Here is a 56,945-nt window from a genome sequence, read left to right on the forward strand (position 1 = left end):
ACTCGTTGCTCGAGGATCGCGGGAACGAGAGCTTCCATGACGCGGCCGGTGCGGCCGATGCGCAGATGAGGGAAGCGTCGATGAGCTTCGGCGAGCTTGGGATGTTCGGGGGCAAAATCTTCGGCCTCGTCGTCGAGACCGAGCAGCGCTTCGGCGCCGGTCAGGAATTCCGTGGCGCCGGGACCCCAGGCCTGTACCCGGACCGTATGGCGATCCGACTGGGTGATGCGGTAGGTCACAGGACCCGAAAGTTGGCGGGAAACTCGCCAGATCGCTCCGTCGGCTGACCGTCGATGTGCGGGGTCGCCGGGTCCGCGCTGATGCGGGCTGAGCGTCAGCGCGGCATCGAGTGGTCGCTGAGAAGTCACCGTGACTTCGTCGACCGGAGATAGCGGCGTCATCGAGGTCAGCGTATCGCCACCGTCCATCCTCCGTTAAGGCGTGTGTCGGTGGCGCAACGTATTGTCCGAGCCATGATCATCGTGAGCACCGACGGATCCTGTCTGCGAAACCCCGGTGGGGCTATCGGCTGGGCGTGGGTCAATCACGAGGGTCCGAGCATGTCCGGCGGAGAAGCGTCCGGTACCAATCAGATTGCCGAGTTGCGTGCGCTCTTCGAGGCCGTCGTCGCCCATCCCGGTGCTGATCCTCTGCTCATCGAATCCGACTCGCAGTACGCCATCAAGTGCGCGTCGGAATGGCTGCCGAGTTGGAAGCGCAAGGGCTGGAAGACCGCGAGCGGCGGGGCGGTCAAGAACCTCGAACTGGTGCAGAGTATCGATCGAGCCATCACCGATCGTGTCGGACCGGTGCGCTTTCGCTGGGTGCGCGGGCACGTCGGCAACCACTACAACGAAATGGCAGACAAGCTGGCCGGCGAAGCCGCACGCGCCATCGTCTCGGGGGACATCGCATCGGTGCCGCTTGCTGCCCCGGTGAAGAAGGAACCGACCGCCGTGAACTCCCCCTACAAGGAGAAGTCCACGACGGCCGAAGAACCGGCAGATCTGTTCACACTTTTCTGAGCTGTTCAGAACCCGTCGGCAACCTGAACCAGCGCCCGGCCGGTGTACTTGCCTTCGCGGACCTGATCGATCACCGAGACGACGTCGCGGACGGCAACGAGGTTCGTGATCTCCTTCAGATGACGTGGCGCCAAGTCGGAGCCCAGCCGGGTCCACAGCGCGCGACGGGGCTCGATCGGCATCAATACCGAGTCCATGCCCAGCAGTGAGACTCCGCGGAGAATGAACGGCAGCACGGTCGTAGGCAGCGCGGCGCCACCGGTCAATCCGCTGGCAGCGACAACACCGCCGTAATTGATCGTGCTCAGAACGTGAGCGAGGGTCTTTCCACCGACGCAGTCGACGGCCGCCGCCCACTGAGATTTTCCGAGCGGGCGAGGCTTGGCGTCGGGATCCTCGGGAAGCCGGCCGATCACCGAAGACGCACCGAGTGACGTCAGAAGGTCTGCCGCGCCGGGCTTGCCGCTGGAGGCGATCACGTCGAAGCCCGCGCTTGCCAGAAGGTCGACGCTGACGGTGCCGACTCCGCCGCTCGCGCCCGTCACCAGGACGGGACCGTCGGCGGGCTTCACTCCGCTGGCCAGAATGGCTTGGACGCTCATGGCTGCGGTGAATCCTGCCGTGCCGATCGCGGCAGCGTCGGCGGTGGAAATGCCGTCGAGCTTCACGACCCACTCGGCAGGCAAACGGGCGATCTCGGCGTAGCCGCCGTTGCGGGCGGTCCCGATCTCGTAGCCATGTGCGACGACCTTGTCGCCCGGGGCGAATGCGTCGGACTCGGAGGCAATGACCTCGCCGGCGACGTCGATACCGGGGACGATCGGGTAATCGCGAACCACCCCGCCTTTCGGCGTGACCGCGAGCGCGTCCTTGTAGTTGACGCTCGAATACTCGACGCGAATGGTGACCTCACCTGCCGGGAGGAAGGATTCGTCGACGGTTTCGGGGGCGAAGTCGATGGTGCCGTCGCTGTCGCGGGCGACCCAGGCGTTGAAAGTAGTCATGGGTCGAACATAAAGGCCTTCGGCCCTGTGCGCCTTTTTGGTAGTGCGAACTACCGGAAAGGCGCACAGGGGCGGAGCCCCTAGATCAAGCTGCCCTCATGCACCGCTCGATCGAACGCCGGTAGCGGGCCACCGGCGCGCAGGGTTGTCGCCAATGCCGGATCGGCGAGGTGGAGACGGCCGATCGCGATCAGATCGAACTCTCCGCTGCCGATGCGCTCCTCGAGCTGTGGGATGTTGTCGACTACAGGTGCGACGCCTTCGATGCGGCTGTCCCGCAGCGACTTTCCGATACCGACGCTGCCGACGGCCATGGTGACGGCGCCGGTCAGCTTCTTCGCCCAACCCGCCAACGAGAGATCGCTGCCTTCGAAGGCCGGCACGTCGAAACGCCTGATGCTGGCGTCGAGAACGTCGACTCCGGCGTCGACCAGCGCGCCCAGGATGACGCCCAACTCCTCGGGGGTTTCGGCGATCTTCGCGGTGAAATCCTGCTGCTTGTGCTGTGAGAAACGGTAGATGATCGGCAGATCCGGTCCGATGGCCGCGCGGATCGCGGCGACGACGGCGGCCGGGAACTTGGTTCGACGCTCCAGGTCGCCTCCCCACGCGTCGTCGCGCTGGTTGGTGCCCTCCCAGAAGAAGGAATCGAGGAGGTAGCCGTGACCGCCGTGGATCGCGATGCCGTCGAAGCCGAGTTCGACGGCGTGCTTCGCGCTACGGACGTACGCGTCGATGACGTCCTGGATGTCCTGCTCGGTCATCGCTTCGGTGCTCGCCTGTGCGCGTTCGACGTAGGCAGCGGAGTACGAGGTGACGCCGAGCGGGCCCCATTCGCCGGAGGGGCGCATCGGCTTGAGTGAGGGGTCCATCTGCGTCATCGCGCCCCACAAAGGTCCGACGTGCCAGAGCTGAGGCACGATCTTGCCGCCCGCAGCGTGCACGTCGTCGACTACCTTCCGCCATCCGGCCTGAGCAGCGGGAGTGTGGAGGTTGGGGACGTTGGCGTGGTCGACAGCAGTCTCGTGATCGATCGCGACGCCTTCGGTGACGATCAGTCCGGTGCCGCCCTCGGCGCGTCGGCGGTAATAGTCGGCGACGTCGCGGCCAGGCACGCCCTCGATGGAGTACGTGCGCGTCATCGGCGACATGACTATGCGGTTGGACAATTCGAGCGAACGGATGCGGAGCGGTTGGAACAGCGGGTTGGTCACTTCGTCACAGCGCTTTCATGAATCGGAAGAATCCGGGGTCCTGGTCGACACGGAGCCGGGTGAGGGTTCGGTAGCTGATCAGCCACTTGCCGTCTTCTTTGCGGTATTTCTCGTGGTAATGGCCGTAGCCGTGTAGGTGCAGTTCTTTCTCGCCGTCGTTCCACCACAGCATGTCCTCCATCGCCCAGATGCCGGTTGCGGTGGTGGGCGAGGTCAGCACGATTTCGGGAGTGTGTGCGTGGTGCGCCGTGGTGAGGGGGATGTCGCCGTCGAGCATGTTCCGAATTGCCGCGGTGAGTTTGTCGATGCCCACTACCTGGTTCGAGGTGTCGCCGGTCTTGGGTTGCTTGTCTGTCGGGAGTCCGCCCCACGTCTCGCTGACGACGTCTGCGGTGTGCAGGGTTGGGTAGACGTGCCACTGCTTGGTGTCCATGCAGCGTAGGCGCGCGGCGAACACACGCTTGATTTCCTCGATTGCGAGCAGTTCCTCGACGGCACTGATCGACCCCACTTCGGACTCGGCCTGAGACATTCAACCTCCAACGGTGATCGGCAAGATGGGTTCACATTCGGGTGCTCCGGGCGGGCCGTCAACGACCTGTCCCGGTGAGCGCGACGGCACTCGGTATGGTCGAGCGAACGAAAGGGGTGTCAGACGTGTGTACCGAAGAGGTCCCATCGACTGGACCGGAGGAGATCGCCGAGGTTCGGGCTTTTTGGCGCGAGTTGGGTGTTCCTGGCGTGATCGACGTCCACACCCATTTCATGCCGAAGAGCGTCATGGACAAGGTGTGGGGTTACTTCGATTCGGCGGGACCGATGATCGGTCGACCTTGGCCGATCGCGTACCGACTTGCCGAGGAGGAGCGGGTACACCGTCTCCGCGAGTTCGGTGTCCGGGCTTTCACGTCGATGATCTACCCGCACAAGCACGCGATGGCCGAGTGGCTCAATCAGTGGGCCGTCGAATTTGCCGCGCAAACGCCCGATTGCCTGCACACGGCCACGTTCTATCCCGAGGAGTCGGCGGCGTCGTACGTCGGCAAGGCATTGGAGTCGGGCGCGCGAATCTTCAAGTCCCACATCCAGGTCGGAAACTACGATCCGAACGACCCTCTGCTCGACAAGGTCTGGGGGCAACTCGAGGACTCCGAGACGCCCATCGTGATCCACTGTGGTTCGGGACCGGCGCCGGGGGAGTACACGGGACCTGATCGCATTGCTTCGCTGCTCGCACGGTACCCGCGCCTGTCGTTGATCGTCGCCCACATGGGGATGCCCGAGTACAGCGAATTCCTCGATCTGGCAGAGGCTTACGGCAATGTCCGCCTGGATACGACCATGGCGTTCACCGACTTCACGGAAGAGCAGTGTGCCTTCCCGAAGGCGGACGTATCACGGCTCGTCGACATGCAGGACCGGATTCTGTTCGGTAGCGACTTCCCGAACATTCCGTACCCGTATCTCACAGCCTTGCAAGCGGTTACGCGCTTCGATCTCGGAGACGAATGGCTGCGAGCCGTCGTGCACGACAACGCTGCGAAACTCTTCTCGGTGAGCTGAGCCCACCGAGAAGTATTTCGCTCATCGCAATTTGATGCTGCCGCCGTCGGCCATCAACGTCTGTCCGGTCATGTACTTGGAATCCTCGCTCGCCAGGAACACCACGACGGGAGCGATGTCGGTTTCGGGATCACCGATGCGTCCGAGGGGCACCTTGGCAACCGATGCGGCTGCGCGCTCAGGGAAGGCTTCCTGCCACTTGACGACGCCTTCGGTGGCGGCGAACGGGCAGACCACGTTGACCCGAATGCCTTCCGGCGCCCACTCGTTGGCGACGACGCGCGTCAGGCCTCGCACAGCTTCCTTGGCCGCAGCGTAGGACGTCTGGGTGGGCATTCCGTCCAAACCTGAACCCGATGCGAAGTTGACGACCGAACCCTTGGTCTTCGCGAGTTCGTCGTGGCACGCCTGCATGAGGTGGACAACGGGGTAGAAACCGGTGTTGAAGGACAGGTCGAACATGTCCTGCGTGGTTTCGAGCAACGGAGCCTGACGGGACGCGTGAGCGTTGTTCACCAGGATGTCGAGCTTGCCGAAAGCCTCGAGCGCGGCGTCACGGATCTGCTCGGCCGAACCGGCGGCAGCAAGGTCGACGTTCAGGAACTTGCCGGAGCCGGCCAGTTCTTGTTCGAGGGCGTGGCCCTGCTCGTCGTTGATGTCGACGAACAGGACCTTCGCGCCTTCACGGGCGAAGACTCGGGTGACAGCGCGACCGATTCCACCGGCGCCGCCGGTGACGATCGCTACCTTGCCGTTCAACCTCATGAAACGCTCCTCTTCGTAAGTGCTGCTCAAACTGTTGCGGTCTCGTCGACTGCAAGTGCAATCTTTTCGAGGCCGGCGATGCTGTAGGCGGCGTAGGTCTCGTACGGCCCACGGCCGGAGAAGTAAGACGAGAGCTGGCCACCGAGCTCTTCGACGGTGAACGCGGATCCGGCTGCGTCGAAACGGTTCTCGACCTTGGGTGCTTCCATCAACGCCACCATCTTGCCGTAGACGACGAAGACCTGTCCGTTGATCTCGTCGGAATCGGGGGATGCGAGGTAGCTGACCAGGGTCGCGACGCGCTCGGGTGCAAGCGGATCGAGGCCGACGACGCCGGTGTTGTTCTCGCCGAAGGCTTCTGCCGTCATGGCGGTGCGGGCACGGGGGCAGATCGCGTTGGTGCGGACGCCGTAGCGGGAGAGACCTGCTGCGCTCGAGAGCGTCAGAGCGGTGATGCCGGCCTTGGCTGCCGAGTAGTTGGGCTGTCCGGCGCTGCCGAAGAGGAAGGCCTCGGAAGAGGTGTTGATGATGCGGCCGTAGACCGGTGCGTCGGCTGCCTTGCTGGCTGCGCGCCAGTGGACTGCGGCTGCGTGCGAGGTGGCGGCGTGGCCCTTGAGGTGCACACGGATGACGTCGTCCCAATCGGATTCGGTCAGGTTGAAGATCATCTTGTCGCGCAGGATGCCTGCATTGTTGACGAGGATGTCGAAGGATCCGAAGTTCTTGACAGCCTCTTCGATGATGCGCCCGCCGAGCGACCAGTCGGAGACGTCGCCGGTGACGGCGAGTGCCTGTCCACCTGCGGCCTTGATCTCGTCGACCACGTCGTTGGCCGCTGCACCCATGTCGTTGACGATGACGGCTGCACCGGCAGCCGCGAGTCCGAGTGCTTCGGCGCGACCCAGGCCGGCGCCGGCGCCGGTGACGGCGGCAACTTTGCCTTCCAAGCTCAGTGATTGCGTCATGTCGTGCTCCTTCGATCCGGGCGGTCGGGTACGTCTTGCAGAATTAGTATTCATTCTAATTTGAAGTCGAGAGTTCGGTAGTCGTTCCGAAAAAATCATTCGAGCGAAATCAGAATTAGTTCTAGTTTTGAACAGAAGTTTGGCCGACTGAGGAGGAGTCTCACTCAGCGGGAGCGGTGATCTGGGTCACGAGCGCTGCATGCCACCTTGGGGCGACGCGGCGATCCCACCGCGTACGCGTTTGCGTCACCACCGATCCGCTCAGTTCTCGGCCGCATTCGTCGGCTCCAGGGTCGGATAGTTCTCACCGAAAACGCAGTACGGTCGGCCCCGAATTCACCGGGCCGGACATCAAGGAAGGCACCAGCAGTGTCACTGAATTTGGCAGATCTGTACGAGGGCATCTCGGATCTGATTCCGGACCGCACGGCGCTCGTGTGCGATGGCCGTCGTCGCACCTACGTCGAGCTGGACGAGGGCTCGAATCGCATCGCCCGCCACCTGGCGAGTGTCGGTGTCGGGCCCGGCGATCACGTTGCTCTGCACATGCGCAACAGCATCGAGTTCGTCGAGAGTTTGCTCGGGTGCCTCAAGATTCGCGCGGTCCCGATCAACGTCAACTATCGCTACGTCGACGCCGAACTGACCTATCTGTACAACGATTCGCAGTCGGTGGCACTGATCGTGGACGAGGAGTTCGTTTCCGTCGTGGAGACGGTTCTCCCGGCCGCGCCCGGCATCAAACACGTCGTTGTCGTCGGCAAGTCCGTGGTCCGCGACATCGAAGGTGTCGACGTCGTTGGATACGCCGACGCTGCCGCGGAGCAGCCCGCTACTCGTGACTTCGCGCCCCGCAGCAACGACGACCTCTTTGTCATCTACACCGGCGGCACGACGGGGATGCCCAAGGGTGTCATGTGGCGTCATGAAGACTTCTACTTCGCGGCGCTCACCGGCGGAAATCCGTTCGGTCCGCCGCATACGACCGCTGAGGCTCTGTTCGCCGCGGTGCCGAACGTTCCCGCGATGAACATGCTCAGTACCGCACCCCTGATGCACGGTGCGGCGTCGTACTCGCTGTTCACCGGATTCTTCATGGGCGCCAACGCAATTCTCATGGCGCGGTTCGACGCGAAGGCGACGCTGCAGCTCGCCGGAAGTGAGAAGGCCGTCTCCATCACCGTCGTCGGAGACGCGATGGCACGTCCGCTCGCAGACGAATTGGCAGCAAACGCAGCAGATTACGACCTCAGCACGGTCGGAATGGTCTCGTCCGGCGGAGCCTTGTTCTCGCTCTCACTGCGGGAGCAGCTCAAGTCGATGCTTCCGAACCTGGTGATCCGCGACGGATTCGGCTCCTCGGAGTCGGGCGTCGACGGCAATCTGGAGATCGGCGAAGACGGCCTGATGCGCATCGCCGCTCGCGACGAGACCCGCGTCGTGGACGAAAGGATGCGGCCGCTGGAGCCGGGATCGCCCGAGACCGGCTACATCGCTCGCAGCGGTCACGTGCCGGTCGGCTACTTCAATGATCCGGTCAAGACCGCGGCTACGTTCCCGGTGATCGACGGGGTGCGGATGTCGGTGCTCGGCGACGTCGGACGCGTGGAAGCCGACGGCTCGATCGTCTTGCTGGGACGTGGTTCTCAGTGCATCAACACCGGCGGGGAGAAGGTGTATCCGGAAGAGGTCGAGCAGGCGCTCAAGAGTCACCCGGCGGTGCTCGACGCTTTGGTCGCGGGAATTCCGGATGCGAAGTTCGGTGAGCGCGTCGCTGCGGTCATCACGACCCGCGAAGGCTTCGACGTCCCGGACGCTGCCGAGATCGGTGAGCATTGCGCGTCGCAGGTCGCTCGGTACAAAGTGCCGCGCACCGTCATGAACGTTCCGTCGATCAGGCGTTCTCCCAGCGGAAAGGCCGACTATCGCTGGGCCAAGGCCACTCTCGCCGAGCAAGTCTCCTAGTCCGGCCGGAGCCGTCCAGCGCGTTTGTGAGGGACGCGTTGGGTGGCTCCGGTGCTCTAGCCTGTCACCGTCAGAACCAGCAGAGCGACGTTGAGTGCAACGATCAAGCCCGCCGCAATCCACGCCGCGACGGTCGTGAGCGGGGCATTGCGCGCGTCGCCCATGAGTTCGGGGTCCGAGGTCATTCGCACCAGCGGGATGATCGCGAAGGGGATGCACAGGCTCAAGACCACTTGGCTGAGCACGAGCGCCAGCGTCGGGTCGACGCCGAGTCCGAGCACGATCAGTGCCGGGATGAGCGTGACGATCCGGCGTGTGATCACCGGAATCCGAATGGCCAGAAGACCATGCATGATCTCGGCGCCGGCCGCGCATCCCACGGAGGTCGACGCGAGTCCGGAGGCGAGGAGGCCGATCGCGAACACCACGGCTACGCCCGGGCCGAGCGAATTCTCGATCGCGGCATGCGCGCCGTCGATGGTGTCGGTGCCGGGTACTCCGCGCAGCGCCGAAGCGGCCAGAAGCAGCATGCCGATGTTCACGCCACCGGCGATGATCAACGCGACGACGACATCCCAACGGGTGACTTTGAGTAGTCGCTGCAACCGTGGGCCGGGTTTGATGTGGCCGTGGCGATCACGTGCCAATGCGGAGTGAAGGTAGATCGCGTGCGGCATGACCGTTGCTCCGAGCATGCTGGCGGCGAGCAGTACGGTCTCGGTTCCTTCGAAGCGGGGGACCAGTCCGGCGACGGCCTCGCTGCCGGAGACGTCGGTGAAGGCGAGCCCGGTCAGGAAGCCGATGGTGATGATGGCCAGCAATCCCATGACCACGAACTCGAAAGTGCGCTGTCCGCGCCGACTTTGGATCGTCAGGATGACCATCGACACGCATCCGGTGATCAGTCCGCCGAGGAAGAGCGGGATGTTGAAGAGCAGGTTGAGTGCGATGGCGCCGCCGATGACTTCGGCGACGTCGGTCGCGATCGCCATCATCTCGGCCTGGAGCCAGAAGGCGCGGCGGTTGTTCTTACGCAGGCGCTGACCCAGCATTTCGGGCAGGGATCTGCCGGAGACGAGACCGAGTTTCGCGGACAGATACTGCACGAGGACGGCCATCGCGTTGGCGAGTACGAGTACCCAGATGAGGAGGTAGCCGTACTTGGCGCCGGCGGTGAGGTTGGCGGCGACGTTGCCCGGATCGACGTACGCGATTGCCGCGACGAACGCCGGACCGAGCAGGGCGATGGATCTCCCCGTGGGTCGTCGGCGCGGAGTCGTCGGCTCTTGCGTACTGGTGCTCATCGGTCTCCTGGTCACACGTACTCGGACCTGTTGGTTCGAATAAGTGAACTATAGAGTTCGGGGAGCCGAACTTTCAACAGCTGTGCGCGGTTAGCGACCGCAGAGGGTCCCTAACCGCGCACAGGCCGGTTAGGCCGTCACGCCGGCAGCCAGGAGAGCGCGAGCCTCGGGTCGGCCGTCGAGGAGGGCGTTGGTACGCAGTTCGACCTTCCACTCGCCGTCCGTCTTGATCAGTTCCCAGCGGTTCGCGGTGATGCGGAGGACCTTGAATCCCGTCGGGTTCTCGGGGTCTTTGATGACCAACTGCGAATGGCAGGTCGCGACGGCCTTGTTGCCGTCGATGCGGATGTGCGCGGGTGTCATCATGTGGGCCGCGCCGTTCATGATCCAGTTCTGGTGTGAGGCGCTGTGAACCATCGCGCGCAGTTCGCCGCGGCCGTGCATCGCACCGGTATCGACGTCGTAGACGCCGTCCTCGAGCCACAGGTTCGCGACCTCGTCGGCTGATCCGCTGTCGACGGCAGGGCTGTATGTGGTCAGCAGTTCGGTGATCGCGAGCTTGTCCTCGAGCAATTCCACTCGGGCGAGCAGGGATTCGATCAGGGCGGTCGAGTCGGTCATCGGTACGTCCTTTGCATTGGATTGTCGGGGAATCAGGAAGTGGTGAAAGAGAAGCCCTCGGTGAGGGCGATTCGGTGAAGTTCTTCGAGTTGTTCGCAGTAGTGCTCGACGCTTCGAGCGCCGACCGAGCAGCTGGCGATGGTCGCCCCGGCGTCACGGACGCGAGTCAAGGCGCGAAGGGTGGATTCGCGATTGCCGAGAGGATCGAGCGGCGCACCGGCGGGAAGCACCACGTCGAATCCGTCGGGGAGCGTCGTGGCGTCGAGCATTTCCTTCAGTTCGGAGAATCGCAGCCCGAACGGCACCCACCCGTCGCCGTGTGTGGTGGCCCGGCGCAGCGATCTCTTGGTCCGGCCGCCGATCCACAGCGGCACCCGTTTCTGGACGGCGTGGGGTTCGACGACAAATCCGGAGTAGTCGTAGAACTCGCCGTGATACTCCGGAGTCGGCGTCGACAGTGATGCCCGAAGTGCGGCCAAGGCATCGTCAGCGCGCGCTCCTCGGTCGGCAAATGGAGCATTTATGAGATCGAATTCTTGTTTCAGAGTCCCCACCCCGAGGCCGAGTATCAGGCGTCCATTGCTGACGCGATCAAGCGTTCCGTAACGCTTGGCGATCTCGAGGGGGTGGTGGTAGCCCAACACCAGCACCTGGGTCGCCAGCAGGATTCTTGATGTACGCGCGGCGAGAAAACCAAGGGTGGCGAGCGGATCCCAGTAGGTTCCGCCGCGCTCGGCGGCAATCTCCTCGGGGACCGCCACGTGTTCACTGCAGGTCAGATGATGGAAACCGAGTCGATCCGCCGTGGCGGCCACTGTGGCGATCTCGCCGATGTCAGCACTTGCCTCCCACTCCGAGCGCGTGCTCGGGTGCTGAATCAGGACCGGTGTGACGATTCCCAGGTGCATCGGGCGTTTATAGCGTCCCCACTCGCCCGGTGGCAGGTGAATTACCGCTGATCGGGATCGAAAAGATCGATTCACTTTCCAGAAACTGTGACCTGGGTTATAGTCGGTAGAATCAATTCCAGTTTTCGGGAGGCGTCCATGACCATTGTTGACATGAACGACACACTGTCCACCGTCCAGACTGCCGGTGGGCAACCCAAGAAGGATCTGCCGCCGTCGATGGTCGAGCGGATGACACTGATTCTCGACGCCTTCGACGGCCGCGCCGCGCGGCTGACGCTGGAAGAGGTCGCGTGCCGTACTCAGTTGCCGCGCTCCACGGTCCACCGCATTCTCGATCAGCTGGTCAAGCTGGACTGGGTCGATCACGCATCGTTCGGCTACTGCCTCGGGCGTCGCGCGCTCGGCCTCGGTGGTGGCGACGGCGGCCACAGCCAGATCCGCGAAGCCGCTGCACCGCTTCTGCACGAACTGCACCTGCAGACCGGCATGGTCGTTCACCTGTCGGTGCTCGACGGACGCGAGAGCGTCTATCTCGACAAGGTCGGCGGACGATTCGCCGCGGCGCTCCCGTCCCGCGTCGGCGGCAGAGTGCTCGCTCATTCGACGGCTGGTGGCAAGGCGATGCTGGCGTGGATCGACCCCGAGCGCGTCGACGCTCTGTTCGGGGCTTCTCTTCCCCGCTGCACCGAGAACACGATCACCGACGTCGCTGTGCTCCACCAGGAACTGAACCGCATCCGTCAGCGTCGGGGACTGGCCTTCGAACGCGGGGAGTCGGCGCGTGGAGTCGCTTGTGTGGCTTCGGCAATTCGCGGACACGAGGGTCCCGTCGGCAGCATCGCGTTGTGTGGTGACATGCGGACCGCTCAGCTCGAGCGAGTTGCTCCGCTGGTCGTCGACGCGGCTCGCGAGGTCTCACGGACGCTGTACCCCGAACTGGGTGCTCCTCGCCGCGGCCGCAAAACGCCTCCCGTTCCGACCAATACGTTCTCGGCGGAGACGATGGATCGCCTGCTGGCAGCGTCGTCCGACCACTGGATCTGACGTATTTTGATCGACTTGTCTCGCTGATCGGGACGAGTCATAGCAGCTCAGCGGTCCTGATGGCACCGTTCGGACCATGACGACTGAACTGAGCTACGAGGGAACTCTGAAGGAACTGCAGACCGATCTCGGTGTGCTCCGGTACCACGAAGCCGGCGACGGCCCGCCGCTCCTGCTGCTGCACGGATCGGGCCCCGGCGTCACCGGTTGGCGTAACTACCGCGGCGTTCTCGCGGACTTCGCGGAGCACTTCCACTGCTACATTCTCGAGTTTCCCGGATTCGGCGTCAGCGATCCCGGCCCCGACCATCCCATGATGATGGCGCAGGCGTCGGTCGGGATGTTCCTCGACGGCCTCGGCCTCGGCCCGGTCCACATGATCGGTAACTCCATGGGCGGCATCGTCGCCACCAAGGTCGCGATCGACGAGCCGCACCGGGTGAGCAAGCTCGTCACCATCGGCGGCATGGGAAAGAACACCTTCTCGCCGGGGCCCGGTGAAGGCATCAAACTCCTCATGGAGTTCACCGACAACCCCACCCGCGAAGCCCTGGTCCGCTGGTTGCATTCGATGGTCTTCGACCGTGCCGTCGTCACCGAGCAGCTCATCGAAGAGCGTTGGGCCCTGGCCACCGAGCCGACGACGCTCGAGATCGCCCGTCGTATGTACAGCAGCAAGGCCATGGCCGCCATGGGCGCGGCTGCCGCTGCGTCGACCGCCGTGCCGTACTGGGCGCAGCTGAACAAGATCAAGGCGCCGACGCTGTTGACCTGGGGACGCGACGACCGCGTCAGCCCCGTGGACATGGCGATTCTGCCGATGCGCGACATCCCCAACGGCGAAGTTCACATCTTCCCCAACTGCGGACACTGGACGATGATCGAAGCTCGCGACGCCTGGGTCGCGTCCGTTCTGGCATTTCTGACGCGTCCAGAAGGCAAGTAAGGCCCGTGCGCCTTTTTGGTAGCCCCCACTACCAAAAAGGCGCACAGGGGTGCTCCCACTCACCGGGAAGCGTTTCTGCACTTCGGTGGGCTACCTGCCACCGTTTCACCAACAGATTTTCATTCTGCCCAGGCACTCGCCGGGTAGCGAAACCAGAAAGCCGGAAAAATCATGGGTCAGGTTCTGGACAACATCTCACAGTTCGCCGACGAGATCCGCGCCGACGGAGTCGAGGGCGACAAGCTGATGCGCTTGACGGACGGCAGCGCGAAGCGCTTGCGCGACTCCGGCGTCATCCGGATGTTCCAGCCGAAGGAGTTCGGTGGCCTCGAGGCGCATCCGCGTGAATTCGCCGAGACGGCAATGGCTATCGGCGCGATGGACGGTGCCACGGGCTGGGTCAGCGGCATCGTCGGTGTTCATCCGTGGGAGCTTGCGTTCTTCGACCGCAAGGCTCAGGAAGAGGTGTGGGGAACCGATCCCGATACGTGGATGGCGTCGCCGTATGCGCCGATGGGTGTGGCGAGGCCGGTCGAGGGCGGGTACATCCTCAACGGTCGCTGGTCGTTCTCCTCGGGTACCGATCATTGTGACTGGATCATGATCGGTGCGATGGTCGGTGACGAGTCCGGCAAGCCGTTGATGCCGCCGAAGCACCTGCACGTGCTGTTGCCGCGTTCGGATTACGACATCGACCAGGACAGCTGGAATGTCGTGGGCCTACGCGGAACCGGGTCGAAGGATCTGATCGTCAAGGACGCATTCCTGCCGACGTACCGCACGATCGACGCCGGAAAGGTGTACGACGGGACGGCGTGGAAGGAAGCGGGCCGTACGGAGACGTTGTACAAGTTCCCGTTCTCGTGCATTTTCCCGTTGGGGATCACCTCGTCGTTGATCGGTATCGCCGAAGGTGCGTTGGCGTGCAACATGGCGGCGCAGCGTGAGCGTGTGACGGTCAGTGGTGTTCCGATCAAGGAAGATCCGTACGTGCTGTTCGCGATCGGTGAGGCGGCGGCCGAGATCGCTGCTTCTCGGGCTGCGATCTTGGAGACGGTGGATCGTTTCTGGGACATGACGGAGAAGGGGCAGGAAGTTTCGTTCGAGCTTCGTGCGATCGGTCGCCGTACGCAGACTGCTGCTGCGTGGCGGGCGGTGCGTGCGGTGGACGAGATCTTTGCTCGTTCCGGTGGTGGGGCTTTGCAGTTGAACACGCCGATGCAGCGGTTCTGGCGTGATGCTCATGCCGGTCTCGCGCACGCGATCCACGTACCTGGCTCCATTTTCCATGCGTCGACGCTCTCGCAGCTCGGCGGCGAACCGCAGGGTATCCACCGCTCGATGATCTAGTCCCACAAATACTTTCGAAGCAAGGACGGTTAGGCATGACTGAAATTCGGGGCCTGGGGTATCTCAGGATCCAAACGCAGGACGTGGCTCGCTGGCGCGAGCTCGTGGTCGACGGACTCGGCCTCGCGGTCGGTAGTGGCCCGGAAGCCGACGGCCTCTACTTGCGCCTGGACGAGCGTCGTGCGCGACTGATCGTCCTGCCCGGTGAGACGGACAAGGCTCTCGCAGTGGGCTGGGAAGTGCGAGATCAGTTCGCGCTCCAGCGTGTTCGTGAAGCAGTGGAGAAGGCCGGAGTCGAGGTCGAGGTTCTTTCCGAGGTCGACGCCAGCTACCGCGATGCCGAGCAGGTCATCGCATTCGACGATCCCAACGGTAACCGAGTCGAGGTCTTCTTCGGACCGGTACTCGACCACAGCCCGTTGGTCACCCCGCACGGCGGCCGTTTCGTCACCGGCGATCAGGGCCTCGGCCATGTGGTGCTTCCGGTTACGCGTTTCGACGAGGCATACACCTTCTACACCGAGGTGCTCGGATTCCTCCCGCGCGGTTCCATCCGTCTCGGCGGTATCGATGCGCCGCCGCCGGCTCGCCGCGTTCGCTTCATGGGTGTCAACCAGCGCCACCACAGCCTGGCGTTGTGCCCGGCGCCGCCGGTTGACGAGCCCGGTCTCGTGCACCTGATGATGGAAGCCGAGACTCTCGACGCCGTCGGTCAGGCTCTCGATCGTGTTGCCAAGCTCGGCTTCTCGATCTCCTCGACGTTGGGTCGCCACACGAACGACAAGATGGTGTCGTTCTACGTGCGCGCACCGGGTGGATGGGATCTGGAGTTCGGTTGCGAAGGCATGCTTGTCGACGAAGCCTTCTACACCGCTGAGGAAATCACGGCCGACAGCTACTGGGGCCATGACTGGTCCGAGAGTGAACCGCTGGCTGCGTTCACTCCCAAGAGCTAGCTCTTACGCAACGAAAAAGCTCGGTCCCAATGCATATCGGGGCCGAGCTTTTTCGTGCGATAGATCAGGAAGCTGCTGCGGCCAAACCGGTTTCGAGGTCGGCGAGAATGTCGTCGATCCCTTCGATGCCGACCGCGAGGCGGACGAGCCCCGGCGTGACGCCCGAAGCGAGCTGCTCCTCGGGGGTGAGCTGCGAGTGCGTCGTCGACGCGGGGTGGATGACGAGTGAGCGAACGTCACCGATGTTGGCGACGTGGCTGTGCAACGTCAGCGCGTTGACGAACTTCTTGCCTGCGTCGACTCCACCGGCGAGCTCGAACGCGACGATGGCGCCGGTTCCCTTGGGAGCCAGCTGCTTTCCGCGCTCGTGCCAGGGCGAGGATTCCAGTCCGGCGTACGCGACCGACGTGACCTCGGCGCGGCCGTCGAGGAACTCGGCAACCTTCTGTGCGTTGGACACGTGGCGCTCGATGCGCAGGCTCAAGGTCTCGATGCCCTGCGAGATGAGGAAGGCGTTGAACGGTGCGATGGCCGAGCCGAGGTCGCGCAGAAGCTGAACGCGTGCCTTGAGGGCGTAGGCGGGTGCGCCGAGATCGGCGAAGGTGACGCCGTGGTAGCTGGGATCCGGAGTGGTGAAGTTGGTGTGGCGTCCCTGGGTCCAGTCGAAGGTGCCACCGTCGACGATGACGCCGGCGATCGCGGTACCGTGTCCGCCAAGGTATTTGGTGGCGGAGTGGACGACGATGTCGGCGCCGTGCTTCAGCGGCTGAATGAGGTACGGAGTTGCGACCGTGTTGTCCACGATCAGCGGGATGCCGTGCTCGTGGGCGACTGCGCTGATGCCGGGGATGTCGAACACGTCGTTCTTGGGGTTGGAGATGGTTTCGCCGTAGAACGCCTTGGTGTTCGGAAGGATTGCCTCACGCCAGTGATCGAGGTTGTCCGGGTCCTCGACGAAGTCGACGGTGATACCGAGCTTGGGCAGCGTGTAGTGGAAGAGGTTGTACGTGCCGCCGTACAGGCGAGGGCTTGAGACGATGTGGTCCCCGGCCTCGGCGAGGTTGAGGATCGCGAAGGATTCGGCGGCCTGACCGGACGCAACCAGCAGAGCCGCGACTCCGCCTTCGAGGGCGGCGATGCGCTGCTCGACGGCGTCCTGCGTCGGGTTCATGATGCGGGTGTAGATGTTGCCCGGCTCGGCGAGGCCGAAGAGCGCCGCCGCATGGTCGGTGTTGTCGAAGACGTAGCTGGTGGTCTGGTAGATCGGAAGCGCCCGAGCGTTGGTAGCGCTGTCCGGGCCCTGTCCGGCGTGGACCTGCTTGGTTTCGAACGACCAATCGGCGGTCGGATCGGTATCGACGGGGGTGTTCTCGCTCATGAATTCATACTCCGTGGTGAAGGTGGGTTGGTGCGGGTCAGGCGGTTTCGACGACTGTATGCACTGGGACGGGATTGCGGGTGAGATCGAGTACGGGGCAGTGTGCGTCGACCGTTTCCTGCAGTTCCAGGTAGCGCTCGCGGGTTTCGGGGCCGGTCAGGGTGACGACCACGCGGACCTCGGAGAATCCCGGACGGACGGCGTCGTCGAAGCCGAAGAATCCACGAACGTCGAGGTCACCTTCGGCTCTGGCCGAGATGTCGTCGAGAGCGATACCGAGTTTGTCCGCCCAGACGCGGTAGGTGACCACCTGGCAGGAGAGCAGGGAAGCAAGGTAGTACTCGACAGGATTGGCTGCGGTGTTCTCGCCGCCGAGGGCCGGCGGCTCGTCGACCTCGACGCTGTACTTACCGAGAGAAATGGTGCTGGCAACGGCGTCGTGCGCCTGGGCGGAAGCCTTGAATACGACGTGCGCTTTGCTGGCGTCTTTGTCGATGGCGTCGGCGTTGGCTGCTACGACGGAACTCAGGTGTGAGATGGAGGCGGTGGTCATGACAGAAATGTCCCCTGATCTGGGTGTACATACGAGTATCGACGTGAGCGGCGCTCACGTCGTAGGTCCGATCAGTAGATCGGACACCCGGATGTACAGACATGCGCAAAGTCGACATGGCGCCGCCGCGTCAGCAGCGTGCCCGTCTCGTATGCGCCGATTCCCGTCACAGGAGAGACTGTAACCGGTTCATGCCCTTTCCGACCAGACGTATAGGAAATCTGTCTCGGATTGTGGTCTGTCATGCGGGCGGCAGTCCGCTCCACCGGGGTGTCCGACGATTGGCGAAAGCGTCGAGTCCTTCGGCGATGTCCGGAGAGCGCAACACTGCGTCCTTGGCGTCGTCGGTGACCTTCCATCCGTCGGCGTCGGCGTCGGCGTAGAGAGCCTCGATGGCCTTCAGACTCAGACTCACGGAGGTGGGGGAGGACTCGCAGATCTCCGCTGCCATCACCAGTGCCTCGTCGAGTGCCTTACCAGGGGCAGTGACTGCATTGACGACGCCGAGGTCCTTTGCCCGTTCGGGATCGAGTGTGCGGCCGGTGATCAAGAGTTCACGGGCGACGTTGATCGGAAGCGCGCGAGGAGCCCGAAAGAGTGCGCCGGACGTCGCAACCAGACCGCGTTTGGTTTCGGGAAGGCCGAATTGCGCTGTGGCAGAGGCGACGATCAGATCGCAGGCCAGTGCGATTTCGAAACCGCCACCAAGCGCGTAGCCCTCGACTGCAGCGATCAGGGGCTTGTTCCGCCGGCGCCGAATGACGCCGTACTCACCGCCGCGAGGCATGCGAAGGTCGGCCCGCTCTCGGATATCGGTTCCGGCGCAAAAGATGTTGGGGGTTCCGGTGATGATGCCGACCCACAGATCAGGGTCGTCGTCGAGAAGATTCAGCGCGGCTTCGATTCCCTCGGCAGTCTCACGGTTGATCGCGTTACGGCGTTCTTCGCGTTCGATCCTGACGATGAGAACGCGGTCATGGCGTTCGGTGGAAACAGTCGACATAATTGGACTGTAGTCCACCTATCGGAGGCGGAGGTGCGTCACCTGACGGGACGGACATTGGACACATTCCGGACTGTGGCGAAGACTGTGTTCTGAGGCGGAGAAGGGCAGGTCGACGTGATTTCCAAACGAGAACAGAACAAGCGCGACACCAACGACAGGTTGCTCTCGGCTGCTCGAATTTTGTTCTCGGCGCAGGGTTTCGCCAGCACGACCGTCGACGACATCGCCGAGCGAGCCGAGGTGTCGCGAGCCACCTTCTTCAATTACTTCCAGGGCAAGGACTCGGTTCTCGAGGCGTTGCACAGTGATCATCTCGATCAGCTTGCGGCACTGGTGGATCAGCTCATGGAATCGCCGATGCCGACTTCTGATCGGATCTCCCGGATTTTTCAGGACTTTGCGCAGCAAGCGATCATGCACCCGCGCTATCTGCGCATGGTGACTGCAGAACTCGAGCGCGACTTCGCCTCCTCCGGAGCGGGGGCGGCCCACGATCATCGGTTCCACGTGGAACTTCTGCGGATCGTCACTGCCGGTATCGAAGCCGGCGAAGTGAGATCGGACTACCCGCCGCTGTTTCTTGCACAGATGATCGGTGGCACGTACGGAGCGTTGGTCCGCTTCTGGCGGCAAGACGCCGATTACGACGTGGTCGGAGAATTCGATCGCGGAGCCAGGTACGTCGCGGAAGGCATCGCTGCTCGCTGATCAGGGAGTGGGCACTACCAGAGGCAGCATCTGCTGGACGCTCTCCGAAAGATAGTTTGCGGCAGTCTGATCGCCGGACAGATGGCGCAGCAGGCTCTGCTGGAACAGGCCGTCGAAGATTGCGTACATCGCCGCCGAGGTGACCGATGCCTCTACGTCGAGAAGCTCGGCGTAGCGAGAAACAATGCGCCAGATCATGTTTTCGAGACTCTCGTCGATCGCGGCGACGTCGGCTCGGAACGACTCCTCGAACATCGACTGCGCGCGCAAGTCGTACCAGAGGCGGTGCATCGTGGGTTCTTCGATCATGGTCTCGGCGAGCAGTGCGCCGAAACCGGTTTTCAGTTCCTCCGGTGTCTTCGCGGTGGCGACGATGCCGTCGTAGCGGGTGACGCAGCGTGCCTTGTAGTGGCGCACGCAGTGGGTGATGAGATCGACCTTGTCGCTGAAGTAGTAGTGCAGGACGCCGTGGGAGAACTCCGAATTCTGGGCGATTTCGCGCAGGCTCGTGCGTGCGTAGCCCAATTCGGCCAGGGTTTGCAGTGCGGCCTCGGCGAGTTGATCACGTCGCTCGGAGAATTTGTCGACCTGGCGACGCGACACCTTGTCTGCGTTGGACCGCTTCTCCGAAGAGACAGGAACCGCCTTTTTCCCTGCCTCACTAGGCTTCTCGACTGTCGTGGTCACGATGGCACGTCCTGTTCCCTGCGGTTTCCACAGCGGCACGATCACCGCGTCCGAATCAGTGTAACCCCTGGTCTTTGACGAGCGTGTAACAAAATCTTGACAGTCGTCAAGATTTCTCTTGACACTCGTCCAAGGTTGAATACTCTGTGACTCAGACCACTTGGCAGCGTCGCTGTGAACGGTGGCATCGCGAGAGTCGTTTCAGTCATGGAGGCAGTCGAAAATGAGCGTGTTTGATCTTGAGGGACGAAAAGCACTGGTCACAGGTGGTGCCAAGGGGCTCGGAGCCGGAATGGCTGAGGCGTTGGCGAAGGCGGGGGCGTCAGTGATGATCGGCGACGTTCTCGAAGACGAGGGTCGTGCCACCGCAGAGGCTGTTGGTTCGGGCGGAGTCAAAACCGGCTTCGTAAAGCTGGACGTCACCGACGATGCCAACTGGGAAGAGGCAGTCGCCGCCACCGCGGAGACCCTCGGCGGCTTCGACATCCTCGTCAACAACGCAGGCATCGAGATTTCCTCGCTGGTGGTCGACCTCGATCCGAACGACATCCGCCGTATGTGTGAGGTCAACATCCTCGGAACAGCGCTCGGAACCAAACACGGACTGCGCAGCATGCGTCCGGGTGGCGTAGCCGGAACCGGCGGTTCCGTCATCAACATCTCTTCAGTGGCCGCAACCATTCCGTTTCCCGGGATCAGTGGATACTCCGCGACCAAGTCCGCGGTCGATCGCTTCACCAGAGTTGCCGCCGCCGAGTCGGGCAAGCTCGGCTACGGAGTCCGCGTCAACTGCATCTACCCGGGTCTTGTCGCCACGGAGATGGGTCTCGGACTCGCGGCGGACATGGAGAAGCTCGGTCTCTGGCCCAGCGCCGAAGCAGCAGTCGGAGACGTCATCGGCCTCACCCCGCTCGGCCGCCTCGGTGAAGTGAACGACATGGCTGACGCCGTTGTGTTCTTGTCCTCCGACGCCGCGCGATTCATCACCGGAATCGGCCTACCGGTCGACGGTGGCATGGGCATGTAACTCGCCCTTCATTCGTACGTACACCCTTCTCACGTCTTCGAAAGGTTCCACGAACATGTCCGAAAAGAAGCCCGTCATCGTTTACGGCGTCTCCGGGTACACCGGCCGTCTGGTGTGTGAATACCTGCGCGAGTTCAACATCCCGTTCATCGCAGCCGGCCGCGACGCCGCTCGCATCCAAGAGGTCCTCGACAAGATCCCTGGTTTGGACACCGTCGATCACGAGGTCGTCGAGGTCGAGCACACGGTCGAGGCTCTCACCGAATTGTTCACCGGTGCACAGGTTGTCAGCAACATGGTCGGGCCGTTCATCAAGCTCGGCGGCACCGTCGTCGAGGCTGCGTTGAATGCCGGTTGCCACTACATGGATACCACCGGTGAGCAGGACTGGGTACTCGACGTCCAGGAGAAGTTCAGCGACAAGTATCAGGAGAAGGGCCTGCTCCTCTCTCCCGGTATCGCGCAGATGTACACCACCGGTGAGATCGCGGCCAATATCGCACTGGAAACGCCGGGCCTCGATACGCTCGACATCCTCGTGCTGTGGAAGGGATTTCCCACCTACGCGTCCACTCAGACGATCTTCACCATCCTCAAGGCAAACTGGTACTACCTCGAGCAGAACAAGTACGTGCAGTGGGCGCCCGGCCAGACTTTCGACGTCGTCGTTCCGGGCCAGCACGAAACTGCGCTTGCATTGCCGTGGGGCGGAACATGCCACCCGGTGTGGTTCAAGAACGATCCGCGAGTTTCCAACGTCAAGGCTGCGGGCGGAGTGTTCGACCGCACCGTGATGGAAGGCGTTGTCGCGACGCAGAAGATCGTGGAGGAGCAGATCAAGACCCTGCCCGCCGACGAGCAGGAAGCCGCCTTGGCCGAGATCGCCGGATCGGTTCAGGCCGGTATGCCCCCTCGTGAAAATCCGCGCATCAACACCTCACTCGACTCCGTCTACGCGTCGGGCCCGCTGGGTCGCTCGCACGTCGTGATCCACGGAAACTGTAACTACAAGCAGACGGGCCTCCTGCACGCCTATGCAGCGCATTCTCTGCTCCAGCAGGCGCCGAAGCGGACCGGGCTTGCCTCGGCTTGCCAGGCGTTCGGCCATCGCGAACTGCTCGGCGCGCTACGTAGTTTCGGGCTGGCTCTGGAGCCGGAAGTAACCATCAACGCCTAACTCGTCGCCCTCGTCATCATGTTCACGGCTCCCGGCGTGTAGCGCGCCGGGAGCCCCGCCCTGGAGGCTCCCCATGCGTTTGACCGACTATCTCGACAAGGGAGCCTCTCTTGGTTCCACCGCACCGTGTTTGACGATGGGGGAGCGCACTCTCTCCTACGGCGAGGTGCAGCAGTTCAGCCGACGCTTCGCAGCTTCACTCGCGGCTTCGGGCATCGCGCCGGGCGAAAAGGTCGCGATTCTGTCCGGCAACGACCCGATCTCGTTCTCGTGCGTATTCGGAATAAGCCGGGCCGGCGGCGTCTGGTGCCCGATCAACCCTCGCAACGAAGCTGCGGAAAACCGAGACCTGTTGGATTTGTTCGATTGTCGCGCTCTGTTCTTCCAGAAGTCCTATGCGCCGCTAGTCGACCAGATCAAGGATGCGCTTCCCCAGTTGGTGACGCTCGTCTGCATCGACGGCGAATGGGACTCGGCACAGTCCCTCGAAAGCTGGCTCGGGGAAGAAGAACTCGACGCCGCGGCGCCCGACGACGTCACCATGCTGGTCGGCACCGGTGGTACAACTGGACGGCCAAAGGGAGTGATGTTGACCGGGCACAACATCGAGACGATGACCGCAATCACTTTGATGAGTTATCCGTTCGAGGGGCGCCCGGTGTATCTGGCGCTGGCACCGTTGACTCACGCCGCCGGTGTTCTGTGCTTCCCGATCATGGCCCTCGGCGGCGAAGTGGTGATCATGCCGAAGCCCGATCTCGGGTACTTCCTCGCGAACGTTCAGAAGCACAAGGTGACTCACACCTTCCTGCCGCCGACGCTCATCTACATGCTGCTCGAGCACGAGGCCCTGTCTGCCACGGATCTCAGCTCGCTGCAATGCTTCTGGTACGGAGCGGCGCCGATCTCCCCGACCAGACTCGCGGAGGCGATCGACAAGATCGGCCCGGTCATGGCTCAGCTGTTCGGGCAGAGTGAAGCCCCCATGATGATCTCGACGATGTCACCGAAGGAGCACTTCGGCTCGGACGGCACTGTCGCAACGTCACGACTTTCGTCGGCGGGTCGACCGTCGCCGCTGGTGACCGTCGGGATCATGGATGACAAAGGCGCGCTGCTCGGACGTGGCGAGCGTGGTGAGGTGGTGATTCGCAGTTCGTTGGTGATGGCGGGTTATTACAAGAACCCCGACGCAACCGCGGAAGCGTCAGCCCACGGCTGGCATCACACCGGCGATATCGGGTACCTGGACGACGACAATTTCCTGTTCATCGTCGACCGTGCGAAGGACATGATCATCACCGGCGGTTTCAACGTCTATTCGGTCGAGGTGGAGCAGGCGCTCATGGCGTATCCGGGGATTCAGGACTGCGGAGTGATCGGGTTGCCGGATGACAAGTGGGGCGAACGCGTTGTGGCAGTGGTGCAACCGCACCTCGGCGCCGACATCGACGGCGCCGAGGTGATGGCTTTCGTGAAGGCTCGCATCGGAAGTGTGAAGACTCCGAAGCAAGTCATCGTCTGGGACGATCTACCTCGCTCCAAGGTCGGCAAAGTTCTCAAGAACGAGATCAAGAGCGAGCTGACGGGCTGAGGTCACGACTCGCACACCACGTCTTCGGCCGGTAGTGAGCCGTCGAGCAGGTACGAGTTGACGGCGGCGTTCGCGCAAGTATTTGCGTAGCCCGGGAACACCGCATGAGTGCGGCCTGGAACTGTCACGAGCCGTGAGCCTTTCATCGCTTCGTGCATGCCGAGGCCTTCGTCGTACGTCGTGCGGGTGTCACCGGTTGCCTGGATCTGCAATGCCGGAACGTTGTTGTCGATGTCGATCCGCGTAGGGGCCTCACTGCGCCAGAACGCGCACGGCATGATCGTGTTGTGTGTGCCGGCAAAGATCGGCTGATCATCACGGTGTTCCTCCAACTTGTTGCGGTACCACTGGGGATCGCTCGGCATCGACACATCTCCGCAGACGATGGCGATTGTCCCGGCATAGTCAGGACCGGTTCCCAGTTCGGTCTGGAACCATGCCTGCATCAATCCCGTCAGCTGGGGATGGATGTTCTCGACGGTCTTGCCTGCGGCGAGATCGCGCAACTGAACCAATACCTGTGCGAATGCCTCGCTCTCCTTCTCGGTGTCGCCGGTTCCGTTGACGTACATCAGGAATGGAAGGACGTGATCGTCGACGGCATGGTCACCGATCTGTATCGGAGTGGTGGCCGCGTCCGAGATCAGCTTCTCGATGAGGGCGCGAACTTCGGCGGGCGTCGATCCGAGTGCATAGGTGGAGTTGTGTTCTGCTGCCCACTGCGAGAATCCGTCGATCGCTTTCTCGTTGGCCGGGCCCATGTCCTGGAACATCTCGTATCCGTATTTCTTCGGATCCGGTGCACTGTCGAGAACCACACGGTCGATCCTGTCCGGGAACATTTGAGCATAGGTTGCACCGAGGTATGTACCGTACGACCACCCGAAGTACGACGCCTTCTCCTGGTCGAGGGCGCCACGAATCACATCGAGGTCTCGGGCGATGTTTTGAGTATTGATGTGCGGCAGATAGTCCGGGTACTTGTCCCAGCATGTGTCAGCGGCCTCGCGTGCGAGCGCAACACTCTCGTTCCATCCCTCGTCCGTGGTGCCCGGCGACCGCATCCATGTCATCTGTTCGACGCCGCAGTCGATCGGTGTGCTCTTGCCGAGTCCTCGGGTATCCATGCCGATGACGTCGTATGCCGCTGCGACTTCCGGTGTCATGCCCGCATTCAGAATCTCGGGCAATCCCAGTCCTCGGCCACCCGGGCCGCCGGGGTTGGTGAGCAGGATCCCGCGTCGCTGTGCGGGGTCGGTGGACGCGACCCGCGAGATCGCCACTTCGATCGTTTTGCCGTCAGGGACGGAATAGTCCAAAGGTACTGTGACCATGGCGCATTCACTTGCGGTCGACGTTCCGGTATCTGTGGCGCATGGCCCCCACTCGAGATCCTGTTCGTAGAACGCGCTGAGATTCGATTGTGGATCTTCCTGCGGAGTAGCAGGATCCGAGCACGCCGCCAATGCAGGTACGGCGAGTGCGGCAGCGGCGATTGTGGTAGCCAGCCACCTTCGTGATCGAGGCATGCGTGATCTGGGCATGGTGAATCCAGTCATTGTCGTGTCCTTGCGTTGAGCCCATTTTCGGGCAGTGTTGGTCACCCCACTTCGAATGTGGGGGCTAATCAGGGTTTTTCAGAGGCGGGATTGACGGGCGGCGAACTCCGCGGCCACAGCCTTCGCGAATCTTTCCTGGGTGACGGTTCGTCGATCCGCTTGGTGTTCGCGCAGTACCGCTACCAGCCGGCTGGGGGAAGCGTCCTCCGGTGCAGCCTGTTCGGGTAGCACGCGCTCGGTGAAGTCGCAGAACTGAATGGCAAGGGCCGCAATCGTGTCCGCGTCAGCCGGTGCGTCGGCGAGGGCATACATGCGAGTTATCAATTCGATGGCCTGCTCGCGGTTCGGCTCGGCCAATACCCGGCGATGGGCGGACAGGAGTGAATCGCAGACCTCGGGATCGCCCCCGGAGACCGTGAGTGCGAGGATCAGAAGTTCACGCTCGTTGTCGATCCACGCTGTCGGCGCACCGGCAACGACGTACTGTGCGAGCACTTCCGAAAACGCGTCGGGTAGTTCAGGATCGGCATTGCGGCGTAGCGACTCGATGTGCGCACGCTGAACAGCGATCTGTTCGGCCTTCGTCGCCAATTCCTTGTCGAGGGCATCGAGTGCGGTCCGAGTGTCGTGAGCGTCGCCGTCGAGTAGTTCGGCGATCTTGGCAACAGGAATCCCCAGATCGCGCAGGCGGCGGATGCGACTCAGTCGTGCCAGGTCCACCGCCCGGTACATGCGGTAGCCGTTGGGTTGGCGTTGTGGTTCTTCGAGAAGGCCGTTCGAGTGGTAGTAGCGCACGGATCTGACGGTGGTGCCGGCCAATTTGGCCAGCTCGCCGATGGTCATCATCGCCCTGCCCTCCCGTGATCGAATCGGATTCCGTCTGTGAAAACCATTCTCCAACCTTGACGCGGCGTCAGGGTCAAGATTCGCGCCGGAGAACGTGACCGTTGACACTTTAAGGAGGCGGACTTAATCTGACTTTTGTCCTTTACGACATCGTCGATTTCGAGGAAGTGCCCTGATGGCTACCCTTTTTCCTGCGGCAACAATCTTTCCGATCCCCACCGACCCGCTTGCTGCGTACGGTCCACTCGTTGCTCGCCGGAATCCCGAGTCGGTAGTTCCGGCACCGTACGAACACCTTGCGGTCAAGGCGGTCGCGCCGACGATCGGAGCGGAAATCTCCGGTATTCGACTCGGCGGGGGTCTGTCTGATGCCGTGATTGCGGAACTCCGCCGAGCTCTCCTCGAATGGAAAGTCCTCTTCTTCCGCGATCAGGACCTCGACCGAGCGGAACATCGAGCTTTTGCCGAGCGTTGGGGCGATCTCGAACAGCATCCGTTCTTCAAGTACACGCAGCCCGGGCAGACGGACGTCGATGTCACGACACTGGCGAAGGATGCGATGGTCGGCGGAGTCGAGAACAACTGGCACAACGACGTTACGTGGCACGAGTTTCCTTCGTTCGCAGCAGTTCTTCGTGCGGTCGAGGTGCCAGAGGTGGGTGGTGACACTTTGTGGGCCGATACTGCAGCTGCCTACGATCTGCTTCCTGAAGACATCAAGAAGCGTATCGACCCGCTTGTTGCAGAACACGATTGGATCAACTCGTTCGGCAGGTCGATGCCGGTGGATGCGGTCGAGATGTTGCGTCCGAAGTTCCCCGCTGTGCAGCATCCGGTGGTTCGGATCATTCCGGAAAGTGGCAGGCGGGTGTTGTTCGTCAACATGACCTTCACGCAACGGATCTTGGGTGTGTCAGAAGAAGAATCGAACGAACTTCTCACGATGCTGTATCGCCACGTCAATCGTCCGGAATTTCAGGTCCGTTTGAAGTGGGAGCCGAATACTGTTGCCTTCTGGGACAATCGGACCTGCCAGCACTACGCGGCCAGTGACTACTTCCCGGCTCGTCGTGTGATGGATCGAATCTCGATTGTCGGGGATCGACCGGTGGGCGTCGGGGGCTGATACGACGCTCAGCGCCTCGAGTGTCTACTACGGGAAGTAGTAACGCACCTCACATAGTTTTTCGACGCCTTGTCGATATGATTTCGACAAGGCGTCGATAAAAGTCGGCGTGACTCGTATCGACGACTTTGGAGCTTCCCGAATGTTCCTCGCCCTGCGTGAACTGTGGTTTGCGCGAAATCGATTCCTCTTGATGGGTGCCGTGGTTGCCCTCATCTCGATCCTGATGGTGATTCTGTCCGGCCTCTCGTCCGGACTGGTCAATGATGGTGTGTCCGCGTTGCAGCGGACGCCGATTCAGGCGTTTGCCTTCGCGCCGGACACCAAAGCCGACTCGGCGTTTTCGCGCTCGGTCGTCACCGAGGAGCAGGCGCAGGCATGGCGCATGCAACCCGATGTCCAAGACGCCGAGCTCTTCGGCAACATGATCGTCAATGCAAAAACTCGCAGTGGCACGCCTGTCGATCTCACGCTCTTCGGTATCGAACCTGGCTCCTTCCTCGAGCCCGTCACCGCCGACGGGAGGGGACTGCAAGCCGACACGGACATCATCGTCAGCTCTACTTTCCGCGACGACGGTGTTGCGATCGGTGACACCGTGATACTCGATCGACTCGGTACGGAGCTGACAGTTGTCGGATTCACCGAAGACAAGCGCACTTTCGGTCACGTCGACGTCGCCTACCTGCCCCTGCGTACTTGGCAGGAGGTTCACGCCGGTGCCAAGATCGGCGAAACCGCCAATGCCAGTGCCTATTCCGAAGCAAGTGTTGTTGCGATTCGGGGCGTTGGTGGCGCGTTGCCGGACCTCGTGTCGGGCGATGCGGCGGCAGGAACGTCCGCAAAGACGCTCGAGGAATCTTTCGACTCCTCACCAGGCTTCTCTGCGGAAATGATGACAATGTCGATGATCAAGGCGTTTCTGTACGCGATTTCGGCGCTGGTGGTCGGTGCATTCTTCAGTATCTGGACGGTTCAGCGCGGTCGTGAACTCGCAGTGTTGCGCGCGATGGGAGCCTCTACCGGCTTCCTGCTTCGTGACGGCATGGCGCAGGCACTGGTAGTGCTGCTTGGTTCCATCGGCCTCGGTGTGTTGCTGGGCTTGGGGCTCGGTTCGGGGCTCGAAGGCGGGGGGATGCCGTTCGCCCTCGAGTCCGGCCCAGTCGTCAACGGCGCAGTGCTCTTGGCGGTACTCGGGCTGGTCGGCGCAGCCGTTGCCATCGTCCGTGTTACCCGTGTCAACCCGCTCACCGCATTGGGAGAAAACCGATGACCACAGTCGAAAAGACCACAACCGGATTGGTATTGACCGCTGTCAGTCTTCGATTCGGTGACGGTGACTCCACCGTGCTCGCCCTCGACAACGTGAACCTGGAGGTCTCGTGCGGCGAACTTGTCGCGATCGTCGGACCTTCAGGCGCTGGAAAGTCGAGCTTGCTCGCTGTGGCCGGCGGACTCGGTCGGCCGTCGAGTGGAACGATTGTCATCGACGGTGTGGACGTGTCGGCGATGCCGGCCCGTGCTCTCGCCAAACTTCGACGAGACAAGGTCGGCTTCGTCTTTCAGTCCGGCAACCTGATTCCAGCGCTGACGGCGCGCGATCAGCTTCGGCTGATTCCCAAGCTCACGGGGCGGCCGGGTCGCGATCCCGAGGAGTTGCTCGACTCGGTCGGTATGAGTCACCGTGCAGATCGTCGACCCGGTCAACTCTCCGGCGGTGAACGCCAGCGCGTCGGTATCGCTCGGGCATTGATGAGCAATCCCTCACTACTGCTCGTCGACGAGCCGACGGCTGCTCTCGACCGCAAACGCAGCCATGAGGTGGTCGAACTGCTCTCGCGCGAAACTCACGAGGCAGGCGTCGCTACGATCATGGTGACCCACGATCACGACGTGCTCGGGCACTGCGACCGCATCCTCGAAATGGTTGACGGTCGGTTGCGTCAGAGCGAGTAAGCCCGCGAGGGGACTGGAGGAGATTCGGTGCCGAGGATCGATGCGCCCACTGTGGTCGAGCATCGTGCTGCTCAGCGCCGTGCCCTCCTCGACGCTGCACACGCTCTTCTGTCCGAGGCCCCGGACCGGCCGCCGGGGCTCGGTGAGGTGGCAGCGAAGGCAGGGCTCGCCAGGTCGAGTGCCTACCACTACTTCCGGTCCCGGGAAGATCTCCTCAGTGCCGTCGTCGAAGACATGTTCCCGCGCTGGAACGACAAGATCGTCGAGGCGATGGCAGGCGCAGACGATCCGGTATGGGCGTACGTCGAGGCAAACCTCCAACTGGTTGCCGACGGGGAGCATGCGATAGTCGGAGCGCTGGCGACGCTGACCCCGCAAACGTTTCGAGATTCGCGGATCATGGAAATGCACGACAGTCTTGTGCTTCCGCTGGTCGAGGCCCTCCGCCTCCGTGGCGTGTCGGACCCGAAGCTCACCGCCAAGTTGATCAACTCGCTGGTGCATACGGGTACCGAACTGATCGAATCCGGTTGCAGCATGGACGAAGTCAGGTCCGCCGTGCGTGAGGTCCTCGCGTGACGGGCACCCTCAGGCCGTAATCAGATCCATCCGAAGGTACTCGGTGATGCGGAGCAGCCTCGGGGGTTGGGACACGTCTGAGGAAAGTGCTTGAAATGCTTCGTCTTTCGCGACGAGGCGTGGGGTGCCGAGGCTCACCTCCGTCTCGTCGACCGACAGTCGAGCGCTTCCCGCTCTCAAGACGTTCTGCACCCAGTCCGAGCCTGATCCGTACACCAGAATGAAGACGTAGCCACCCTCGACCGGATAGGCGTCGAGGGGCGTCCGGTAGGTCGTGCCGGATGTGCGTCCGACGTGAGTCAGTACCGGCCATTTACCGCTCGAAATTGCACGCGGGTTGAACACTCGTTTGTTGACATGTCCCCACCATCTAGGCATCGGCATTGTGATCTCCTCTCTCGATCGCCTTACGAGCGTAAGGCGGGCTTACACCTGTAAGGGTGACTTACGTATGTAAGGTTGTCAACGTATTCGTTCCGCCGAGGGGAGTCTGTGTGTCACGGCAACCGCGACAGTCGCTGAACAGGACTCGCGTAATCGAGGGTGCGATCCGCGTTGCCGACGCGGGTGGTGTCGAAGCCGTCACGATGCGACGGGTGGCCCAGGAGCTGGGCATCGAGGCGATGTCGCTCTACCACCACGTGCCCAACAAAGATGCGATTCTCGACGGCCTCGTCGATGCGGTCTTCGAGGCGATCGACCTGCCCGACAGTGAGTGTGCGGATTGGCGAGATGCAATCCGTGGACGCGCCTTTTCTGCTCGCACAGTCCTGTCGCAGCACCGTTGGGCTCTCGGTCTGCTGGATTCGCGACGCAGCCCTGGCTCGGCGACCCTGCGTCATCTCGACGCTGTGCTCGGAGTGCTCCGGAAGGCCGGGTTCACACTCCCGATGGCCGCCCACGGAGCCTCGCTGATCGACAGCTACATCGGCGGATATGTTCTCCAGGAGGCGAATCTGCCGATCAGCGGGCCCGTCGACGTCGAAGAAGTTGCGAGTGACATCCTCGAGCGCCTTCCGGCTGAAGAGTTGCCCTTCCTTCACGAGATGATCGTCGATCACGGTCTGAGTCCGGCTTACGACCACACGAGTGAGTTCGCCTACGGTCTCGATCTCATCCTCGATGCGCTCGAGGCGCGTCGCGCATCGGCGGCACCGGTCCTCGAATAGCGACGATTCGTGTCCAGTTGCTCACCCTTACTGAGGTGACGCAAGGTTGTGTGCACGCGGGTGAGCTGCAGTGTCCCCATTGACAGGTGGCTGTATATACAGGACTATACATTCATCAAAAGTGACACAAGGCACATTGCGTAGATGATGTGATGCACGCCCTCGGTGGCCGAGTCCTTCGATCGATGGAGTTCTGATGACTGAACGTCTTCCTGGAGAAGACCGGACGGAAGACGACAATGTCCTGCTCGACGGGAAAGGGTTGTCGGTTCACCGGGTGAACGAAATCGCGCGAGAGCCGGCCGTGATTCGACCTGCCGACGCGGCTCTCGAGCTCACACGGCGGTCATGGGAGACCGCGGTTCGGGTTTCCTCCCGTCAAGCGGTGTACGGGCGCACTACCGGGGTAGGCGGGAATCGCGAAACATCCGTCTCCGACGGTGTGCAGCAGGATCTGAGGCTTCTGAGAAGTCACGCAACGGGATCGGGCCCCAGGCTCCCTGACCGGTTGGTGCGCGCCGCGATCGTCATCCGCACCAACCAGATCCTCAACGGCGGCTCAGGTATGCATCCCGACATCATCGACGGTCTGGTTGCTGCTGTTGCTTCACAGAACCTGCCGACAGTGCACGCACGCGGTGCGATCGGAACGGGTGACCTGAGTGCGTTCTCCGAAATCGCCATGGGGCTGATCGGCGAGAGCCCGCTTCGCGACGGACGCACCGGAATCGGTTGGACTCCGCACCACGGTGATGCACTTCCGTTCATTTCCACCAATGCGATGACGGTGGCGATCGCCGGCGACACCAGTATCGAAGTCGCGGGGTGGCTTCAGCACTGCTTGGTTGTCAGTGTTCTTTCCGTGCTTGCGTCGCGTAGTTCTGTCGAACCGTTTGCTGCACAAGTACAGTCGGCAAGAATGCACTTCGGTCAAGCGGAAGTCGCAGAGCGGGTTCGCGATCTGCTGGCACCACACGACATCACACCCGTGAGAGTTCAGGACTCGTTCGGGTTTCGCGCCCTACCGCAAATCTTGGGTGCCACCTGGCAAGCGGTGCATCGACTGCAGAACACGCTGAGTATCGAGATGAATTCGTCTTCGGAGAATCCGCTGGTGTCGGTCGAAGACGACATGGTGTTCCACAACGGAAATTTCCACGCAATGCCAATAGCCCTTGCAGTCGACGAGGCGAAGTTGGCGGTCGCCAGTGCTGCCCTGCTCTCGCAATGTCGGCTCGCCAACCTCTCCGACCCCGCAGTCACCGGCCTTCGTGCGTTCCTTGCAGACGGTCCCGACGGCAGCAGCGGAACCATGCTTCTCGAATACACGACTTCTGCTGCCATTGCCGAGATCCGCTCGTCGGCGGTACCGGGGTCGTTGGGCCACACGGTAATTTCGCGCGGCACCGAGGATCACGCAAGTTTCGCATCCCAAGCTGCAACTCAATTGGCGGACATTCTTGCCCAATCTCGATTGGTGCTGGCGTGTGAACTGATCTCGGCAGTTCGCGCACTCTCGCAACAACAGCGTGAGCTGGATCCGGCGACCGAGCTCGGCGCGTACCTCGCGCGTGCGCGTTTGGTGCTGGACACGAGGACCGAAGACCGGCCACTCAGTGCAGATCTGAGTGCCGCCGTGAACTTTCTTTCTCAACCGCTCGACCAGTAAGCAGGTGGACCGAATCACAAGTAGGTGTGTGCTCGAACGGAACTCGACCATTTCTCCTGGGTGCGTCCGGACTCAGGTCGACACGAAAGTAGTTCGTAGATGATCAAATTCGACAAGGTCACCAAGGCGTATCCAGACGGAACCATTGCCGTCGATGCTCTCGATCTGGAATGCCCGACGGGAAAGATCACCGCGTTGGTGGGTCCTTCCGGCTGCGGCAAGACGACCTCACTCCGCATGATCAACAGGCTGATCGAACCGACGTCAGGCACGATTTCGCTCGACGGCGAGTCCACGGCGGGAATGGATCCGGCCCTTCTGCGTCGACGCATCGGGTACGTGATCCAGCACGCGGGTCTCTTTCCCCATCGCACCATCGTCGACAACATAGCGACCATGCCTCGATTGCTCGGTGCGAGTAAAAAGGAATCTCGCACTCGCGCTATGGAATTGCTCGAAACGGTTGGTCTGACGACCAACTTCGCCGACCGCTATCCGTGGCAGCTCTCCGGAGGGCAGCAGCAACGAGTCGGTGTTGCGCGAGCATTGGCTGCGGATCCGTCATTCATGCTGATGGACGAACCGTTCAGCGCCGTTGATCCGGTTGTTCGCGGCCAGCTGCAAGACGAGTTTCTCCGTCTGCAGAAGGAAATCGGAAAAACGATCATCATCGTCACCCACGACATCGACGAAGCGCTGAAACTCGGGATCAAGTGGTGGTTCTGCGTACCGGCGGCATTCTTGCGCAGGCGGCGACGCCCCTCGAATTGCTGACTCAACCTGCCGACGAATTTGTTGCCGACTTCGTCGGACGTGACCGTGGGTACCGATCGTTGGGGTTCACGACATTGGACGGCGACCTACCGACGGTGTCAGAACCCGTTGCGCATCTGGGCGATTCCGCTGCGGCGGCCCGCGCACTCACCGGCGATACGTGGCTGTTGGTAGTGGATCCCGCGAACAAGCCGCTCGGATGGGTGAGGCCGGACGCGCTCACGGATTGTATCCGCCCGGATGACTTGAATCTCAGTGGAACACTTGCTGATTCCACCGGGACGATGCGCGCTCTGCTGGATGCGGCGCTGTCAGCGCCGAGCAAGCGGGGCGTTGTCGTGGACGACGCCGGACGCCTGGTGGGAACCGTCACTGCGCATGCTGCAGTGGAAGCCATCGAGGCTGCCGATCTGGCTGACGCGGGGAGGGCGCTTCGATGAACTTCGAATGGCTCGGACGTCAGTCCGACCGGATCATGGACTTGGTGGGATGGCATGTTCTGCTGTCGTTGATTCCCTTGGTGATCGGCTTGGTGGTCGCGTTGCCGATCGGCTGGGTCGCCTATCGCAGTCGTCGGTTGCATCCCTACGTGGTGGGGACGGCCGGATTGCTCTACACGATCCCTTCGCTCGCGCTCTTCGTGCTCCTGCCTCCAATTCTGGGTACCAAGATTCTGGATCCGATGAACATCATCGTGGCGCTCACCGTGTACACCGTTGCTCTGCTCGTGCGGGTAGTGGCCGACGCGCTCGATTCGGTTCCGCCGGAGACGGTTCTGGCAGCGACGGCGATGGGTTACCGGCCGTATCAGACGCTGTTGAAAGTACAGTTGCCAGTAGGAGTTCCGGTGATCTGTGCAGGTTTGCGCGTCGCAGTCGTCTCGAACGTCAGTCTTGTCTCACTCGGCGCACTCCTGGGTATTCCGCAGATAGGTTCCTTGTTCACCCAGGGATTTCAGTTGCGTTTCTACACGCCCATCATCGCGGGTATCGCTCTGTGTCTGGTGCTGGCGTTGATCCTTGATCTCCTCATCATGTTGGCGAATCGGCTGTTGACGCCGTGGACCCCGAAAGTGACTACATCATGATCAGCTTCCTTCTCGACGGATCCCACTGGACCGGGCCGGACGGCATCCCCACCCTTCTCGTTCAGCATTTGATGTACACATTCGCCGCGCTGGCGGTGGCTGCGGTTATCGCGATCCCGCTCGGTCTCTACATCGGACATACGGGCCGTGGCTCCGTTGTTGTTGCTGGACTGGCCAACTCGCTACGAGCGCTGCCGACCATCGGTCTGCTGATCCTACTGGTTCTCATCATCGCGCCGTCATTCCCGAACAAACTCGCGTATCTGATCCCCAGCCTCATCGTCCTGGTGCTTCTCGCGATCCCTCCCATTCTCACCAACACGTACGCCGGAGTTCGAGCGGTCGATCAGGCTGCAGTCGACGCCGCGCGGGGGATGGGATTTCGGTCGATGCGGATCTTGACCGAGGTCGAGATTCCATGTGCCCTACCACTCATGTTGTCCGGCATCAGAAGTGCCGTGCTTCAGATCGTCTCCACTGCGACTGTCGCCGCTTACATTTCTTTGGGCGGACTCGGCCGGTTGTTGATCGACGGAAAAGCTCAGAGCGATTACGGCCAGATGGCGGCCGGAGCCGTACTGGTATCGCTGATTGCCCTGGTTTTCGATCTCGGAATCGGAGCACTGACTGCGCGGGTCGTTTCGCCTGGCCTGACCAGGCGCGATCGGAAGAAGAAGACCGAGAAGACCGCCGCCCCCTCACAGCGCACCGCTGTGCCTGAGCCCGCACCGATCTGAGGACGTTCGACATGAAGAAGGTATTGATCGCCGCGTTGGTCGGCGTGACAGCGGTTGCGTTGTCCAGCTGCGGAATCGGCAAGGACCCCTTGGCTACGGACGGCGGCGGTAGTGCTGAGGGCGCCATCGTGATCGGTTCCGCCGATTTTCCCGAGAGCCAACTGATTGCGACCATTTACGCCGAAGCGCTTCGTGCCAACGGTATCGACGTTACCGAGAAGTTGAACATCGGTAGCCGAGAACTCTATGTACCGGCACTGCGCGACGGTTCCATCGATCTGATCCCCGAGTATTCCGGCGCCTTGTTGCAATATCTGGACAGCAAGACAACGGCGACGGCTTCAGATGAAGTATCCGCTGAAATCGATGCGAAATTGCCCAAGGGTCTGGTGGCTCTCGAGCCCTCGCCCGCAGAGGACAAGGATGTACTTGCCGTCAAACAGGAGACGGCGGAAAAGTATTCGCTGGAGACCGTCGAGGATCTGGTGCAGCATGCCGACGAGTTGACTCTCGGCGGACCGCCGGAATGGAAGACGCGCGAAAACGGCGTCGCCGGCTTGAAGACCAAATACGGCCTGACATTCCGGGAGTTCCTGGCACTCGATGCAGGTGGACCCCTCACGCTCAATGCGCTTCTGAGCGGGCAGATACAGGTTGCCGATGTCTTCAGTACCGATCCTGCGATGCGCTCGGAGAACTTGGTTGCACTCGAGGATACGAAGCACCTCTTCCTCGCGGAGAACATCACGCCGATCATCAACGAGTTGAAGGCTCGCGATGACGTCCGATCCGTGCTCGCGGGGGTTTCGGCGGCGCTGACCACCGAAGATCTCATCGAGATGAACCAGCGCGTTGCCGATCTCGACGACATGAGTGACATCGCTCAGGACTGGTTGCAGGAGAACTCCCTGGTGCCATGATCGAAGGCCGGGGTGGCGTCCTTGTCGTCGGTCGAACAGACGATATCGATACGACCCCGCTCGGGGTAACGTCGCGAAGTCAGGCATGCCTCGACCTCGCGGCGAGCCGTTCCGACCAAGGATGCCGACATGCCGAGAAGCCGACCGCGCACACCCATTGGACGAGTTCGGAACGGCGCAGCCACTACAACCACGGTTGTAGTGGCCGGCGTGTGTCTGGCATCAGGCTGGAACGCCCATGCAGTTTCCGAGTTGCGCTGTAGTTCCGTTCACGACGCCTGGTGGCACCGGACGGGCAATTCTCACCAGCGAGGGCGTCACCGTCATCGAATCACCGCCGGGAACGCTGACCGACCGCGGCGTCGGTGACGGCTCACCGTGGCTCAAATCGAATCGGCCTACGGCAACGATCATTCGACACGGACGATTCAGACTGAGTCAGGCCAATCGATCTTCGTCACCACCGGTGATCCGGGGCAAATCGGCAATGGCGACCCCGGAGGGTTGATCGGCTTTTCGATTCACGACGGTACGGTCGGGCCTCCTGTGATCGGTGGTGTCCCCGGCTTCGAGTACTGCTCGGGCAATTCGTCGACTTCGACTTCGACTTCACGACTGCCGACGGCATCCACATCCGAGGGGTGCGGAACGATCACGTACCCCGAGACAGGCGTTGTCGCCGCCATCGGCAATCTGCAAGGCGGCATCACTTGTGAGGTGGCAAAGGACATAGTTTGGAGTGCTCGAACAGAACTCGTGGAATCAGTTTTCAGGCAGTCCCGTAGATCTGCTGGAGGCGCGCCGAGGCTAGCGCTGAACCGGCACGTGCTTCGTGACTATCCGGTGGATCAGACGAGCAGCCGTTCGGGCAGTGCGATTGTCGACGTCGAGGCTCGGGTTCAGTTCGGCGACATCGAGAACCGCGAGCTTTCCGCTGGACGTGACTCGATCACATACGTATTGGATGGTTTCCAGGCTGACACCGAAGGCCGCAGGTGCGCTGACGCCCGGCGCCACAGCTGCAGGCAGGACATCGAGGTCGATGGTCAGGTAGACCAGATCGACGTCGTCGAGGAAGTCTGCGAGGAACTGATCCACGACGCCTCGGCCGATCGCTCCGCATTCTTCGTCGAGCAGATAGCGAACACCGAGGCGGTGAGCCGTGTCGAACAGTGCCGTGGTGTTGCTCGGTTGGCTGATTCCGATCACGCTGTACTGATGCGAGGTGCCTGCCGCGGCTTCGTCCTCGGCGATCTGACGAAAGGGTGTGCCGGAGCTGGGTATCGGATCGCCCCGCAGGTCGAAGTGCGCATCCAAGTTGAGGATTCCGAGTTTGGCTCCAGCGGTTCGCAACTCGGAGCCCGCGACGCCGAGATACGTGCCGTAGGCGATTTCGTGTCCTCCCCCGAGAACCACGGGGAAGTGTCCCGAATCAAGCGCAGCGCTGACGGCGTTCCCGAGTGCGGCTTGACCGGCCTCGAGTTCTTCACCCGACACGGCAACGGTTCCGGCGTCCTGAATCTGCAGTGGTTCGGCCAGCGCCATGGAAGCCAACCCGGCTCGCAACGCGTCCGGGCCATCCGCGGCGCCGCGGCGGCCCTTGTTGCGGCGGACTCCTTCGTCGCTGGAGAATCCGATCAGAACACAGTCGCCGGGAGCTGTTTCGGCTGAATACGGTTGCACGGCATGATGCCACCGCAGATGCTCGGCAGTGGTGCCGTCGGAGCGCCCGGTCCACGGCTTGGGTTCGATGTCGACTGCGATCTGATGAGCCACGACGGCCTCCCGGTGAGTGTATTTCAGTAGCTTGTGGCGAGTGCGCCGTTTTTCCAGACCTCGCGCACCAGAGGGACGCCCGGGCGGTAGGCGAGGTGGAGGTACGACGGTGCATCGAGCGCGATGGCGTCGGCACGTGTTCCGAGAGAAAGGGTTCCGACGTCGGTGCGCTGCAGCGCCCGGGCGCCTCCTGCAGTGGCTGCCCAGACTGCCTCGGCGGGTGTCATGTGCATGTCTCGCACCGCAATTGCTATGCAGAACGGGAGGCTGGTGGTGTAGCAGGTGCCGGGATTGCAGTCGGCGCCGAGAGCTACGGTGACGCCGGCGTCCAGCAGTGCGCGGGCGTCGGGGTACTTGTTGCGGGTGGAGAAGTCGGCACCCGGCAACAGTGTTGCGACGGTGGAACTCTGAGCCAGGGCGTCGATGTCCTCGGCGGTGACGTAGGTGACGTGATCGACGGATGCGGCTCCCATCTCGACGGCGAGTTGAACTCCTGGCCCTTCGCCGAGTTGATTGCCGTGGACGCGGGGGATCAGTCCAGCGGCGACGCCTGCGCTCAGGACTGCATGTGCCTGTTCGCGGTTGAACGCGCCTCGCTCGCAGAAGACATCGATCCACTTCGCGTGTGGCGCACAGGCAGGGATCATCTCGTCGCACGCCATGGCGACGTAGTCATCGACGCGACCGGCATATTCGGGTGGTGGAACGTGGGCGGCCAGCAGTGTGACCTCGTCGGTGAACTGTCCGGCGATCAGTGCGCTGCGTAGTTCGCTCTCGGTGTTCTGCCCGTATCCGGTCTTGCATTCGACGGTTGTGCTGCCCGAGCGCAGGGATTCGTCGAGTAGGCGTCGAACATTGGCCTGCAATTGTTCGTCGGTGGCCGAGCGCGTCGCTTCGATGGTGTTGCGAATGCCGCCGGCGGCGTACTTCTCGCCCGCCATGCGAGCTGCGAATTCCTCGGCCCGCTCGCCACCGAACACCAGGTGCGAGTGACTCTCCACGAAACCGGGGAGCAGGGCCCGACCGCCGATATCCTGACCGATATCGGCAGCCGGGGCGTCGGCGGAATCGCCGACCCAAGCAACAACGCCGTCGTCGAAAACGATTGCCGCGTCGTGTCGTACGCCGAGCTTGCCCTCACCCAGAGTCGGGTCATTGGTGACGAGGGTTCCGATGTTGGTCAGAACGGTGGTTCGAGAACCATTCGTGGTCAATGTAATTCCTAACTCAGGGTGAGGTGGTGGAGCTGTTTCAGTTCTCGGTCATCGGGATGCGGACGCCGCGGGTGGCTGCCGTGTCGATGGCGTGGTCGTATCCTGCATCCGCATGCCGGATGACGCCCATCCCGGGATCGTTGGTGAGAACTGCTTCGAGCTTCTTGGCTGCGAGTTCGGTGCCGTCGGCGATGCACACCTGTCCCGCGTGGATGGAGCGCCCCATCCCGACGCCGCCGCCTTGGTGGAGTGAAACCCACGAAGCGCCGGACGCGGTGTTGACCAGGGCGTTGAGCAGCGGCCAGTCGGCGATCGCGTCGGACCCGTCGATCATCGATTCGGTTTCGCGGTACGGCGAGGCGACCGATCCGGAGTCGAGGTGATCGCGGCCGATGGCGATCGGTGCGGAGAGCTCGCCCGAGGCCACCATCTCGTTGAACTTGAGGCCGGCGAGGTGGCGCTCACCGTATCCGAGCCAGCAGATGCGAGCCGGAAGGCCTTCGAAGGCAACCTTTTCGCCGGCCATGGTGATCCAGCGGCGCAGGTGCTCGTTCTCGGGGAAGAGTTCGAGGATGGCCTTGTCGGTGGCCTCGATGTCCTTGGGATCACCCGAGAGCGCCGCCCAGCGGAAGGGGCCGAGGCCTTCTTCGAAGAGCGGACGGATGTAGGCGGGAACGAATCCGGGGAAGTCGAATGCACGGTCGTAGCCGGCCTTGCGGGCCTCGTCGCGGATGGAGTTGCCGTAGTCGAATACCTCGGCGCCGGCGTCCATGAATCCGACCATGGCCTTGACGTGTGCGGCCATCGCGTTGCGGGAATCTTCGGTGAACTTCTGCGGATCCTTCTCCGACATGGTCTTCATGTCGCCGAAGTCGATGCCGATCGGCAGGTAGGCGAGGGGATCGTGCGCCGAGGTCTGGTCGGTCACGATGTCGATGGGGGCCTTCATCTCCAGCAGCGCCGGGAAGATCTCTGCCGCATTGCCTTCGAGGCCGATGGAGAGCGGCTTCTTGGCATCGCGTGCCGCGGTCGCCAGTTCGAGCGCGTGCTCGATGCTGTCTGCCTTGGTGTCGAGGTACTTGTGGGCGATACGACGGTCGATGCGGGTGATGTCGCAGTCGACGCAGATCGCGACGCCGTCGTTCATAGTGACGGCGAGAGGCTGAGCGCCGCCCATGCCGCCGAGACCCGCAGTGAGGGTGATCGTTCCGGCGAGTGAGCCGTTGTAGCGCTTCTTCGCGATGGCGCCGAAGGTCTCGTACGTACCCTGCAGGATTCCCTGGGTGCCGATGTAAATCCAGGAGCCTGCGGTCATCTGGCCGTACATGGTCAGGCCGAGGTCTTCGAGACGGCGGAACTCTTCCCAGTTCGCCCAGTCACCGACCAGGTTGGAGTTGGCGATCAGCACTCGCGGTGCCCACTCGTTGGTGCGGAAGACACCGACCGGCTTGCCGGACTGCACCAGCATGGTCTCGTCGTTCTTCAGCGTCTTCAGCGTGGCGACCATGGCGTCGAAGGCAGCCCAACTACGCGCTGCGCGACCGGTTCCGCCGTAGACGACGAGGCTGTCCGGGTGCTCGGCAACATCGGGGTCGAGGTTGTTCATGAGCATGCGCAGGGCACCCTCCTGCTGCCAACCGAGCGTCGTGAGCTCGGGGCCGCGGGGAGCACGGACGGGGCGCGGCTCGTGGCCGGGGGTGCTGATTTCCATTGTGTTCTCCTAGCTTGCTGAAGTTCGAAAGACGTTGGGGGATCAGACGCGAGAGTCGGTCATCGCGGTGTGATCGGGGTAGATCATCGACGAAGGGGGATTGCTCGTGCGCTTGGCGAGTGGGTAATAGATCAGCCCGGTGAACACGATGCCGACCAGCCACGAGATGTCGGCGCCGCCGAGCATGTCCGTGACGGGGCCGGTGTACATCTTCTGGGCGAGGAACGGGATCTGGGCGAGAACGCCGGCGGCGTAGCAAGCCAATGCGGTGAAGTTCCATGCTCCGTATCGACCGTTGACGTCGTACAGCGCCGGAATGTCGATGCGTTCCTTGGAGATCAGGTAGTAGTCGATCAGATTGATCGCACTCCACGGCGTGAACACCATCAGCAACACCAGGACGAAGTTCTTGAAGTTGTCCAGGAAGTCGGCGCTGGCGGCGATGGCGATCAAGACCGAGACCGCAGTGAAACCGAGGATGTAGAGGGTGCGCGCGGTGCTCGAGATTCGCGACTGTCCGTTGAAGGCGGTGACGGTGGTCAGGATCGACATGAATCCGCCGTAGGCGTTGAGCACGTTCACCGTCAGCTTGCCGACCAGGATGACGAAGTAGATCAGGAAGGCGATGGCAGCGGGTCCGGCCAGATCTCCCATGAAGCCGACCTGGTTACCCAGGAACGCGTCGCCGGCGCAGGCCGCGACGAGAGCGCCGAAGGTCATGGACCACTGCGATCCGATGACACTACCGAGGAACGTCGACCAGAACGTGGTGCTCTCGGAAGTGCTGCGCGGCAGGTAACGCGAGTAGTCGGCGACGTACGGGCCGAAGGTGAGCTGCCAACCGGCACCCAGCGAGATCGCGAGCAGGAAGGTGACTATGTCGAAGCCCTTGATGCCGACGTACGAGGCGACGTCGTACTCGAGGAACAGTCGAACGGCCAGGTAGGAGAATCCGACGATGCCCACGACGGTGGCGATCCTGCCGACGATGTGGATCAGCTTGTAGCCGGTGACCGCGACGAATGCGGTGAGGAGACCGAAGACGACGATGCCGACGGTGGGGCTGTCGATGTGCAGGATCTTGTTGACGGCCTGTCCGGCCAACACGGTGCCGGTGGCAGCGAAGCCGAGGTACATCAGGATGACGAGAACAAGCGGTACGACTGCTCCCTTGACGCCGAACTGGGCGCGACTCGAGATCATCTGGGGGAGACCCATACGCGGGCCCTGTGCGGAGTGAAGCGCCATGACAGCGCCACCGAAGATGTTGCCGATCAGAAGTCCGACGATCGCCCAGATGGCGTCCGCGCCGAATACGACGGCGAGAGCGCCGTCGACGATTGCAGTGATCTGCATGTTGGCGCCGAACCAGAGAGTGAACTGGCTGCGCGGGGTGCCGTGTCGTTCTGCATCCGGGACGACGTCGATAGTGCGTCGTTCCGGAGTGAGGATGACCTCGGCCGGTCCATCGTGAGTCATAGGCCTGTCTTTCTGCTGCGAGCCCGTCGAGCGACGGAATCGACGTCGGGGTATTGCCCACCTTCTTCGTGCTTGGTGCTTTGCGCCTTGTGCTTTGTGCGCTGGGTCACTGTCACTGCGGATAAATGTATATGCCTGTATATACAGGCGTCAATACCCGGGACCCGTTTTCGCGTAAATGCTGTGTAACACCGCGCGAGAAATCAGAAACCCTTACCCGGGTTGAGGATTCCGAGCGGGTCGAAGGCAGCCTTGATCGATCGGTGCAGTTGCATGCTGTCCTCGCCGAGCTCGAGAGAGAGCCAGCGACGCTTCAGAACGCCGACGCCGTGCTCTCCGGTCAGAGTTCCGCCGAGTTCGAGAGCACGCCGGAAGACCTCGTCCGCGGCGGTCCACACGGCTTCGGGGACCGAGCCGTCGGCAGTGCGGTCGAAGACGAAGGTCGGATGGACGTTGCCGTCACCAGCATGCGCGACAGTCATGATCTTGACCATGTACTCGGCGGCCGCTCGGTCGATACTCTCGAGCATGTCGGGCAGTTTCGACCGCGGGACCCCGACGTCTTCCACGAGACATTGCCCGAGTCGTTCGGAAGCCGGATAGGCGAGTCGGCGAATCTCGAGTAGCTGTGCGGCTTCTGCCGCGTCCTGCGAGACGGCGACAAAATCGGCGCCCGCCCTCTCGAAGTGTTTCTGCATCGCCGCGGCTGCTGCGTCGGCATCGACCCCGTCGGCCTGTGCGATCAGCATCGCGGCGGTGTTGTCTTCCAACCCGATTCGTTTCCAGTCGTCGACGGCGCGCAGCGTTGCTCGATCGATCAGCTCCAGCAGGCTCGGCCCGATTCCGTCGCGAACGACCGCGGCAACCGCGTCCGCTGCGGAGCGGAGAGAATCGAAACTGCCGACGACGGTGACCGGTGCTCTCTTGGGCTTGGGCTGCAACTTCAGCGTGGCACTCGTGACGACTCCGAGTGTTCCTTCCGAACCGACAAGAAGACTGGTCAAGTCGTATCCCGCAACACCTTTGACGGTCCTTCGGCCTGTCCGCACGATCCGACCGTCGGCGAGCACAACCTCGAGACCCAGGACTGAATCGCGGGTGACGCCGTACTTCACGCAACGCAGTCCACCGGCGTTGGTGGCGATGTTTCCGCCGATCGTGGAGATCTCGAAACTGCTCGGATCAGGGGCGTACATCAGCCCGTACTCGTCTGCTGCTCGGCTGATGTCAGCGTTGATCACCCCGGCTTCCACGACAGCGAGCTGATCGTCCGGATTGACCTCGAGAATCGAGCGCATGCGAGTGGTCGAGATGACCAGGCAGCCCTCGACGGCTACCCCGCCGCCCGCCAAACCGGTTCCCGCACCGCGGGTTACCACCGGGACACGGTGAGCAGTAGCCCATTTCAGAGCCTCGGAAATGTCGGCCGCAGTTTCGGCGAGCATGACGGCTACCGGATGGCCGGGTTCGGCGAGATGGGCCTCGTCACGGCGGTACGAGTCCATTACCGCAGGGTCGGTGATCAGGCGACTCGAACCGATCGACCGAGCAAGTTCGTGGACGGACATTCTTTTCTCCAGTCGGTCAAAGGTTGTGTGCGAGTGCATCCACAGCGGCGATCACGGCGTCTTCTGCTGCCCGCTCACCTACGGTCACCCGCACTCCCTCGCCGGGGAACATCCGGACCGAGACACCCTGCGCGACGCAGGCCGCTTCGAGTGCAGAAGCTCTCTTGCCGAGAGGGATCCACACGAAGTTGGCACCGCTCGGGACCGTCTCGACGCCGCGCAGAGCCAATTGCTCACGTAGGTGAGAACGACCCGCGGTCACCGTTTCGACTATCGAATCGGTGTGTGCCGGATCGGTCAGGGCCGCGCAGGCCGCGGCCTCGGCAACGGCGCTGAGCCCGAAGGGCGGTGCAGCGCTGCGAAGATCCGCTGCGATCGCCGAGTTGGTGACGGCATAGCCGGCACGAAGTCCGGCCAATCCGTAAGCCTTGGAGAAGGTTCGGAAGACGACGATGTTGGGAAAGGCTCGAAGCAGGTCGACGCCGTCGACGTCGCTGGTCGCGAACTCCCGGTAAGCCTCGTCCAGAAGGATGAGGACGTCACCCGGGATCGAGCGGGCGAACGAGACGAACTCCGCGGTCGAGAACTCGCTTCCGGTCGGATTGTTGGGGTTGCAGACGAGTACTGCGCGGGTCTGCGGCGTCACGGCTGCCGCCATTGCACTCAGATCGTGCCGATGTTCGGAATCGAGTGCGACGGGGACACCGCTCGCCCCGGCGATTCCGATCAGTATCGGGTACGCCTCGTAGCTGCGCCACGGGTAGACGACTTCGGTGCCAGGGCCCGTGTATGCGGTCAATACCTGCTGGAGCAGTGCCAACGACCCGGCGCCGACCAGTACCTGGTCGTCGCCCACGCCCAGACGGTCGCTCAACCGGGCTATCAGTGTGTCGCCGAACAGCGACGGATACAAGTGTGAGTGTGAGGCCGCGAGATTGACGGCCTCGAGAATGGTCGCCGAGGGTGCAACCGTCGACTCGTTGCTCGACGCCCGCCACCGAACCTGCTCGAGGCCGGCGGCTTTGGAGTATCGAGGAAGCGCTTCGATTTCGGGTCGGGGGCGAGGCCTCAGCGCACCGGGCGCGCTCATGCCAGGGCGCCGATCGCGTTCTCCGCAGCCGCAACAAGTGCACCCGATGCCGCCAAGTCCACCGCGGCCTCGATCTCGGGGGACAGGAAGCGATCGGTACCCGGCCCCTGCACCTTCTCGCGCAGGGTCCGAAGGACGGCTCCGGTGGCGGGGGAGGGCTCGAGTGGGGAGCGCAAATCGATTCCTCTTGCTGCAGTCAGTATCTCGATCGCGAGAACTCGGGTGAGACCGTCGATGGACCGGCGGAGCTTGCGTGCACCCGACCATCCCATGGAGACGTGATCTTCCTGCATGGCCGAGGAGGGAATCGAATCGACACTGGCCGGGCTCGCGAGTCGCTTGAGTTCGGACACGATGGCAGCTTGTGTGTACTGCGCGATCATCAGTCCGCTGTCGACACCGGGGTCGTCGGCGAGGAAGGGGGTCAGACCGTGATTGCGTGCTACGTCGAGGAAACGGTCGGTGCGGCGTTCGCTGATCCCCGCGACATCCGCGGTCACGATGGCGAGAAAGTCCAAGACGTAGGCCACGGGAGCTCCGTGGAAGTTACCGTTCGACCGAACCCTTCCGTCGAGAGTGACGACGGGATTGTCGACAGCACTGGCCAATTCGCGCCCGGCAACCAGTCGGGCGTGATCGACGGTGTCGCGTGCGCCGCCGGCAACCTGCGGTGCGCACCGCAGTGAGTACGCGTCCTGAACTCTGGTGCAGTCAGGGCCCGCATGGCTGGCGACGATCGGGGAGTCGGCAAGCAAGCGCACCATGTTCGAGGCGGCCGCGCCCTGTCCGGGGTGGGGGCGAAGCGCCTGAAGATCGGCGGCGAACACTTGATCGGTGCCGAGCAAGCCCTCGACGCTCATAGCGGCAGCGATGTCGGCCAACTTGAGCAGATGATCGAGATCGGTGATCGCAAGGGCCAGTTGACCGAGCATCCCGTCGGTACCGTTGATCAGTGCGAGGCCTTCCTTCTCGGCCAGAACCACCGGTTCGAGACCATGGGCAGCCAATGCCGTTGCCGCATCGGTGAGTTCACCGTCGGCGGTGCGGACGGAACCTTCACCGATGATTGCCATCGCCACATGCGCCAGTGGTGCCAGATCTCCCGAGCATCCGAGGCTGCCGTATTCGTGCACCACCGGGGTGATGCCTGCGGTGAGTAGGTCGGCGTACGCCTGTGCGACTACAGGGCGCACTCCGGTTCGCCCGGTGGCGAGCGTCGACAGACGCAGAAGCATCAAGGCCCGGATCACTTCGCGTTCGACTTCCGGTCCCGAACCTGCCGCATGTGAGCGGATCAGGCTGCGCTGCAACTGTGTCCGCAGATGCGCCGGAATGTGCCGGGTGGCAAGTGCGCCGAATCCGGTGGAAACTCCGTAGACCGGTGTGGGGTCTGCGGCCAGCGCTTCGATGCGTGCACGACTTTCGGCGATCGCGGCCAGTGATTCCGCGGTCAATGCAACGCCGTATCCGTTGCGCGCGACGTCGACGACGTCGGCGATGGTGACAGCGCCGATTCCGACCTCGATGGTTCGGGTGGCTGTCTGGGTGGCAGGGGTGGCGTTCATGGGACTCCAATGATGATGCGTGGCTATCTAACAAAGTCTTGTATACGAGACTCTAGTCTTGAATATGAGACGAAAACAAGGCCCGCAAAGTACGGAACGGAGAAATTGGCTACATGTCTGCGGTCGGGGTCTCCACCATTCGATCTCCGAGATCGGCGGAGAACTCGGCGCTGACGGCGCGCACTCGGTCGGCGATCAGGGCACTCTCCTCGGCCGATTTGGAGCCGGAGAGGAAGGTGACGCCGAGAGCTGCGACCGGACGACCGTCCCGTGTGATCACGGGGCTGGCGATGCAGTTGATCCCGGATGTCGTCGCATTCTCTTCGACCGCATATCCGCTCTCACGTGCTGCGGCGAGCAGTTCTCGCAGTTCGGCGAGCGTCGACGGACCCGTTCCGGTCCGCGTCGGCCAGGTGTACCCCTCGTAGAGCGCGCTGATCTGTTCCGCATCCAGACGGCTCAGAATCGCCCGCCCGACTGCGGTGAGATGCGCCGGAAGGCGGGTCCCGATCTCGGTCACCAACCGAACGCCGGGCTTCAGAGGTTCACGTTTGTCGAGGTAGATGACGTCAGAACCCTGAAGTACCGCCAGATGGGAGGTCTCGTCGGTCGACTGAGTGAGTGCCAGCATGAATCGTTGGCCCTCACGGTGAAGTGGGCCGGACCGCATGTACGACGCACCGACTTCGAACGCCGAGACACCCAGGGTCCAGGCGCGTTGATCAGCCCAGTACGAGACGAACCGTCGATCCCGCATGACATTGAGGAGGTGATGCGTCGTACTCTTCGGCAGCTCGAGGGCGCTGGAGATTTCTGCCGTCGCCAGCGGAACACCCCGGCGGGCCAGGAGATCGAGCACGTCGAGCACGCGCTCAGCAGATTTCACGCGGCTCGTCGTCATATGGGGTGTGTCCTTACGGGTAGGGCTGAGGTGGGAGCGGGGACCCACATTGTCTCGGATACGAGACTGAATCGCCAAGTGCTCGGGGTGGTCAGGGAGTCTGGTTGCCGAGTTCCGCGGACAACCGGGCGCAGTGCTCCACCAAGACGCGGCCGTGGCTGGCGCAGACCTCGTCCGTCAGACGGAAGGTCGGGCCCACGACGCTGAGCGCTCCGGCTATCTGACCGACCGCGTTGTAGATCGGCGCGGCAACTCCGGTCGAGTGATCCTCGATGGTGTCGTGCGCAATGGCGTACCCGCTCTCGCCTACCTTGCCGCTCAACGCTGCGCCGACGGCGGTGCCGTCCAGGGGAACGCTCTGGCCCACCCACCCCATGTGGCGGATCGCGTGCGTGCCCTCGATCTGATCGAGATACAGCGCAGTGTCTTTCGGTCCCTTCGTCGACAGGTAGGTCGACTCTCTCGTGGTTTCGGCGATGGCCTTCATCGCGGGCCGCGCTCTCGGCAACAGTTGATTGTCACCGAGTGCGCGAGCCCCGATCTGTAGTAGCCGCGGGCCGACGCGATAGACGTTGTCCTCGCCGCGGACGACGAACTCGGTTTGTTCGAGGCTTCTGATCAGGCGAAGCGCGGTACTGGTTGCCAGATCGGTTGCCTTGGCGGCGTCGCCGAGCGTCAACCCGCCGTGCTCGACGATCGCACCGAGAAGTTCGAACGTGCGATTCGCGCTGCGGGTCACGTCGCCGGGGGCCATGTCCTACTCCAAGTGCCGAGGGATGTCTGCGCTGAATCTATCGCGAGCCCGGCAGTACCTCACCGTGGTGCTCGTCCAGCAGGGGACTGCGGCGGACATCGGGGCGTCGGCTATCACCGAACACGACGGGTTGTCGTACGTAGGAGATTTTTCCTGCTACCGGGTGCTCGAACGATTCGACGACTCCGCGATACTCGGCCTGCGCGGAGGTGAGTGCCTGCTGGACGTCCCAGATTTCCGAGCCGGCGAGGCCCGCGTCGCCGAGAATACCGACCACGCCGGCGACGGTCTTTCCGGCAGCCCAGTTTTCGATCTCCTTGCGCAGTGCCGGTTCGTTCTCGGTCCGGGCGGTGTCGTCGGCAAATCGGGGATCTGCGATCAGGTCGACGCGATTCATCGTCTGCGCCAGCTTCTCGAAACCCGACTGGCTCGCAACCGCGAGGACGAAGAGTCCGTCGTCGGCCTTGTAGGTGTCGAACGGTGTTGACACCGGATGACGGTTGCCGACGCGTGGGGGAGTGAGCCCGGTGGATTGCAGTTGGCTGTGTGCTGTCGGCAGCATGGCGAGCATGCTGTCGAACATCGCGACGTCAAGGTGCTGCCCGAGTCCGCTCGCCCGTGCACTCAGCAGGGCGGTACTGATTCCCCAGGCGGCGAACAGCCCGGCGACCAGGTCTCCGAACGACTCACCCAACCGTGTCGGCCCGGATTCCTCCGAACCGGTGATGCTCATGATGCCCGAAAGAGCCTGGACTACAAGGTCGTAGGCGGCGGCTCCGGACATGGGCCCGTCCTGTCCGAAACCGGAGATGGACGCGTACACGATCCGCGGATTGCGAGCCCGCGCAGCCTCGTAGTCGATTCCCAGGCGCTTGGTGACTCCAGGGCGAAAGTTTTCGACGACGACGTCGGCGGTCTCGATGAGCGTTAATAGCGCCTCACGGTCCCCGTCGTTCTTGAGGTTGAGTGCCACCGAACGCTTGCCACGATTGAGCACGTTGAAGTAGATGCTCTCGCCGTCGCGGAACGGGCCGAGGTGCCGAGAGTCTTCACCGTGTTCGGATTCGATCTTGACGACGTCCGCACCGGCGTCGGAAAGCAGTGCGGTGCAGTAGGGTCCGGCAAGGACGCGTGAGAGGTCGATGACCCGGATGCCGTCGAGTGGGGGAAGTGCAGTCATGTCCGCGCCTTTCAGAACTCGGTGGAACGCGGCGACGGAGCATTGCCGGCAATGGTGAGCAACTGGATCTGCGAGGTGCCCTCGAAGATGCGGAGAATGCGGCAATCGCGGTACAGGCGTTCGATTTCCGATTCGCGCATGAAACCTGCGCCACCGTGGATCTGTACGGTTTGATCGACGATCGAGAAGCAGGCTTCGGTGGCGACGTACTTCGAAATCGATGCGGCGCGGCGGATGTCCTGACCGGCGTCCTTGACGTCGGCGGCCCAGTCTGCGGTGACGCGTGATGCGACAAGTTGCGCGTCGCAGCCACCGAGGAGTAGCTGGATTGCCTGGAAGTCGAAGATCGGCGTGCCGAACTGCTTTCGCTCCGTTGCGTACTCGCGTCCCAGTTCCCAAGCGCGCAGAGCGATGCCGTTTGCCATTGCCGCTACGTCGATGCGTGCTCGGTTCAGGGCGGTCAAGGCAATGTTGCCGCCGCGACCTTCGGTGCCGATCACGGAGTCGAGCGGCAGAACGACGTCGTCGAGGTAGACGGTGTACGTCGGGGCCGAACGAATTCCCATCTTGTCCTGCGGCTCCGAGTAGCTGATTCCCGGAGTTCCCTTGGGGACTACGAAGGCGGTGATGCCTCGGAATCCTGCGCTCGGGTCCGTCTTGGCGAAGAGCACGACCAGGTCGGCTTCCTTGGCGTTGGAGATGTACGTCTTCGATCCGGAGAGATGCCAGCCGTCGTCCTCGCGTCGGGCGACGGTACGCATCGAGGCGATGTCGGAGCCGGCATCGGGTTCTGTGAGTGCAAAGCCGGCCAGTAGTTCGCCCGACGCGAGCTGGGGCAACCAGCGATGCTTCTGCTCTTCGGAGCCGCCGACGAGAATCGGCTCGAGGCCCAGGTAGTGGGCGGTGTAGATCGATGCCAGCGCGGCGTCGGTGCGTGCAACTTCTTCGATGGCGACCAGTTGGGTTCGTGTCGACAGACCCAGGCCGCCGAATTCCTCGGGCACGGAAATGCCCATGAGGTCCTGCTGCCCGAGGCGCTTGACCAGCTGCGCCGGGAACTCCTTGGACTCGTCGCGTGCGGCTGCTCCTGGGTGGATCTCGGCGTTGGCGAAGGCTCGGACAGTGCTGCGGAACTCTGCGAGATCGACGCTGTCGGTGTCGGGCGCGGTCTGGGTAGTCACGGGGGCTCCTTCGAGGCGGAATAGTTACGAATTTCATCTAATGAAATCTAATTGCCACTAGTTGGCATGGACTGACTATGGCCGAGGGTGGCGAATTTGTCCAGGGGTGAATTTGTTGTGTCGCGGCTCACGTTCTGCAATGATCAACTTGTCTAAGCCTGTATAGACAAGTTGATTGCGGATCGAACCCACTACAAGTCGGAAGCAGCGTGGCTTTCGACGGAAGGTGCTGACATGAGCCTCGTTTCAGTCGACACGACACCGGACTCCGAGAATGTGAGGAGGGTGTCCAGTACGTATTTCGAGGGCTTGTCGGCGGATCGATACGCTGCGCTCGCCGAAGACCGCAAGCTGGCGATTGTCGCCGCGCACATGGACCTTTCGCGTCGACGAGGACACAACTCGTCGATCTCGCGACTCGCGCCGGCCGGGGAGTTAGGGGATGGCCCCGCGATTCAATACGTCGGCGACGACATGCCGCAGCTCGTCGAAGCGGTCTTGGCGACACTTGCCCGTGCCCGCGTGGAACCTGAATTCGTGGTGCACCCCGTGCTTCGCACAGCCGTACAACCGGCGCACAGCACCGAAGACGCCCGGGCCGGGGAGCGCACCGAATCATGGATCCACATAGGACTACCCGCACACTGTTCGGACGCGCAGGCGCAGGTGATCGCGGACGACGTCGCCGGAATCCTCGACCGTATCGCGCGTGCCTTCCGCGATTCCGTGCCCCTGCGGGACCTCGTCGACGAGGCGCGCGAGCAACTGGACTCGAACGGCTACGCCGAAGAAGCTGACTTTCTCCGGTGGTGCAGCGCCGGAAACTTCAGTGTCATCGGTGGTGCGCGAACTGTCGACAGTGACGAGCCGTACGCCATCGGCGTGCTCCCCGATCCAACCGGCTCTTCGGATTCGAAAGCGGCGCCCCTCGCGATTGCAGTGGTGTACCTCCGGCAAGGGTTCGGTGGATCCGAATACGCCACCGAGATCGACGTGTCCGTCGGCGACCGTGCGTACCGATTCGTCGGGTTCTTCACCGCGACCGGTATCGTCGCCGACGTCAGGCTAACCCCGCTCGTGCGAGGACGCGTCGCAGACATCTTCGAGGCCTCAGGATCCACCGTCGATTCGTTTGTCGGACAATCGATGCTGGCAGTGATTCAGTCGATTCCGGTCACAGTGCTCCTGGCGGCCGAGCCGGCCCGAATCGCGGACGCGCTGGACGAACTCACTTCCGTGGACGGCCGCACATCGATCCATCTGTTCTTGCAACCGGTGGGAAGTTCCCCGGCGACAGGGCGAGATCAAGAGTTGTCGGCTTTGCTCTTCGTTCCGCGCGAGAAATTCAGTACGACGATCAGAACAACGGCCGAGTCGGTACTCGCCGACGCACTCGGTGCCCACAATATCGAGTTCTCCAGTCGAGTCTCGGAATCCCCCTTGGCCGTCGTACATTTCACGGCCACAGTCGGCGGCGGCGCGAACTTCGCGTCGGCGCGACAAGCACGGGAGATTCGGGACCTCGTCGTCGACGCGTGCCTGACGTGGGACGAACGATTCGTTCTGGATGCTTCGCACTACGACGAGCGGCGCAGGCGTGCTCGGTTCGCCGAGCGAGTTCCGGCGGCATACAAGCAGGATTTCGACGCTGTCCGAGCCGCCGAGGACATGGCGGTGTTCGAGGGCCTCGCGCCCGGAGAAGTAAGTCCACGGTTGGCCCGATCTGTCGACGGACCGGGTACTCACCGTCTCGGGCTGTACGTCTCGGGTGATCCGCTCTCGCTGGGCGAGGTGCTGCCCGTATTGCAGAGCCTGGGCGTCGAAGTGGTCGACGAGCGTCCGTACGAGATCGCACCGGTGGGAACCGAACAGTCCAGGATCTACGAGTTCACGCTCGACTATCCGAGTGCTCCGGTCGAAGGCTTCGACAACTTTGCCGCGCGATTCGCGGCGACGTTTGCCGCGGTTCGAAACGGTGACGCCGAGCCGGACTCGTTCAACGAATTGGTCGCGATCGCGGGACTCGGCTGGAAACAGGTAGTGGTGCTGCGGGCATACGCGGAGTTCTTGCAGCAAGCGGGATTTCCTTACAGCACCGGTCGCGTCGCCGAGGTACTTGCCGATCATCCCGAGATCGCCGGCAGATTGTGCGAATTGTTCGAGAGCCGTTTCGATCCTGGCGTCGTCGACGGAGATCGAGGTGCACGTGCAGCAGCGGACGTGGAAACGGCCGTGGCGCAGGTGCAAGGACTCGACGCCGATCGGATCCTGCGCGCATTGTCCGAACTGGTCCGTAACACGTTGCGTACCAACTATTTCGTGTATCCCACTCAATCGCTCGGCGCGCTCTCGTTGAAGTTCGATTCGGAGAAGCTGTCCGTATTGCCTTTCCCTCGAACGAAGTTCGAGATATTCGTGTACTCACCCGATGTAGCAGGTGTGCACCTTCGTTTCGGTACGGTGGCTCGCGGCGGCTTGCGCTGGTCGGATCGGAAAGAGGACTTTCGCACCGAGGTACTGGGATTGGTGAAGGCGCAGGCAGTCAAGAACGCAGTCATCGTGCCTGTCGGAGCGAAGGGCGGATTTGTCGTCAAACGCCCACCGGTTCCAGGGCTGGGCGCAGACGCAGACCGAGAAGCCGCGTTGGCGGCCGGGATCGATTGCTACCGATCCTTCATTCGCGGACTACTCGATCTGACCGACAACGTCGACAAGCAGAGCGGGGCCGTTGTCGCGGCGCGGCGGGTCGTTCGCCACGACGGAGACGACACGTATCTTGTTGTCGCCGCGGACAAGGGAACTGCGAAGTTCTCCGACATCGCGAACGAGGTTGCCGCGGAGTACGGATTCTGGCTCGGCGACGCCTTCGCGTCCGGCGGGTCGGTCGGCTACGACCACAAAGCCATGGGTATCACGGCGAAGGGCGCCTGGGAAAGTGTCAAGCGGCACTTCCGTGAGCTCGGCGTCGATACCCAGCACGATGACTTCACCGCGGTGGGGATCGGAGACATGAGTGGCGACGTATTCGGCAACGGTATGTTGTGCAGCAAGCACATTCGCCTGATCGCGGCGTTCGATCATCGGCACGTGTTCGTCGATCCGGACCCGTCGCCTGAGCGCTCGTACGACGAGCGATCACGTCTCTTTGCGCTCCCCCGATCCTCGTGGGCCGACTACGACCCGACCTTGATCAGTGCCGGCGGCGGAGTGTGGGAACGCTCGGCGAAGCGCGTTCCGATCAGTGACGAGATACGAGAGGCACTGGGCCTCGAGGACGACGTCACCGACCTGACTCCACCGCAACTGGTTCGGGCGATTTTGCGGTCCCCGGCAGATCTGTTGTGGAACGGCGGCATCGGAACGTACGTCAAGGCCTCCGGTGAGTCCGACCTCGAAGTCGGCGACAAGAGCAACGACGCCGTTCGGGTGAACGGCAACGAAGTGCGTGCCCGAGTGATCGGTGAAGGAGGCAATCTCGGCCTCACCCAGGCCGGACGGATCGAATACGCACGCGGCGGTGGACGGATCAACACAGACGCCCTCGACAATTCGGCCGGAGTCGATTGTTCCGACCACGAGGTGAACATCAAAATCCTTCTCGACTCCCTGATCAGCTCAGGCGTCGTCACGGACTCACGTCGTGACGCACTACTCGAATCGCTGACCGACCAGGTCGCAGAACTCGTTCTCGCAGACAACCGTTCGCAGAACGAACTGATGGGTACCACGCGGGCGGATGCGGGGGCGATGATCGGTGTGCACGGCAGAGTGATTTCCAACCTCGAATCGCGCGGGATCGTCGACCGTGTCATCGAAGGGTTTCCGACCAAGAAGCAGTTCGCCGCGGCCGAGAAGTCGGGAACGGGGCTGACGTCGCCGGAACTCGCCACACTGATGGCCCACGTCAAGCTCGATCTGAAATCCACGCTGTTGGCGGGAAGCTCGATCGACAACCAGATCTACCGCCAGGTGCTGGCGAACTATTTTCCGGAGGGCGTTCGAGTTGCAGGGGGTGACGCCCTCGACCGGCACCCACTTCGTCGCGAGATCGTCGCGACAGTGCTGACGAACAACGTCATCGATCGAGGCGGCATCACCTATGCCTATCGGCTCGGTGAAGAAGTCGGCGCTGATCCGGAAGACGCAGTACGTGCCTTCACTGTGGTCTCCGAGGTGTTCGGACTGTGGGGGTTGTGGCACGACATCAGCGAAGCCTCGGTCTCGACCGCAGTGTCCGACGAGTTGATCCTGCTCACCAGGCGACTGCTCGACCGGGCGTCACGGTGGATGCTGACACGTCGTCCGCAACCGCTGGCCGTCGGGGCCGAGATCAGCAGATTCGGTGATCGCATCGCGGAGGCGTCGGCAGAGCTCGATGGCTGGCTGGTAGGCGCAGATCAGCGGAACCTGGCTGCGCGAACGGTCCTCATCACGGACAAAGGCGCGCCGGAGAACCTGGTCAGGCGAGTGGAGATATTGCTCGATCAGTTCGGACTGCTCGACGTGGTGGAGATCGCGGACCTTGCCGATCGGACGATCTCGGAGACCGGCGAACTCTATTTCCGGCTCGGTGAGCATGTTGGGCTCGTCCCGATGCTCAATCGAGTGTCGGCATTGAGCAAGGACGGAAAATGGAACGCGTTGGCGAGGTTGTCGTTGCGGGACGAGTTGTACTCGACGGTGCGGGCCCTGACCCTCGACGTCTTGGCCGACGCGGAAGCGGGTGACACGACAGCGGAAAAACTCTCGAGGTGGGAAGAAAGGAATGCGTCGAGAATCGAGAGGTCCACTCTCGCGCTCGCAGAGATCGAAGCGTCCGGGCAACACGATCTTGCTGCGCTTTCGGTTGCGACGAGCCAATTGCGGCGCATGGTGGGTTAGGTCCGGCGCGGACGCTCGCGGATGGATCGGAAAGGTGCACGAGGCGGATAGACTTCGGAGGCCGAACGGGAGAACCGACTCGGTGGTTTTCGACGAACGGGTGGTGGCGATGGCGATTGCCGAAGTGGACGCAGAACTCGCCGTGCTGTTCAACGAGGCAGGCGGCGAGTCCGCCCCTGCCTACGAACGGGTCAAGAACCTCGTGGTCTCGCAGATCAACTCGGGTCGGTGGACCGAAGGCGATCAGCTGCCTTCGGAGAATCAACTGGTCAGTGCGCTGGGGTTGTCACGAATGACGATCAATCGAGCGCTTCGCGAACTCACCAGCGACGGTCTGATCGTGCGGATGATGGGGGTCGGTACTTTTGTCGCCGCCACGAAGACCGCGTCCCCGCTGTTCGAAGTCAAGAACATCGCCGACGAGATTCAGCGCCGCGGCCACCGTCATCGAACCGAGGTCGTCTTCGTTCGTGAGGAAGAAACCGACCACGGGCAGACGTTCCTTCGTGAATCGGTGGACAAACGGGTGTTCCATTCGCTGATGGTGCACTTCGAGGACGAAACTCCGATTCAGGTGGAAGACCGATTCGTGAATCCGAACGAGGCGCCCGACTATCTGCGCCAGGACTTCACCGCGATCACCCCCAACAACTACTTGAGTGACGTTGCGCCTCTGGTTCGCGGCGAGCATGTCGTGGAAGCGGTGTTGGGTAGCCCGGACGAATGCGAGCTGTTACGCATCGATCGCGGGGAACCGTGCCTGCTGATTCGCCGCCGCACCTGGTCGGCTAACGGATTGGTCAGCGCGGCGCGCTTGATCCATCCGGGTTCACGCAATCGCTTGGAAGGAACCTTCGAGCGCTGATCGTTTCGAATAGCGAATCCTGAACACTCGCTCGTCCGATTGCACCATTTTCGGGGCCGACTTCGGTGCAATCGACCAGGACGTGACTGCGAGCACACTGAGATCATGGGTGGACGGTTATTGCTTCCGCAACCTCACTTCCCGACGAGTGAGACCTGAGCGGATCCCAGCAACGCCGTCTACGCCGCTCGCTTCCATGATCGAAGGAGTTCGACCTGTGACCGACTTGCCCAAGGACCTACTTGTCGCCCCGAAGTGGCAGGAACGCCTCGACGAACTGGCAGCCAAGCATTCGGTACCGGGCGCGCAGGTCGGTGTGATCGCGCTGGGCGAAGACGGCGCGGCGGACATCCGTGTCATCACCACCGGAGTGACGAGCCTGAACACGCGCGTCGACGTCGACGCAGACACCCTGTTCCAGTACGGATCCGCGAGCAAGATCTGGACGACGACGCTGATCATGCAGCTCGTCGACGAGGGCAAGCTGACGCTGGACACCCTGGTGGTGGAGGTGCTTCCGGAGTTCACGATCGCGGATCCTTCCAACACGAAGGAAATCACGATCCGCCAGTTGCTCACGCACACAAGCGGTATC

52 protein-coding genes and 1 pseudogene (2 of these 53 only partly in view) are annotated in these 56,945 nt (G+C 62.5%); 25 read left to right on the forward strand and 28 right to left on the reverse strand.

Translation table 11 applies throughout. The annotated features are described in order from the left end of the window. A protein-coding gene (locus tag ACN50D_RS06860; protein ID WP_193594923.1) for a DNA-3-methyladenine glycosylase family protein crosses the window boundary here: on the reverse strand, positions 1-428 show its 5' portion. It extends 526 nt beyond the left edge of the window; 428 of the gene's 954 nt are visible here — the first part of the coding sequence; it begins with the start codon at positions 426-428; its stop codon lies beyond the left edge, outside the window. A 45-nt stretch (positions 429-473) separates the two neighbouring features. Between ACN50D_RS06860 and ACN50D_RS06865 the strand changes: the two genes are divergently transcribed. Continuing rightward, positions 474-1,025 carry a ribonuclease H family protein gene (locus ACN50D_RS06865; RefSeq protein WP_007729467.1) on the forward strand — a complete coding sequence of 184 codons (552 nt, stop codon included), beginning with the start codon at positions 474-476 and terminating at the stop codon, positions 1,023-1,025. Positions 1,026-1,030: 5 nt separating this feature from the next. On the opposite strand, the gene ACN50D_RS06870 is transcribed toward ACN50D_RS06865, so the two are convergent. From ACN50D_RS06870 to ACN50D_RS06880, 3 genes are all read right to left on the reverse strand, one after another. Beyond that, positions 1,031-2,029, reverse strand: coding sequence for an acryloyl-CoA reductase (locus ACN50D_RS06870; protein WP_054826839.1), 999 nt, complete (start codon positions 2,027-2,029; stop codon positions 1,031-1,033). Between the two features lie 80 nt (positions 2,030-2,109). Continuing rightward, positions 2,110-3,243 (reverse strand): 12-oxophytodienoate reductase, encoded by a 1,134-nt coding sequence (locus tag ACN50D_RS06875; RefSeq protein ID WP_208690221.1) that lies wholly within the window; start codon positions 3,241-3,243, stop codon positions 2,110-2,112. A gap of 4 nt (positions 3,244-3,247) precedes the next feature. After that, positions 3,248-3,775 (reverse strand): nuclear transport factor 2 family protein, encoded by a 528-nt coding sequence (locus ACN50D_RS06880; protein WP_003939692.1) that lies wholly within the window; start codon positions 3,773-3,775, stop codon positions 3,248-3,250. A 125-nt stretch (positions 3,776-3,900) separates the two neighbouring features. Between ACN50D_RS06880 and ACN50D_RS06885 the strand changes: the two genes are divergently transcribed. Then, complete coding sequence (locus ACN50D_RS06885; protein WP_003940342.1) at positions 3,901-4,806, forward strand: amidohydrolase family protein; 906 nt, start codon at positions 3,901-3,903, stop codon at positions 4,804-4,806. A gap of 21 nt (positions 4,807-4,827) precedes the next feature. Here the strand turns inward: ACN50D_RS06885 and ACN50D_RS06890 are convergent, their stop codons facing one another. Both ACN50D_RS06890 and ACN50D_RS06895 read right to left on the reverse strand, forming a co-directional pair. After that, positions 4,828-5,571, reverse strand: a complete 744-nt coding sequence (locus tag ACN50D_RS06890; protein WP_065351434.1) for an SDR family NAD(P)-dependent oxidoreductase — start codon at positions 5,569-5,571, stop codon at positions 4,828-4,830. A gap of 26 nt (positions 5,572-5,597) precedes the next feature. Next, the gene (locus ACN50D_RS06895; RefSeq protein ID WP_065351433.1) at positions 5,598-6,536 is read right to left on the reverse strand and encodes a 3-oxoacyl-ACP reductase; all 939 of its coding nucleotides are present in this window, start codon (positions 6,534-6,536) and stop codon (positions 5,598-5,600) included. A gap of 369 nt (positions 6,537-6,905) precedes the next feature. Here ACN50D_RS06895 and ACN50D_RS06900 point away from each other — a divergent pair, with 369 nt between their 5' ends. Beyond that, entirely contained in the window at positions 6,906-8,501 is a 1,596-nt protein-coding gene (locus tag ACN50D_RS06900; RefSeq protein ID WP_007729448.1) for an acyl-CoA synthetase, read from the forward strand. Between the two features lie 56 nt (positions 8,502-8,557). Here ACN50D_RS06900 and ACN50D_RS06905 read toward each other — a convergent pair whose 3' ends face one another. The 3 genes from ACN50D_RS06905 to ACN50D_RS06915 form a co-directional block, all read right to left on the reverse strand. Further along, a complete protein-coding gene (locus ACN50D_RS06905) occupies positions 8,558-9,805 on the reverse strand; it encodes an Nramp family divalent metal transporter (RefSeq protein ID WP_020909201.1) in 1,248 nt (415 codons plus the stop codon). Positions 9,806-9,934: 129 nt separating this feature from the next. Beyond that, entirely contained in the window at positions 9,935-10,426 is a 492-nt protein-coding gene (locus tag ACN50D_RS06910) for a nuclear transport factor 2 family protein (RefSeq protein WP_003939809.1), read from the reverse strand. A gap of 32 nt (positions 10,427-10,458) precedes the next feature. Then, positions 10,459-11,334, reverse strand: a complete 876-nt coding sequence (locus ACN50D_RS06915; RefSeq protein ID WP_083056640.1) for a TIGR03619 family F420-dependent LLM class oxidoreductase — start codon at positions 11,332-11,334, stop codon at positions 10,459-10,461. A 138-nt stretch (positions 11,335-11,472) separates the two neighbouring features. On the opposite strand from ACN50D_RS06915, the gene ACN50D_RS06920 reads away from it, so the two are divergent. The 4 genes from ACN50D_RS06920 to bphC all read left to right on the forward strand — a co-directional run bounded on the left by ACN50D_RS06920 (position 11,473) and on the right by bphC (position 15,633). Then, a complete protein-coding gene (locus tag ACN50D_RS06920; RefSeq protein ID WP_007729442.1) occupies positions 11,473-12,381 on the forward strand; it encodes an IclR family transcriptional regulator in 909 nt (302 codons plus the stop codon). 76 nt (positions 12,382-12,457) lie between these two features. After that, positions 12,458-13,327, forward strand: coding sequence for an alpha/beta fold hydrolase (locus ACN50D_RS06925; protein ID WP_211920926.1), 870 nt, complete (start codon positions 12,458-12,460; stop codon positions 13,325-13,327). 171 nt (positions 13,328-13,498) lie between these two features. Then, positions 13,499-14,677, forward strand: a complete 1,179-nt coding sequence (locus ACN50D_RS06930; protein WP_003940250.1) for an acyl-CoA dehydrogenase family protein — start codon at positions 13,499-13,501, stop codon at positions 14,675-14,677. Between the two features lie 35 nt (positions 14,678-14,712). Next, positions 14,713-15,633 (forward strand): biphenyl-2,3-diol 1,2-dioxygenase, encoded by a 921-nt coding sequence (gene bphC / locus ACN50D_RS06935; protein ID WP_003940493.1) that lies wholly within the window; start codon positions 14,713-14,715, stop codon positions 15,631-15,633. Positions 15,634-15,697: 64 nt separating this feature from the next. On the opposite strand, the gene ACN50D_RS06940 is transcribed toward bphC, so the two are convergent. The 3 genes from ACN50D_RS06940 to ACN50D_RS06950 form a co-directional block, all read right to left on the reverse strand. Further along, positions 15,698-17,011, reverse strand: a complete 1,314-nt coding sequence (locus ACN50D_RS06940; protein WP_050656843.1) for a bifunctional o-acetylhomoserine/o-acetylserine sulfhydrylase — start codon at positions 17,009-17,011, stop codon at positions 15,698-15,700. Between the two features lie 37 nt (positions 17,012-17,048). Continuing rightward, the gene (locus ACN50D_RS06945; protein WP_007732784.1) at positions 17,049-17,564 is read right to left on the reverse strand and encodes an OsmC family protein; all 516 of its coding nucleotides are present in this window, start codon (positions 17,562-17,564) and stop codon (positions 17,049-17,051) included. Positions 17,565-17,805: 241 nt separating this feature from the next. Beyond that, the gene (locus tag ACN50D_RS06950; RefSeq protein ID WP_030536952.1) at positions 17,806-18,567 is read right to left on the reverse strand and encodes an enoyl-CoA hydratase-related protein; all 762 of its coding nucleotides are present in this window, start codon (positions 18,565-18,567) and stop codon (positions 17,806-17,808) included. 117 nt (positions 18,568-18,684) lie between these two features. Between ACN50D_RS06950 and ACN50D_RS06955 the strand changes: the two genes are divergently transcribed. Further along, entirely contained in the window at positions 18,685-19,278 is a 594-nt protein-coding gene (locus ACN50D_RS06955; protein WP_003940428.1) for a TetR/AcrR family transcriptional regulator, read from the forward strand. On the opposite strand, the gene ACN50D_RS06960 is transcribed toward ACN50D_RS06955, so the two are convergent. Next, positions 19,279-19,881, reverse strand: coding sequence for a TetR/AcrR family transcriptional regulator (locus ACN50D_RS06960; protein ID WP_042448650.1), 603 nt, complete (start codon positions 19,879-19,881; stop codon positions 19,279-19,281). It lies immediately after the preceding gene. Positions 19,882-20,188: 307 nt separating this feature from the next. Between ACN50D_RS06960 and ACN50D_RS06965 the strand changes: the two genes are divergently transcribed. From ACN50D_RS06965 to ACN50D_RS06975, 3 genes are all read left to right on the forward strand, one after another. Next, complete coding sequence (locus ACN50D_RS06965) at positions 20,189-20,992, forward strand: SDR family NAD(P)-dependent oxidoreductase (protein ID WP_007732778.1); 804 nt, start codon at positions 20,189-20,191, stop codon at positions 20,990-20,992. A 55-nt stretch (positions 20,993-21,047) separates the two neighbouring features. Continuing rightward, positions 21,048-22,169 (forward strand): DUF5938 domain-containing protein, encoded by a 1,122-nt coding sequence (locus ACN50D_RS06970; RefSeq protein ID WP_003940189.1) that lies wholly within the window; start codon positions 21,048-21,050, stop codon positions 22,167-22,169. 73 nt (positions 22,170-22,242) lie between these two features. Continuing rightward, positions 22,243-23,763, forward strand: a complete 1,521-nt coding sequence (locus ACN50D_RS06975) for an AMP-binding protein (RefSeq protein ID WP_050656845.1) — start codon at positions 22,243-22,245, stop codon at positions 23,761-23,763. Positions 23,764-23,765: 2 nt separating this feature from the next. Here the strand turns inward: ACN50D_RS06975 and ACN50D_RS06980 are convergent, their stop codons facing one another. Beyond that, a complete protein-coding gene (locus ACN50D_RS06980; protein ID WP_065455879.1) occupies positions 23,766-25,322 on the reverse strand; it encodes an alpha/beta fold hydrolase in 1,557 nt (518 codons plus the stop codon). A 78-nt stretch (positions 25,323-25,400) separates the two neighbouring features. Further along, on the reverse strand, positions 25,401-26,168 hold the full coding sequence (locus tag ACN50D_RS06985) for a MerR family transcriptional regulator (protein WP_211920924.1): 768 nt from the start codon (positions 26,166-26,168) through the stop codon (positions 25,401-25,403). 175 nt (positions 26,169-26,343) lie between these two features. Between ACN50D_RS06985 and ACN50D_RS06990 the strand changes: the two genes are divergently transcribed. The 4 genes from ACN50D_RS06990 (at position 26,344) to ACN50D_RS07005 (ending at position 29,829) form a co-directional block, all read left to right on the forward strand. Beyond that, positions 26,344-27,294, forward strand: coding sequence for a TauD/TfdA dioxygenase family protein (locus ACN50D_RS06990; RefSeq protein WP_052416968.1), 951 nt, complete (start codon positions 26,344-26,346; stop codon positions 27,292-27,294). A 142-nt stretch (positions 27,295-27,436) separates the two neighbouring features. Continuing rightward, a complete protein-coding gene (locus ACN50D_RS06995; RefSeq protein ID WP_211921074.1) occupies positions 27,437-28,567 on the forward strand; it encodes an ABC transporter permease in 1,131 nt (376 codons plus the stop codon). After that, positions 28,564-29,250, forward strand: a complete 687-nt coding sequence (locus ACN50D_RS07000; protein WP_003939803.1) for an ABC transporter ATP-binding protein — start codon at positions 28,564-28,566, stop codon at positions 29,248-29,250. Before ACN50D_RS06995 ends, ACN50D_RS07000 begins: the two co-directional genes overlap by 4 nt. A 27-nt stretch (positions 29,251-29,277) precedes the next feature. Further along, entirely contained in the window at positions 29,278-29,829 is a 552-nt protein-coding gene (locus ACN50D_RS07005) for a TetR/AcrR family transcriptional regulator (RefSeq protein WP_007732757.1), read from the forward strand. Positions 29,830-29,838: 9 nt separating this feature from the next. On the opposite strand, the gene ACN50D_RS07010 is transcribed toward ACN50D_RS07005, so the two are convergent. After that, positions 29,839-30,213, reverse strand: a complete 375-nt coding sequence (locus tag ACN50D_RS07010) for a nitroreductase family deazaflavin-dependent oxidoreductase (RefSeq protein WP_058037648.1) — start codon at positions 30,211-30,213, stop codon at positions 29,839-29,841. Positions 30,214-30,323: 110 nt separating this feature from the next. On the opposite strand from ACN50D_RS07010, the gene ACN50D_RS07015 reads away from it, so the two are divergent. From ACN50D_RS07015 to ACN50D_RS07045, 7 genes and pseudogenes are all read left to right on the forward strand, one after another. Next, positions 30,324-30,998: a TetR/AcrR family transcriptional regulator gene (locus ACN50D_RS07015; protein ID WP_058037649.1), complete on the forward strand. Its 675-nt coding sequence runs from the start codon at positions 30,324-30,326 to the stop codon at positions 30,996-30,998. A 196-nt stretch (positions 30,999-31,194) separates the two neighbouring features. Continuing rightward, positions 31,195-32,667, forward strand: coding sequence for an aromatic amino acid ammonia-lyase (locus ACN50D_RS07020; RefSeq protein ID WP_211920923.1), 1,473 nt, complete (start codon positions 31,195-31,197; stop codon positions 32,665-32,667). A 99-nt stretch (positions 32,668-32,766) separates the two neighbouring features. Then, positions 32,767-33,881: pseudogene (locus tag ACN50D_RS07025) on the forward strand (ABC transporter ATP-binding protein). After that, positions 33,878-34,528, forward strand: a complete 651-nt coding sequence (locus ACN50D_RS07030; RefSeq protein ID WP_003940005.1) for an ABC transporter permease — start codon at positions 33,878-33,880, stop codon at positions 34,526-34,528. The pseudogene ACN50D_RS07025 and the gene ACN50D_RS07030 overlap by 4 nt, the downstream one beginning before the upstream one ends. Further along, positions 34,525-35,265: an ABC transporter permease gene (locus ACN50D_RS07035; protein WP_030536962.1), complete on the forward strand. Its 741-nt coding sequence runs from the start codon at positions 34,525-34,527 to the stop codon at positions 35,263-35,265. Before ACN50D_RS07030 ends, ACN50D_RS07035 begins: the two co-directional genes overlap by 4 nt. Positions 35,266-35,276: 11 nt before the next feature. Then, positions 35,277-36,185: an ABC transporter substrate-binding protein gene (locus tag ACN50D_RS07040; protein WP_030536963.1), complete on the forward strand. Its 909-nt coding sequence runs from the start codon at positions 35,277-35,279 to the stop codon at positions 36,183-36,185. Positions 36,186-36,423: 238 nt separating this feature from the next. Then, entirely contained in the window at positions 36,424-36,693 is a 270-nt protein-coding gene (locus ACN50D_RS07045; RefSeq protein WP_054826833.1) for a hypothetical protein, read from the forward strand. A gap of 13 nt (positions 36,694-36,706) precedes the next feature. Here the strand turns inward: ACN50D_RS07045 and ACN50D_RS07050 are convergent, their stop codons facing one another. The 12 genes from ACN50D_RS07050 to ACN50D_RS07105 all read right to left on the reverse strand — a co-directional run bounded on the left by ACN50D_RS07050 (position 36,707) and on the right by ACN50D_RS07105 (position 50,604). Further along, the gene (locus ACN50D_RS07050) at positions 36,707-36,871 is read right to left on the reverse strand and encodes a hypothetical protein (RefSeq protein ID WP_156778929.1); all 165 of its coding nucleotides are present in this window, start codon (positions 36,869-36,871) and stop codon (positions 36,707-36,709) included. A gap of 121 nt (positions 36,872-36,992) precedes the next feature. Next, entirely contained in the window at positions 36,993-37,961 is a 969-nt protein-coding gene (gene hutG, locus ACN50D_RS07055; protein WP_211920921.1) for a formimidoylglutamase, read from the reverse strand. Positions 37,962-37,984: 23 nt separating this feature from the next. After that, entirely contained in the window at positions 37,985-39,175 is a 1,191-nt protein-coding gene (gene hutI / locus ACN50D_RS07060) for an imidazolonepropionase (RefSeq protein WP_054187472.1), read from the reverse strand. 37 nt (positions 39,176-39,212) lie between these two features. After that, positions 39,213-40,886 carry a urocanate hydratase gene (hutU, locus tag ACN50D_RS07065; RefSeq protein WP_007732742.1) on the reverse strand — a complete coding sequence of 558 codons (1,674 nt, stop codon included), beginning with the start codon at positions 40,884-40,886 and terminating at the stop codon, positions 39,213-39,215. A gap of 42 nt (positions 40,887-40,928) precedes the next feature. Then, positions 40,929-42,365 carry a purine-cytosine permease family protein gene (locus ACN50D_RS07070; protein WP_003940251.1) on the reverse strand — a complete coding sequence of 479 codons (1,437 nt, stop codon included), beginning with the start codon at positions 42,363-42,365 and terminating at the stop codon, positions 40,929-40,931. Positions 42,366-42,568: 203 nt separating this feature from the next. Then, entirely contained in the window at positions 42,569-43,933 is a 1,365-nt protein-coding gene (locus ACN50D_RS07075) for an FAD-binding oxidoreductase (RefSeq protein WP_064443721.1), read from the reverse strand. Positions 43,934-43,949: 16 nt separating this feature from the next. After that, positions 43,950-45,023 carry a histidinol-phosphate transaminase gene (locus ACN50D_RS07080; RefSeq protein ID WP_211920919.1) on the reverse strand — a complete coding sequence of 358 codons (1,074 nt, stop codon included), beginning with the start codon at positions 45,021-45,023 and terminating at the stop codon, positions 43,950-43,952. Next, positions 45,020-46,588: a histidine ammonia-lyase gene (hutH, locus tag ACN50D_RS07085; protein ID WP_007732730.1), complete on the reverse strand. Its 1,569-nt coding sequence runs from the start codon at positions 46,586-46,588 to the stop codon at positions 45,020-45,022. Before hutH ends, ACN50D_RS07080 begins: the two co-directional genes overlap by 4 nt. A gap of 109 nt (positions 46,589-46,697) precedes the next feature. Then, on the reverse strand, positions 46,698-47,489 hold the full coding sequence (locus ACN50D_RS07090; protein ID WP_007732728.1) for an IclR family transcriptional regulator: 792 nt from the start codon (positions 47,487-47,489) through the stop codon (positions 46,698-46,700). Positions 47,490-47,580: 91 nt separating this feature from the next. Then, entirely contained in the window at positions 47,581-48,243 is a 663-nt protein-coding gene (locus ACN50D_RS07095) for an IclR family transcriptional regulator (RefSeq protein WP_030536970.1), read from the reverse strand. 37 nt (positions 48,244-48,280) lie between these two features. Beyond that, complete coding sequence (locus tag ACN50D_RS07100) at positions 48,281-49,423, reverse strand: CaiB/BaiF CoA transferase family protein (protein ID WP_211920917.1); 1,143 nt, start codon at positions 49,421-49,423, stop codon at positions 48,281-48,283. Positions 49,424-49,434: 11 nt separating this feature from the next. Continuing rightward, positions 49,435-50,604: an acyl-CoA dehydrogenase family protein gene (locus tag ACN50D_RS07105; RefSeq protein WP_007732726.1), complete on the reverse strand. Its 1,170-nt coding sequence runs from the start codon at positions 50,602-50,604 to the stop codon at positions 49,435-49,437. A 234-nt stretch (positions 50,605-50,838) separates the two neighbouring features. On the opposite strand from ACN50D_RS07105, the gene ACN50D_RS07110 reads away from it, so the two are divergent. The 3 genes from ACN50D_RS07110 to ACN50D_RS07120 all read left to right on the forward strand — a co-directional run. Beyond that, positions 50,839-55,485: an NAD-glutamate dehydrogenase gene (locus tag ACN50D_RS07110; RefSeq protein WP_249342801.1), complete on the forward strand. Its 4,647-nt coding sequence runs from the start codon at positions 50,839-50,841 to the stop codon at positions 55,483-55,485. A gap of 109 nt (positions 55,486-55,594) precedes the next feature. Further along, positions 55,595-56,350: a histidine utilization repressor gene (gene hutC, locus ACN50D_RS07115; protein ID WP_211921072.1), complete on the forward strand. Its 756-nt coding sequence runs from the start codon at positions 55,595-55,597 to the stop codon at positions 56,348-56,350. A gap of 217 nt (positions 56,351-56,567) precedes the next feature. Next, on the forward strand, positions 56,568-56,945 hold the beginning of the coding sequence (locus ACN50D_RS07120) for a serine hydrolase domain-containing protein (RefSeq protein WP_307850428.1). 1,017 nt of this gene lie beyond the right edge of the window; the window shows 378 of its 1,395 coding nt (coding positions 1-378); its start codon is at positions 56,568-56,570; the stop codon falls past the right edge of the window.

Origin of the sequence: Rhodococcus sp. SB1D, assembly GCF_048573875.1 — a bacterium.
GTDB lineage: Bacteria > Actinomycetota > Actinomycetes > Mycobacteriales > Mycobacteriaceae > Rhodococcus_F > Rhodococcus_F qingshengii.

Coding starts and splice junctions, on each gene's coding strand:
- ACN50D_RS06865 (WP_007729467.1), top strand. CDS start 474: ATGATCATCGTGAGCACCGACGGATCCTGTCTGCGAAACCCCGGTGGG.
- ACN50D_RS06870 (WP_054826839.1), bottom strand. CDS start 2,029: ATGACTACTTTCAACGCCTGGGTCGCCCGCGACAGCGACGGCACCATC.
- ACN50D_RS06880 (WP_003939692.1), bottom strand. CDS start 3,775: ATGTCTCAGGCCGAGTCCGAAGTGGGGTCGATCAGTGCCGTCGAGGAA.
- ACN50D_RS06890 (WP_065351434.1), bottom strand. CDS start 5,571: ATGAGGTTGAACGGCAAGGTAGCGATCGTCACCGGCGGCGCCGGTGGA.
- ACN50D_RS06895 (WP_065351433.1), bottom strand. CDS start 6,536: ATGACGCAATCACTGAGCTTGGAAGGCAAAGTTGCCGCCGTCACCGGC.
- ACN50D_RS06905 (WP_020909201.1), bottom strand. CDS start 9,805: ATGAGCACCAGTACGCAAGAGCCGACGACTCCGCGCCGACGACCCACG.
- ACN50D_RS06910 (WP_003939809.1), bottom strand. CDS start 10,426: ATGACCGACTCGACCGCCCTGATCGAATCCCTGCTCGCCCGAGTGGAA.
- ACN50D_RS06915 (WP_083056640.1), bottom strand. CDS start 11,334: ATGCACCTGGGAATCGTCACACCGGTCCTGATTCAGCACCCGAGCACG.
- ACN50D_RS06920 (WP_007729442.1), top strand. CDS start 11,473: ATGACCATTGTTGACATGAACGACACACTGTCCACCGTCCAGACTGCC.
- ACN50D_RS06925 (WP_211920926.1), top strand. CDS start 12,458: ATGACGACTGAACTGAGCTACGAGGGAACTCTGAAGGAACTGCAGACC.
- ACN50D_RS06930 (WP_003940250.1), top strand. CDS start 13,499: ATGGGTCAGGTTCTGGACAACATCTCACAGTTCGCCGACGAGATCCGC.
- bphC (WP_003940493.1), top strand. CDS start 14,713: ATGACTGAAATTCGGGGCCTGGGGTATCTCAGGATCCAAACGCAGGAC.
- ACN50D_RS06940 (WP_050656843.1), bottom strand. CDS start 17,011: ATGAGCGAGAACACCCCCGTCGATACCGATCCGACCGCCGATTGGTCG.
- ACN50D_RS06945 (WP_007732784.1), bottom strand. CDS start 17,564: ATGACCACCGCCTCCATCTCACACCTGAGTTCCGTCGTAGCAGCCAAC.
- ACN50D_RS06950 (WP_030536952.1), bottom strand. CDS start 18,567: ATGTCGACTGTTTCCACCGAACGCCATGACCGCGTTCTCATCGTCAGG.
- ACN50D_RS06965 (WP_007732778.1), top strand. CDS start 20,189: ATGAGCGTGTTTGATCTTGAGGGACGAAAAGCACTGGTCACAGGTGGT.
- ACN50D_RS06970 (WP_003940189.1), top strand. CDS start 21,048: ATGTCCGAAAAGAAGCCCGTCATCGTTTACGGCGTCTCCGGGTACACC.
- ACN50D_RS06975 (WP_050656845.1), top strand. CDS start 22,243: ATGCGTTTGACCGACTATCTCGACAAGGGAGCCTCTCTTGGTTCCACC.
- ACN50D_RS06980 (WP_065455879.1), bottom strand. CDS start 25,322: ATGACTGGATTCACCATGCCCAGATCACGCATGCCTCGATCACGAAGG.
- ACN50D_RS06985 (WP_211920924.1), bottom strand. CDS start 26,168: ATGATGACCATCGGCGAGCTGGCCAAATTGGCCGGCACCACCGTCAGA.
- ACN50D_RS06990 (WP_052416968.1), top strand. CDS start 26,344: ATGGCTACCCTTTTTCCTGCGGCAACAATCTTTCCGATCCCCACCGAC.
- ACN50D_RS06995 (WP_211921074.1), top strand. CDS start 27,437: ATGTTCCTCGCCCTGCGTGAACTGTGGTTTGCGCGAAATCGATTCCTC.
- ACN50D_RS07000 (WP_003939803.1), top strand. CDS start 28,564: ATGACCACAGTCGAAAAGACCACAACCGGATTGGTATTGACCGCTGTC.
- ACN50D_RS07010 (WP_058037648.1), bottom strand. CDS start 30,213: ATGCCGATGCCTAGATGGTGGGGACATGTCAACAAACGAGTGTTCAAC.
- ACN50D_RS07020 (WP_211920923.1), top strand. CDS start 31,195: ATGACTGAACGTCTTCCTGGAGAAGACCGGACGGAAGACGACAATGTC.
- ACN50D_RS07030 (WP_003940005.1), top strand. CDS start 33,878: ATGAACTTCGAATGGCTCGGACGTCAGTCCGACCGGATCATGGACTTG.
- ACN50D_RS07035 (WP_030536962.1), top strand. CDS start 34,525: ATGATCAGCTTCCTTCTCGACGGATCCCACTGGACCGGGCCGGACGGC.
- ACN50D_RS07040 (WP_030536963.1), top strand. CDS start 35,277: ATGAAGAAGGTATTGATCGCCGCGTTGGTCGGCGTGACAGCGGTTGCG.
- ACN50D_RS07045 (WP_054826833.1), top strand. CDS start 36,424: ATGCAGTTTCCGAGTTGCGCTGTAGTTCCGTTCACGACGCCTGGTGGC.
- ACN50D_RS07050 (WP_156778929.1), bottom strand. CDS start 36,871: ATGGCGGCGACAACGCCTGTCTCGGGGTACGTGATCGTTCCGCACCCC.
- hutU (WP_007732742.1), bottom strand. CDS start 40,886: ATGGAAATCAGCACCCCCGGCCACGAGCCGCGCCCCGTCCGTGCTCCC.
- ACN50D_RS07070 (WP_003940251.1), bottom strand. CDS start 42,365: ATGACTCACGATGGACCGGCCGAGGTCATCCTCACTCCGGAACGACGC.
- ACN50D_RS07075 (WP_064443721.1), bottom strand. CDS start 43,933: ATGTCCGTCCACGAACTTGCTCGGTCGATCGGTTCGAGTCGCCTGATC.
- ACN50D_RS07080 (WP_211920919.1), bottom strand. CDS start 45,023: ATGAGCGCGCCCGGTGCGCTGAGGCCTCGCCCCCGACCCGAAATCGAA.
- hutH (WP_007732730.1), bottom strand. CDS start 46,588: ATGAACGCCACCCCTGCCACCCAGACAGCCACCCGAACCATCGAGGTC.
- ACN50D_RS07090 (WP_007732728.1), bottom strand. CDS start 47,489: ATGACGACGAGCCGCGTGAAATCTGCTGAGCGCGTGCTCGACGTGCTC.
- ACN50D_RS07095 (WP_030536970.1), bottom strand. CDS start 48,243: ATGGCCCCCGGCGACGTGACCCGCAGCGCGAATCGCACGTTCGAACTT.
- ACN50D_RS07100 (WP_211920917.1), bottom strand. CDS start 49,423: ATGACTGCACTTCCCCCACTCGACGGCATCCGGGTCATCGACCTCTCA.
- ACN50D_RS07110 (WP_249342801.1), top strand. CDS start 50,839: ATGAGCCTCGTTTCAGTCGACACGACACCGGACTCCGAGAATGTGAGG.
- hutC (WP_211921072.1), top strand. CDS start 55,595: ATGGCGATTGCCGAAGTGGACGCAGAACTCGCCGTGCTGTTCAACGAG.